General features: G+C 48.6%; 37 protein-coding genes and 1 tRNA gene. 17 read left to right on the top strand and 21 right to left on the bottom strand.

Going from position 1 to position 44,905, the window contains the following annotated elements:
- Positions 1-377, bottom strand: a 377-nt coding sequence (locus Q4488_RS15715) for a cytosine permease (RefSeq protein WP_303581434.1), incomplete at its 3' end; no start/stop codon positions are given.
- A 223-nt stretch (positions 378-600) separates the two neighbouring features.
- The gene (locus tag Q4488_RS15710) at positions 601-1,557 is read right to left on the bottom strand and encodes a LysR family transcriptional regulator (protein ID WP_303581433.1); all 957 of its coding nucleotides are present in this window, start codon (positions 1,555-1,557) and stop codon (positions 601-603) included.
- A gap of 225 nt (positions 1,558-1,782) precedes the next feature.
- On the opposite strand from Q4488_RS15710, the gene Q4488_RS15705 reads away from it, so the two are divergent.
- The 5 genes from Q4488_RS15705 (at position 1,783) to Q4488_RS15685 (ending at position 7,631) form a co-directional block, all read left to right on the top strand.
- On the top strand, positions 1,783-3,126 hold the full coding sequence (locus Q4488_RS15705; RefSeq protein WP_303581432.1) for an aspartate aminotransferase family protein: 1,344 nt from the start codon (positions 1,783-1,785) through the stop codon (positions 3,124-3,126).
- 58 nt (positions 3,127-3,184) lie between these two features.
- Positions 3,185-4,675 (top strand): CoA-acylating methylmalonate-semialdehyde dehydrogenase, encoded by a 1,491-nt coding sequence (locus Q4488_RS15700; RefSeq protein WP_303581431.1) that lies wholly within the window; start codon positions 3,185-3,187, stop codon positions 4,673-4,675.
- Positions 4,676-4,833: 158 nt separating this feature from the next.
- Complete coding sequence (locus tag Q4488_RS15695; protein ID WP_303581430.1) at positions 4,834-5,484, top strand: response regulator transcription factor; 651 nt, start codon at positions 4,834-4,836, stop codon at positions 5,482-5,484.
- A gap of 135 nt (positions 5,485-5,619) precedes the next feature.
- A complete protein-coding gene (gene cofG / locus Q4488_RS15690) occupies positions 5,620-6,723 on the top strand; it encodes a 7,8-didemethyl-8-hydroxy-5-deazariboflavin synthase CofG (RefSeq protein WP_303581429.1) in 1,104 nt (367 codons plus the stop codon).
- 197 nt (positions 6,724-6,920) lie between these two features.
- Positions 6,921-7,631 (top strand): DUF5020 family protein, encoded by a 711-nt coding sequence (locus tag Q4488_RS15685; RefSeq protein ID WP_303581428.1) that lies wholly within the window; start codon positions 6,921-6,923, stop codon positions 7,629-7,631.
- A gap of 262 nt (positions 7,632-7,893) precedes the next feature.
- On the opposite strand, the gene Q4488_RS15680 is transcribed toward Q4488_RS15685, so the two are convergent.
- From Q4488_RS15680 to dctP, 3 genes are all read right to left on the bottom strand, one after another.
- Entirely contained in the window at positions 7,894-9,192 is a 1,299-nt protein-coding gene (locus tag Q4488_RS15680) for a TRAP transporter large permease (protein WP_303581427.1), read from the bottom strand.
- Entirely contained in the window at positions 9,192-9,728 is a 537-nt protein-coding gene (locus Q4488_RS15675; RefSeq protein ID WP_303581426.1) for a TRAP transporter small permease, read from the bottom strand. Before Q4488_RS15675 ends, Q4488_RS15680 begins: the two co-directional genes overlap by 1 nt.
- Before the next feature lie 63 nt (positions 9,729-9,791).
- Entirely contained in the window at positions 9,792-10,829 is a 1,038-nt protein-coding gene (dctP, locus tag Q4488_RS15670; protein ID WP_303581425.1) for a TRAP transporter substrate-binding protein DctP, read from the bottom strand.
- A 704-nt stretch (positions 10,830-11,533) separates the two neighbouring features.
- On the opposite strand from dctP, the gene Q4488_RS15665 reads away from it, so the two are divergent.
- Both Q4488_RS15665 and Q4488_RS15660 read left to right on the top strand, forming a co-directional pair.
- Complete coding sequence (locus tag Q4488_RS15665; RefSeq protein ID WP_303581424.1) at positions 11,534-11,866, top strand: hypothetical protein; 333 nt, start codon at positions 11,534-11,536, stop codon at positions 11,864-11,866.
- Between the two features lie 270 nt (positions 11,867-12,136).
- A complete protein-coding gene (locus Q4488_RS15660; protein ID WP_303581423.1) occupies positions 12,137-12,661 on the top strand; it encodes a gamma carbonic anhydrase family protein in 525 nt (174 codons plus the stop codon).
- Positions 12,662-12,684: 23 nt separating this feature from the next.
- Here the strand turns inward: Q4488_RS15660 and Q4488_RS15655 are convergent, their stop codons facing one another.
- From Q4488_RS15655 to Q4488_RS15640, 4 genes are all read right to left on the bottom strand, one after another.
- The gene (locus Q4488_RS15655) at positions 12,685-15,774 is read right to left on the bottom strand and encodes an efflux RND transporter permease subunit (protein WP_303581422.1); all 3,090 of its coding nucleotides are present in this window, start codon (positions 15,772-15,774) and stop codon (positions 12,685-12,687) included.
- Between the two features lie 11 nt (positions 15,775-15,785).
- The gene (locus Q4488_RS15650) at positions 15,786-16,841 is read right to left on the bottom strand and encodes an efflux RND transporter periplasmic adaptor subunit (protein WP_303581421.1); all 1,056 of its coding nucleotides are present in this window, start codon (positions 16,839-16,841) and stop codon (positions 15,786-15,788) included.
- A gap of 97 nt (positions 16,842-16,938) precedes the next feature.
- Complete coding sequence (locus tag Q4488_RS15645; protein WP_303581420.1) at positions 16,939-17,361, bottom strand: cytochrome b562; 423 nt, start codon at positions 17,359-17,361, stop codon at positions 16,939-16,941.
- Between the two features lie 2 nt (positions 17,362-17,363).
- The gene (locus Q4488_RS15640; protein WP_303581419.1) at positions 17,364-17,612 is read right to left on the bottom strand and encodes a zinc ribbon domain-containing protein; all 249 of its coding nucleotides are present in this window, start codon (positions 17,610-17,612) and stop codon (positions 17,364-17,366) included.
- Between the two features lie 169 nt (positions 17,613-17,781).
- On the opposite strand from Q4488_RS15640, the gene Q4488_RS15635 reads away from it, so the two are divergent.
- Positions 17,782-18,126, top strand: a complete 345-nt coding sequence (locus Q4488_RS15635; protein WP_303581418.1) for a 4a-hydroxytetrahydrobiopterin dehydratase — start codon at positions 17,782-17,784, stop codon at positions 18,124-18,126.
- Positions 18,127-18,274: 148 nt separating this feature from the next.
- Positions 18,275-18,895, top strand: a complete 621-nt coding sequence (locus Q4488_RS15630) for a DUF2799 domain-containing protein (protein WP_303581417.1) — start codon at positions 18,275-18,277, stop codon at positions 18,893-18,895.
- 166 nt (positions 18,896-19,061) lie between these two features.
- Here the strand turns inward: Q4488_RS15630 and Q4488_RS15625 are convergent, their stop codons facing one another.
- On the bottom strand, positions 19,062-19,544 hold the full coding sequence (locus Q4488_RS15625; protein ID WP_303581416.1) for a Spy/CpxP family protein refolding chaperone: 483 nt from the start codon (positions 19,542-19,544) through the stop codon (positions 19,062-19,064).
- Positions 19,545-19,721: 177 nt separating this feature from the next.
- On the opposite strand from Q4488_RS15625, the gene Q4488_RS15620 reads away from it, so the two are divergent.
- Positions 19,722-20,423 (top strand): response regulator transcription factor, encoded by a 702-nt coding sequence (locus Q4488_RS15620; RefSeq protein ID WP_303581415.1) that lies wholly within the window; start codon positions 19,722-19,724, stop codon positions 20,421-20,423.
- Positions 20,424-20,455: 32 nt separating this feature from the next.
- Positions 20,456-21,757, top strand: coding sequence for a HAMP domain-containing sensor histidine kinase (locus Q4488_RS15615; RefSeq protein ID WP_303581414.1), 1,302 nt, complete (start codon positions 20,456-20,458; stop codon positions 21,755-21,757).
- Between the two features lie 21 nt (positions 21,758-21,778).
- Here the strand turns inward: Q4488_RS15615 and Q4488_RS15610 are convergent, their stop codons facing one another.
- The 9 genes from Q4488_RS15610 to glnK (Q4488_RS15570) all read right to left on the bottom strand — a co-directional run bounded on the left by Q4488_RS15610 (position 21,779) and on the right by glnK (Q4488_RS15570) (position 33,219).
- Positions 21,779-24,484 carry a bifunctional diguanylate cyclase/phosphodiesterase gene (locus Q4488_RS15610; protein ID WP_303581413.1) on the bottom strand — a complete coding sequence of 902 codons (2,706 nt, stop codon included), beginning with the start codon at positions 24,482-24,484 and terminating at the stop codon, positions 21,779-21,781.
- Positions 24,485-24,537: 53 nt separating this feature from the next.
- A complete protein-coding gene (gene astB, locus Q4488_RS15605; protein WP_303581412.1) occupies positions 24,538-25,881 on the bottom strand; it encodes an N-succinylarginine dihydrolase in 1,344 nt (447 codons plus the stop codon).
- Positions 25,882-25,898: 17 nt separating this feature from the next.
- The gene (gene astD, locus Q4488_RS15600; RefSeq protein ID WP_303581411.1) at positions 25,899-27,371 is read right to left on the bottom strand and encodes a succinylglutamate-semialdehyde dehydrogenase; all 1,473 of its coding nucleotides are present in this window, start codon (positions 27,369-27,371) and stop codon (positions 25,899-25,901) included.
- A gap of 3 nt (positions 27,372-27,374) precedes the next feature.
- On the bottom strand, positions 27,375-28,409 hold the full coding sequence (gene astA, locus Q4488_RS15595; protein ID WP_303581410.1) for an arginine N-succinyltransferase: 1,035 nt from the start codon (positions 28,407-28,409) through the stop codon (positions 27,375-27,377).
- Positions 28,410-28,435: 26 nt separating this feature from the next.
- On the bottom strand, positions 28,436-29,677 hold the full coding sequence (locus Q4488_RS15590) for a hydrolase (RefSeq protein WP_303581409.1): 1,242 nt from the start codon (positions 29,675-29,677) through the stop codon (positions 28,436-28,438).
- Positions 29,678-29,713: 36 nt separating this feature from the next.
- The gene (locus Q4488_RS15585) at positions 29,714-30,919 is read right to left on the bottom strand and encodes an aspartate aminotransferase family protein (protein WP_303581408.1); all 1,206 of its coding nucleotides are present in this window, start codon (positions 30,917-30,919) and stop codon (positions 29,714-29,716) included.
- Between the two features lie 136 nt (positions 30,920-31,055).
- A complete protein-coding gene (gene glnK, locus Q4488_RS15580) occupies positions 31,056-31,394 on the bottom strand; it encodes a P-II family nitrogen regulator (RefSeq protein ID WP_303581435.1) in 339 nt (112 codons plus the stop codon).
- 173 nt (positions 31,395-31,567) lie between these two features.
- On the bottom strand, positions 31,568-32,827 hold the full coding sequence (locus Q4488_RS15575) for an ammonium transporter (protein WP_303581407.1): 1,260 nt from the start codon (positions 32,825-32,827) through the stop codon (positions 31,568-31,570).
- A gap of 53 nt (positions 32,828-32,880) precedes the next feature.
- A complete protein-coding gene (gene glnK / locus Q4488_RS15570) occupies positions 32,881-33,219 on the bottom strand; it encodes a P-II family nitrogen regulator (RefSeq protein ID WP_303581406.1) in 339 nt (112 codons plus the stop codon).
- 337 nt (positions 33,220-33,556) lie between these two features.
- Between glnK (Q4488_RS15570) and Q4488_RS15565 the strand changes: the two genes are divergently transcribed.
- The 3 genes from Q4488_RS15565 to Q4488_RS15555 all read left to right on the top strand — a co-directional run bounded on the left by Q4488_RS15565 (position 33,557) and on the right by Q4488_RS15555 (position 37,428).
- On the top strand, positions 33,557-33,817 hold the full coding sequence (locus Q4488_RS15565) for an accessory factor UbiK family protein (protein WP_303581405.1): 261 nt from the start codon (positions 33,557-33,559) through the stop codon (positions 33,815-33,817).
- 56 nt (positions 33,818-33,873) lie between these two features.
- Positions 33,874-35,790 carry an EAL domain-containing protein gene (locus Q4488_RS15560; RefSeq protein ID WP_303581404.1) on the top strand — a complete coding sequence of 639 codons (1,917 nt, stop codon included), beginning with the start codon at positions 33,874-33,876 and terminating at the stop codon, positions 35,788-35,790.
- 138 nt (positions 35,791-35,928) lie between these two features.
- On the top strand, positions 35,929-37,428 hold the full coding sequence (locus tag Q4488_RS15555) for a YifB family Mg chelatase-like AAA ATPase (RefSeq protein WP_303581403.1): 1,500 nt from the start codon (positions 35,929-35,931) through the stop codon (positions 37,426-37,428).
- Positions 37,429-37,616: 188 nt separating this feature from the next.
- Here the strand turns inward: Q4488_RS15555 and Q4488_RS15550 are convergent, their stop codons facing one another.
- On the bottom strand, positions 37,617-39,347 hold the full coding sequence (locus tag Q4488_RS15550; RefSeq protein WP_303581402.1) for a bifunctional diguanylate cyclase/phosphodiesterase: 1,731 nt from the start codon (positions 39,345-39,347) through the stop codon (positions 37,617-37,619).
- Positions 39,348-39,607: 260 nt separating this feature from the next.
- On the opposite strand from Q4488_RS15550, the gene rep reads away from it, so the two are divergent.
- Positions 39,608-41,623, top strand: a complete 2,016-nt coding sequence (gene rep / locus Q4488_RS15545; RefSeq protein WP_303581401.1) for a DNA helicase Rep — start codon at positions 39,608-39,610, stop codon at positions 41,621-41,623.
- 63 nt (positions 41,624-41,686) lie between these two features.
- Here the strand turns inward: rep and Q4488_RS15540 are convergent, their stop codons facing one another.
- Positions 41,687-42,109, bottom strand: coding sequence for a cytochrome c5 family protein (locus tag Q4488_RS15540; RefSeq protein ID WP_303581400.1), 423 nt, complete (start codon positions 42,107-42,109; stop codon positions 41,687-41,689).
- Between the two features lie 417 nt (positions 42,110-42,526).
- On the opposite strand from Q4488_RS15540, the gene Q4488_RS15535 reads away from it, so the two are divergent.
- Both Q4488_RS15535 and Q4488_RS15530 read left to right on the top strand, forming a co-directional pair.
- Positions 42,527-44,638 carry a bifunctional diguanylate cyclase/phosphodiesterase gene (locus Q4488_RS15535; RefSeq protein WP_303581399.1) on the top strand — a complete coding sequence of 704 codons (2,112 nt, stop codon included), beginning with the start codon at positions 42,527-42,529 and terminating at the stop codon, positions 44,636-44,638.
- Between the two features lie 132 nt (positions 44,639-44,770).
- Positions 44,771-44,847, top strand: a tRNA-Arg gene (locus Q4488_RS15530).
- The last annotated feature ends 58 nt before the right edge of the window (positions 44,848-44,905 follow it).

Here is a 44,905-nt window from a genome sequence, read left to right as displayed (position 1 = left end):
ATGTTAGAACCGATCATACCAAAGGGTGAGCGCAGTAAAACGGGAAAGGGGATACCAAACTTAGTGCCAGGAAAAGCATTCAGCGTCAGTGGAATCAGCACGATAATATTGGCGACTAAAATAGCCAGCAGCGCTTCCATCACGGACAAACCGAAATAAGCAGTTAATACACCGCCGAGGGTGTAGGTTGGTACACAGATAGCCATACCGACCCAAAGGGCGGCGACGTTCCAGACATTCCAGGTCCGTTCTTTTACTTGAGTCGGCGCGATATCTTCGTTGTAGTGGGCACTGTCGGAGATATCTGAGCGGGTTTCAAGTTCATAGAATTCACCGACTTTGATGGCGGATGAAGAGTCAGCTGAGGCGTTCTTCATGGATCTTCCTCTTATTTTTATTGTTAAAGTTCTCAATGAACTTTTTATGTTTAAAGAGTGTAGCGGCAACTAAAAATTTACCGTTTGGTAAATATAGATTTTATTGCAAGGCTTGGCAAATTTATTTGCCCAATTGGTAAAAATAATAATTTTTATTATTTAAGTGATTGATATTGAATGATTAATTGTTTCGGTTACATGGCTGTTATGGATTAACTATCCGCTAAGCTGATTTTATTTCAGCATTATTTTTGGCCGTGGGTGAATCAATAAGTTGATGTAATCGATCCATAAAGCAGGCCAGAATTAAGTTGGGCGCAAGGTCTTTTCGGGCGATCGCAGCGTAGGGGGTTAAGCTATTAAAATGTTTTTTGAGCAGCGGTTTCATTAAGCCTTTTTCTACCCAAGGGTGGGCGAAATGCGCCGGAAGATAACCCAGATAACAACCGGTTAGAATAAGAAAAGCGGTGCCTTCTCGATCCGATGCTCGAGCGCTTTTATTAAATTGTTTTAGGTGCTTTTTGATTTCTGCCGGATGTTGATAAGAGGGGCAAACCATATCGTGGCTGGCAATATGTTCCGCTTGTAGGCTGTTCTCGGGAATATGAAACAGTGGATGTTCATGGCTGCAGTATAAATAAGATTCCTCATCATAGAGGTGAACATACTTGAGACTGAGGTTTTTACTGAACACCGGTGCAACGCCAATCTGTATCTGCCCATCGAGTAAACTCTTTATAACCTGATTAGCAGGTACCATCTCAATATTGATATTAACGTCCGGAGCCTGTTGCTTAAGAGCCTTAAGTGAATCGGTTATATACATTCTCGGCAGTGTGATCAGGCAATCGGTAATGCCGATGGCGAGATCGCCCTTCAGTTCGGAATGAATACTATTGATCCGTTGCTGAAATTCCTGATGAGAGGACAGCAATGAGAGTGCTGCTAGATAAACCTGCTCACCTTCATCCGTCAGCGAAAAACCGCTGCGGCCGCGATTACAGAGTTTAAGTGACAGGCGCTGTTCAAGATCGGACATGGCGATGCTAATCGCCGCACGACTGATATTCAGCTCAGACTCAGCGGCTGAAAAACCGCCGCATTTCACCACCGCTTTAAATATTTTTATCATCCTGATATCGGCACCGGCAATATGCCCTATTACATTTTTATGTGTCATATCCACCTCAATGCAGGCTTGACTGAAGATTGATTGATGGTTATACAATATACATAAGTTTTACCATATGGTAAGTATTTAGTTGACTGAAGGTAAATTCTTTTGGATTTAACCAACCTTCGAGCCAGTAGATGATGGGCTAACTGAAGCGGCGTGGTTTCGAGTAATACAACACGGTGTCTGAGGCATAACCTGAAAATAAAAAACCTTAACGAGGTGATGAAGATGCATGAATTTGATCCTAGCAAAGCCGCAGGTATGACGCGCGAGCAGCTCGAAGCTTACTGGATGCCCTATACCGCGAATCGTCAGTTTAAAAATGATCCTCGGATGTTTGTAGAAGCCAAAGGGGCTTACCTGACTGACACCAGTGGCCGGAAGGTTTTTGATGGACTGTCGGGATTATGGACCTGTGGTGCAGGACACTGTCGGCCAGAGATCGCGGAAGCGGTAGCGCATCAGCTAACACAGTTAGACTACGCCCCGGCCTTTCAGTATGGTCATCCCAAGGCGTTTGAGTTGGCGAATAGAATTAAAGAGTTAACCCCTGATGGGTTGGATTATGTGTTTTTCACCGGATCGGGTTCTGAAAGCGCAGATACCTCACTGAAGTTCGCGCGGGCATACTGGCGTAAGAAAGGCATGGGGACTAAAACTAAATTAATTGGCCGAGCTAAAGGTTATCACGGGGTTAATTTCGGTGGCTTTAGTGTCGGCGGAATCGGTGCTAACCGTACCCTCTATGGTTTAGGGGTTGATGCCGCTCACCTACCGCATACGCTGCTGCCAGAAAATACGTTCACCAAAGGCATGCCAGAGAATGGCGTTGAAAAAGCGAACGAACTGCTTGAATTGATTGCGCTGCATGATGCATCGAATATCGCAGCGGTCATTGTTGAACCGATGGCCGGCTCTGCGGGAGTGATTCCACCACCGAAAGGTTATCTTCAACGGCTACGAGAGATCTGTGATCAACACAATATCCTACTGATATTTGATGAAGTGATTACTGGCTTCGGTCGTATGGGTTCGTATACCGGGGCCGAAGAGTTTGGTGTGGTGCCGGATATGATCAATGTGGCTAAGCAGCTCACTAACGGCGCCGTTCCGATGGGCGCGGTGATTGCTAAAGCCGATATTTATCAGACGTTTATGGATAACGGTGGTCCGGAATATATGATGGAAATTCCACACGGTTATACCTATTCCGGCCATCCAGTAGCCTGTGCGGCGGCGTTAGCCTCGTTGGATGTATTAAAGAATGACAAGCTGATTCCTCGGGTGAGAGAGATGAGCCCGATTTTTGAACAGGCGCTACACAGTCTTAAGGGCACACAGTATATCAACGATATTCGTAACTACGGTTTAGCCGGTGGTATCACCATTGAATCGGCGCCTGGTGAGCCCGGCTTGCGTCCTTATCAGATCGCCATGAAGTGTTGGGAAAAGGGTTTTTATGTTCGTTATGGCGGCGACACTATTCAATTAGGACTGCCCTTTATTACTGAGCGGGAAGAGATCGACAACGTTATTAACGCGATTGGCGAATCCATTATGGAGTTGGATTAATCGCTGCATTGGAATGCAGGTTGTACCGATAAAAAATATAACTATTGATGAGGCTATTATGCAAACGTTAGGTCATTTGATTAATGGCGAGATGCGCACAGAGGCGGCTCGCACACAGGCAGTATTCAACCCATCGACAGGCGCAGAGAGCAAGCAGGTGGCGCTGGCCTCTGTGGCTACCGTTGAAGAGGCGATCACCGCGGCTGAACAGGCCTTTCCGGCATGGCGTAATACACCACCGGCGAAGCGGGCGCAGGTGATGTTTCGTTTTAAAGCGCTGCTAGAAGAGCACGCCGATAAAATCTGCGAAATGATCGGTGAAGAACACGGTAAAATTTCCCATGATGCTGCCGGTGAACTGCAGCGAGGGATTGAAAATGTCGAATACGCTTGTGGTGCGCCAGAGTTACTCAAAGGTGAACACAGCCGTAATGTGGGGCCCGGGATTGATTCTTGGAGCGAGTTTCAACCATTGGGCGTCGTTGCCGGTATTACACCATTTAACTTTCCCGCGATGGTGCCGTTGTGGATGTACCCCATGGCGATTGTTTGCGGTAATACCTTTGTCTTGAAACCCTCAGAGCGCGACCCATCATCCACCCTGTTTATCGCGCAGCTGCTGCAAGAAGCCGGCTTGCCGAAAGGCGTGATTAACGTCGTTAACGGTGATAAAGAAGCGGTGGATGTGTTGCTAAATGATGATCGTATTAAAGCGGTCAGCTTTGTGGGATCAACGCCGATTGCCGAATATATCTATAGTACTGCTAATGCTAACGGTAAGCGTTGTCAGGCACTCGGTGGCGCGAAAAACCACGCGATCGTGATGCCCGATGCGGATATGGATAATGCCGTCAATCAACTATTGGGTGCGGCGTTTGGTTCTTCCGGTGAGCGTTGTATGGCGCTGTCTGTGGCGGTGGCTGTGGGTGATGCGGCGGCGGATGCCTTAGTAGCGAAAATGAAAGCGGCGATGGAGCCTTTGAAAGTCGGTGCGTATAGCAATAGCGATAACGACTTTGGCCCGGTGATTACTCGTGCTCATCAGCTCAAAGTGAATGGCTTTATCGATAGCGCCGAAGCGGATGGTGCGAAGGTGGTGGTCGATGGCCGTAACCCTGTCGTTGACGGCTTTGACGATGGCTTCTTTGTCGGTGCAACGCTGATCGATAATGTCACGCCAGGTATGTCCAGCTATCAGGAAGAGATCTTTGGTCCGGTGTTGCAGGTTGTGCGGGCAGATTCGATGGAAGCGGCGATGCAGCTGATCAATGACCATGAGTATGGCAATGGCACCTGTATCTTCACCCGTGACGGTGAAGCTGCGCGCTACTTCTCGGACAATATTCAGGTGGGTATGGTGGGTATTAACGTACCGTTACCGGTACCGGTGGCTTACCATAGCTTTGGTGGTTGGAAGCGTTCACTGTTCGGTGATCTACATGCCTATGGTCCCGATGCCGTGCGTTTTTATACTAAACGTAAAACTATCACTCAGCGCTGGCCTTCCAGCGGTGTGCGGGAAGGGGTTTCATTCGCCTTCCCAAGCTAACATACCGTTAACCGAGGCTGGTCTCTGCAGATTAGCCTTCTCGGTTACAACGCAGGCTTCGTCGAGCGATTGCTGACGGGTCTGCCGCTTTCCCTCGATTGATAGTTACCCTACCTACTAGCAAGACACCGTCTATAAAAAGTCATTAAGGTGATCCCATGCGCTGTAAGAAAATTTTGATTATTGATGCTAGACCTTTATGTCGAGAAGGCTTGAAGAGCATACTGAGCTTAACCGATGAGGCTATCGATTTTACGGATGTTGAGAGTGATTACGCCTTTGTTCAGGGACTACGGCAGCATAAAGCGTTTGACCTTATCTTGGTGCATGAAAGCTTTCTAGCCATTGGCGATCATGGGCTGATTTTAGCCCACCTGTATAAAACACCGAGCCCGATTGTGGTTATGTGTGATCGAGTGAGTGAAAAGCTGCAAGTAAAACTGAAATTTTTCAATATTTCGGGCGTGATTCAACAGACTGAACCGGTCGATATCATTGCTAAGCGCATCGCTGATTTACTGACCGATGTCGATAGTGGCTTAAATCGAATCCGCTCGATTAGCCCTTATCCGACCGGTTTTTCTGCGCCACACCTCCCTTTGGAAGATGTTGGTGTTAAAACGAAACTGGATTATTTAACCGAGCGTCAACGGGATGTGCTTGATTACTTGAAAGTTGGATTGATGAATAAAGAGATCGCTTTTGAGATGGGGATTTGCGAGTCAACGGTTAAGCGGCATGTGTCAGATATCTTTAAAAAACTTCGAGTACAAAATCGAACTCAACTCGCTGTTAGCTTAAGTTATTGAAAATTATAGAATAAATGTTTTTTATAATAAATTTGACCAAGTGGTAAAATTATTCTATATTGAACTTACTTAGAGTTTAGCGGCGTTGTTATCTCGCCTGATTATAAATAAAAAAATAAACCGGGAGACGTTCAAATGATCTCTGTTGAGCAAGCATATAATCTTGAACATGCTGATAGTCGCCAGATTCAGTTACTCAGAAATCAGGCATCCGCGTTACGTGATCTGCATTGGGGCGATGTTGTTACCTATTCCCGTAAAGTATTCGTGCCTTTGACGAATATGTGTCGCGATACCTGCGGCTACTGCACCTTTGTCAAAGCGCCAGGCTCGGCTGAGGCGAATATTATGACGCCGGAAGAGGTGATGGAGGTAGTTTATCAGGGCGAGAAAATGGGCTGTAAAGAGGTGCTGTTTAGCCTCGGTGAAAAACCAGAAAAAACCTATCCCGAAGCGCGCCAATTTCTCGCACAGCGGGGCTATAACACCATTATCGATTATCTCTATGATATGTGTCTGATGGTGATTGAAAATACCGGCCTGCTGCCGCATGTTAATGCGGGCACCTTATCAGAACAGGATATTATTAAGTTACGTCCTGTATCGGCGAGTATGGGGATGATGTTGGAGAATGTCAGTCGGCGATTAATGGATAAAGGCGAGGCGCATTATGCCTGTCCTGATAAAGTGCCTTTGCAACGATTGCGTACCTTAGAGTTGACTGGTAAGCATAATGTACCTTTTACGACTGGCATTTTGATCGGCATTGGTGAAACGTGGCAGGAGCGTATCGATAGCTTAATCGCTATTAATGAGATCCATAAAAAGTATGGTCATATTCAAGAAGTGATCATTCAAAACTTTAAAGCGAAGTCGGGAACGGCAATGGCCGATGCGCCTGAACCAAGCCATGAGGAGATGTTGAAAACCCTCGCGGTTGCTCGATTAATTCTTGATCATACGATTAGTATTCAGGCACCACCCAATCTGCAGGAATATTATCGAGATTATCTCCACTCCGGTATTAATGATTGGGGCGGTATTTCCCCAGTAACGATCGACCATATTAATCCGGAAAGAGCATGGCCGAAAATTCAATCCTTGGAATTTAAGTCTTCTGAATGTGGTTATCGTCTTAAAGAGCGGTTGGCAATATATCCACAATATAAAAACCTTCCAGAAAAATACCTTTCATCAGCCATCGCGGGTCGAGTAGATGATATTGATGATGCGGCTTAGTTAACAATGATTGGCTTGCTTGCATAACGATTGCCTGGATAATCCCAGGCTTTTTTTTGCTTAACCTTCAGGGCATTAGTTAAGTAATGAGGTCGGTTTCTGGTTATAAAGATGTGTTTACCTGTTGGTAAAAAAACCTCTAGTATCGATGCTTGGATGTGTCAATTGATGCATAAACATCAAGATAGAGGTCAGAGATGAAAATTAAAATAATGTGCACCTTATGCTGTGCTTTAGTTTCAACTGGGGTATCGGCTAAACAGCTGTGGAGCGATTTTAGCCTGAGTTATGTGAAAGGTAATCACTTTGAAGTGGTGGATCCAGAACAGCAGACGATTACCGTCGAACATGCTAGCGGTCATGACTGGGGGGATACGTTTTTCTTCGTCGACCGTCAGCAATCCGATGATGGTGATACATCCACCTATTTTGAGTTATCACCGCGTTTAAGTCTCGGCTATGTGACGGGCGCAGACCTCTCATTTGGAGTGGTCAATGATGTCTATCTTGCCGGTACATGGGAGAGCGGTGATGGCTTCGATAACTATATGGCAGGGTTGGGGGTGAGTCTCGATTTGCCTGGCTTTCAGTATGCCAACGCGAATATCTATCAAGTGAATAATGACAACACTGAAGACGATATCATGGTAACGCTGACTTGGGGCGTACCGTTTAGCATTAGCAATGCCGACTTTCTCTACGATGGTTTTATCGATTGGTCTAGCGAAGAAGATGATCACGCATCAGAAACCAACTTTACTTCACAGTTGAAATGGAATGCGGGCAAGTTGATCGGTACAGCGTCGCCGGTTTATGTGGGTATCGAGTATTCTCATTGGAGCAACAAGTATGGCATTGATGGTGCCGATGAGCGGAATCCTGCACTATTGTTGAAGTGGCATTTCTGAGTATCTTTTATTGATCGATAGCTCGCCTGTTAACCGTTACGTCTCCTTCTATTAGGGGGTGACAACGGCGGTGTCGATGATGATAGGCTCCCGATACCTCAGTTAACGGGTATTGGGAGCCTTAACTATGCTGCTTATTACTAGGTTTGCACCGTCTACAGTGAGAACCTGCTGCTAAACCATGAGGCCGTCAAACTTCACCTAACGCCTATTAACATACATTTCAGTTTCCCCGCTCAGGTGAACGCTTTATATTTGCCGTCTACATGAGCCCGAGTAATTTCGGAAAGAAGAGTGATAACGCTGGCACTAAGCTGGTAATCATCATGACCGGTAGGCCAACAAACACCATCAGGCCGATAGCCGGCATAACCGCTTTATGGATAGGCACTTGGCCGATGCGACAAGCCATATAGAGAATGGGGGCAACCGGAGGGCTGTTAGCGCCGATAACGACTGAGCAGGCAACGATCGATGCGTAATGAATCGGGTCGACACCACTGGCCACCATCAGCGGTAAAAATAGCGGCGCAACGACCACGGTGACTGAAACATCATCCATAATCATACCGGCAATAATCAGAAAGATATTAACGGCAATCAAGATCATAAGCGGATCTTTAACCAGTTGAGTGATGGTCTCGGTTAGCTCCTGTGGGATACGTTCTGAAGCCAGGATTCGGCCAATCATAAAGCTAAATAGCAGGATGAGAATCACCGTGCCGGTGGTTTCAGCGGCCGCAATCACACTCTCACTAAAGCGTCTGATGGTTAGATCTCGATAGACAAAAAAACCGATCACAATCGCGACAAAAGCCGCGATTGCAGCGGCTTCTGTCGGTGTGCAGATGCCACCATAAATGCCACCGAGGATAATGATCGGCAGCGATAGCGCCGGTAGGGCGTGGAAAGCGGCCACTCGTTTGGTCGGCAGAGTTTCAAGTCCATCCTGCGCCCCGGCAGACACCTCTTGAAAGAGGCGGCCCACACTAAAGCGGTTGGCCAAAATCAATCCGGTGATCAACAATAAAGCCGGCCCTATTGAGGCGGCAAAACAGGCCGCCACGGATTGCCTCGTGACCACGGCAAAGAGGATCATCGTGATTGAGGGCGGAATAAGAATGCCTAATAAAGAAGAGATGCCGAGTAGTGCAGAGGAGTAACCTCGAGGGTAGCCACGTTTCTCTAACGGTCCCACCATAATGGTACCGATTGAGGCAACCGCCGCGGTTGCGGTGCCGGCGATTGCCCCGAAAATACCCGAGGCCAACACCATTGAAGCGCCCATGCCGCCTTTGCGCTTACCGACCAGTACTTCGATAAAGTTCACCAGCCTGAGGGCTATTCCGCCACTTTGCATCAGATAGCCAGTGAGTACAAATAACGGCAGGGCGATCAAAATCACCGAATCAATAGAGCGGTAGCCCTGTAACATTAATGTATTGAAATTAGCATCATAGGCGAATGTCAGATAGGCTAAAACACCGGCAAACGACCAAGCGACGGGCACACCTATAATCATCAGGAATAAGAGAATTCCTACTGCGATTAAACCTTCCATCAGTACGTATCCTGTTGATTTTCTTCAGCGACGATAACCGGGTTTGGGTTATGGCCGATCACACATTGAATAAAGTCCCTCAGCGCATAAAGAGAGCAACCAATACTGGCGAACATAATTGCACTTTGCGGTATCCACAGAGGAATTGACAGGCCGGGGGTGTGTTGAGGTCTGCGCATGCCCCACGTCAGCATTCGATAGGATAGGTAGACAAAGAAGCCGGTAATCACCAGCGTTATCAGAGATATTAGCGCCTGATGCAATCGGCGAATTTGCTGGTCACGAAGACTGGTTTGAAGAAAATCAACCACCAAGTGTTCGCGCTTACGACTGGCAATCAAGCTGCCGACCATATAAAGCCACATGCCAAACAGCATAATTAGCTCTAGCAGACCAATAATCGACCAGCCAAAGATGTAACGGGCTACTACTAGAAACAGCATTAGCCCCACTAGAGCCAAGCTGCTGATAAGAGCAGCGGCATTCAGGAGCCAGCCAAATTTCTGATCCAGCTCGAAAAAGAGACGCATAATCATGCTACTACCTCAGAAAAAAGAAACGGCGAAACAGTGGCTGTTTCGCCGTATGGGAGCTAAACGTTACAACGCTGTTGCGTTCGCTCGGATGGTATCCATGATTTCAGAGCCGATCTCTTGATCCATTAGCGGCCAGACTTTTTCACGGGCTGCCCGGGCAAACTCTTTAATCTGTTCATCTGACAGTTCAAAGTATTTCATGCCTGCCTTTTCGGCTTCCGCCACGTAATGTTCGTCTTGCTCTTTAGCGGCTTTGAATTGCGCCATCATGACGTCGTTGGCAGCATCCACAACAACTTTTTGTTGGGCTTCGGTTAACTCATCGAATGAATCCTGATTCATACTCAGAACACCGGTCATGAAGAAGTGTTTTGAACGAACGTAGTAATCAAGCAGATCTCGGAAGTATTCATAATCCCAATAGATGACGTTGCCTGCTTCGCCGTCCACGACACCTGTTTGCAGCGAGGTGTACACTTCACCCCAGTCAATGGCTGCCGTTTGGTAACCCAGTGCTTGCATCGTTTGTGGTGCAGGAAAAACGGTCATTGTGCGGACTTTTAAGCCCTCTGCTTCGGCAATATTCGTGGCATACTTTCCTCGGGTGGCGACACCGTTGAAGCCTTCAGGCCAAGGGCCGAAAAATTTCAGGCCGATATCTGCGTAGATACCCCCCAGCATATTGTTAACCCAACCACCGGGGCTATAAGCGGTGAGTGCTTCATCCCAAGAAAGTGTCATATAGGGGGTGTAAATCACACCGATACGCTTATCGTAAGAGGTCATTGGCCAGTTGAGCATAACATCGACATCGCCCGCTACGTGCAGATCGAACACTTCATTTTGGCTACCTAATTCGTTTTGGTAAAACACCTTAACATCAATGTCGCCATGGGAGTTTTTCTCGATCAAATCGGCCCAGCGGTCGAGTGTATCGCCGGCAGGAGAACCCTTGGCACCTGAATCGGTTGCCATTTTCAGGGTGGCGGCCTGTGCAGAACTGGCCATCAGGGCACCTGCAGTCGCCATAACAGAGATTAGGGAAAGCAGGCCCCGTTTACTAAAAACAGACTTTTTCTTCAGTGTGTCAATCGTGCTCATTATTTATACTCGTCGCTGCTATTTTTGTTTGAAGATGCCGCTGCAAGAAGGCAGCAGAATCGACACTTTTTTCCCGGGAAAACATAAATATCAGGAATGAAGATCAAGGGTCAAATAGAGGAAAAACAGAGTTATATTCTTAATTTATAATAAAAATTGAAATATAAAATTGATATTTCTTTTTAATTTGAAGTTATTAATTACTTTGTTTATTTGTGGTAATTACTTTCACTTATGTGCTTTCTTTGAGGGCTTCGCAACTGGGTATAGTAAGTGTCGCTTCTGAAACAGTGGCTCAACGGGTGGTGCTGTTGTTAAACCGTCCCTTGGTTTTTATCGCGTGACTCAGTGTTACATAAAGGCGGTAAATGTTGAGGTAGTGATAAGTGCATGTTCACTGCTTATCCATAGTATTAAGAGAGCCCTGTCGCGCACAAGCATTGAATATAAAAACGCCAGAGCACGATCGGCTTACCCACCAGTAGGCGGTTAGGTTGACTGTCGAACGGCATTATCAAGGGCTATCGCTAGCGCTATTTTTAGGTATTTTTTTTAGCAGGTGCACAAAAAGTATTTTTTTGATTAATTTATTAAAATCAATAGCTTAATTCTTACAGTGCGTTTTTTTAAATATTTTTGTTGCAGCGCAGCATAGCGAGTTGTAGTATCACTGCATCAACCATATGTCTATCTGGGTACACATTATGTTTAAGTCTATTCCTACTGCTAACTTTACTGCTTTTAGCGCTCCAGTTCAGAAACTGATCGAACTGAATACTACAACTTTTACGCAAGCTTTCGAACTTCACAAAGCGGCGATGGAAAAACAAATCGCTCAAGTTCAAGTGGATTTAAAAATGTTCTCTGCAATTAAAGATGCTGAAGCGTTCACTACTTTTGTCACTGCTAAATCTGAAGAAACTAAAGCCAAAATTGAAGCGTTGCAGTCTGAAGCTAAGCTTGCCGCCGAAAGTTCTAAGGCTTACTTCACTGAGGTTCAGGCTATCCTGACAGCCGCAAGTAAAGCTGCTGCATAATAGATGCTGTTTGAAAAAGCTCTCGTCAGCAATGACGGGAGCTTTTTTATATGCAAATGCTATGAGTATCTATCGGTGTAGGTGCCGCTAAACCATGGGAGTCAACGTCAACCGTTAGTCGTTTTGCCCCAGCAGTGGGGGTATCTGGTTGAGTCGTCCATGCATTATCCAGCGAGCCGGCATTTTAGCGGTTGGGCAATGTTCATCTCTCGTGTATGAGACATGTATCATATTGCCTTCTCTACCGGAGATGAAAGAAAAGGAGAGGTTATGGCAATTTATGAATTTGACGGTCTGCAGCCGCAAGTGGATGCAGATACCTACGTGGCCGATCAGGCGACGGTCATCGGTAATGTGACCTTAGCGGCCGGTGCGAGTATTTGGCCGCAGGCGGTATTGCGGGGAGATAACGAATCGATCGTGATCAGTCAGGGGAGTAATGTGCAGGACGGTGCGGTGCTGCATACCGACCTCGGTTATCCATTGATGATTGAAGAGCGGGTGACCATTGGCCATCAGGCGATGCTGCACGGGTGTCATATCGGCGCAGGATCATTGATCGGGATTCAGGCGGTGGTGCTAAACGGCGCGGTGATTGGTAAAAATTCGCTGGTGGGTGCGGGTGCCGTGGTTACTGAGGGTAAGGTATTTCCGGATAATTCACTGATTCTGGGCGCCCCAGCGAAAGTGGTGAAAACACTGAGTAGCGAGGCGATCGAACAATTACATAAAAACGCCGATGCTTATGTGGATAACGGTCGCAAGCATAAGTCATTGCTCAAGAAATTGAGTTAAACCGGATGCTACCGGTTTAACCTTCACGACAGCGATGAACGACGATGATTAATCAGATGGTAGGTCACGGGAATCAACACGAGGCTAACGAGCATCGAGAAGCAGAGTCCCCAGATCACCGTGATGGCCAGAGGTTGTAGCATTTCGGCACCATCGCCCCAACCGAGAGCCAGTGGCAGCATACCGGCGACGGTACTGAGCGTGGTCATGATGATCGGCCGTAAACGTAGTCTGGCGGCATCGAGGATCGCTTCTGCCACGCTACAGCCTTGATCGCGGGCGATCTCCACATATTCTACCAATAGGATGGCATTATTTACCACGATACCGGTGAGCATAATCATGCCTAACCACACCGGCATCGACAGTGGAATAGCGGTTAGCCAGAGGCCCCCCGCCACGCCGATGGCGGCAAAGGGCACGCCAAAGATAATGATCAACGGATTACGTAGCGATTCGTATTGAATCGCCATCACCACAAACACCAAAAACAGCGCTAACCCCAACAACATCAGGGTGAGTTTGTTCTGCTCTGCTAAGGCTTTCTCTGAGCCGCCATCATAGAGGGTGTAACCTTGCGGCAGGGAGACATCTGCCCGTAGGGCATTCACCGCGCTGAGGGCTTCACCGAGTGTCATCTCGGGCGCTAAAGAGGCGGATATCTCGACGATACGCATCTGATTATCTCGCTGAATACTCGCTGCAGACTCGATCAACTGAATACTGGCAACATCGGCAAGGTGGACCGGTGATGATGCACCGGTAGCGGGAAATAGCAGTAGCGTTTCCAGCGATTGAGGGGTGTTGAAATGCTGTTCGGCTAAGCGCAGGCGGATATCATAAGCATGATCGTCGGTAATAAACTCGCTGATGATTTTACCCTGCAAGGCTATCTGAGTCGCTTCGATAAGATCCTCGAGCTCGATACCGAGCTGATTGGCACGCACTCGGTCGAGACTGATGGCTAGCTCGTTTAAACGGTCTTCAGCGGAATGACTGAGATTGCGTAGTTGAGGTAAGGTTTTGAGTTGATCGGTTAATGCGTCTGCCAAACGAATCAGCGTTTGATTATCCGGCCCCTGTAAGCGCAGACTGATATCTTCGCTGCCGCTGTTGGTTCTGATGCCACGAATGCCGCGCTGCGTCATACGGATGGTAAACCCAGCCAGTTGTAATGAGGCGATCTGTCGCTGAAGCTTGTCTATCCATTGATGGCTGGAGAGCTCGCGTTCGGCCACGGATTTAAGTTGCACGATCACCGTTGAGCGGTTTGATTGTTCTCGTTGTGAGCGACCAAAGACAGAGCCTCCCACGAGCGTAAAGACCGTTTCGGTTTCCGCTTGATCGCTAAAGAGGGCCTCAAGCTGTTTCACCCTGGTATTCATGTCGCTGAGTGAGATACCCGTGTCGGCGGTGATGCGTACGGTAATACGGCCATCATCGAGTGGCGGTAGAAAGATCTGCTTGCCACTGGTTAATACCGGCAATGAGACGATGAGGGCGATGCTGAAGCTTAATAAGGTTAACAGACGATACGCTAGCAAGCGTTCGAGTAGGGCGGTATAAACCTGCTGAATGCGTTGTACCACGCGATCTGTCAGATAGCGAATGCCGCCGGCGCGAGAGGGTTTCGTGGCCGCGGCGAGTGCCGGTACCAATGTTAGCGCAATCACCATTGAGGCGAAAATGGCGGCTGAAATGGTGATGATCAATTCTTGAAACAGCAGTCCCGTTAGGCCACCAATAAATAGGAAAGGCAAGATAGCGCAGAGGTTGGTCGAGGTTGAGGCGATAATCGCACTGTTAACCTCGGTGGCGGCATGATTGGCCGCCGCGAGTGGGTGTTCGTGGTTTTGCTGATGACGGCTGATATTTTCTAGCATGACGATGGTGTTATCCACCAACATACCGATACCTAATGCGAGGCCGCCGAGGGTCATAATATTGAGGGTTAGGCCGCCCAGCCCCATCAATACACAGGTAAACATAATGGCGATCGGTATCGCACTGCCGATAATCAGCGTATGGCGTAGATTACCCAGAAACAGATAAACCACCGCCATGGCTAACAGCGCTCCGCTGATGGCGGCGGTCGTGGCATTGTTAAGGGCTTGTTTGACATAGATCGACTGATCAGACACTTGAGTGACGCTGATATCGATGGGAATAATCTGCTGTTGTTCTAGCCACGTGAGGCGGGCTTTAACCTGATCGGCGACATAAGTGGTGTTGGCAGCGGGTTGTTTTTGAATCGAGAGCTTAATCCCCTGCACGCCATCGGCACGAATCAATATACGTTCAGCTTCGGTGTTGAATTCAACACGGGCGAGATCGGCGAGGGTGAGGCTAGTGTCGCCACGGCGAGCAACCGGCAGTTGACGCAGTTGTTCGAGTGAGATTAAACGACCGCTAATACGACTGTTGAGTTCGTTACCCGGCATCGTGATACGTCCGGCGGCCTGATCGCCGTTACCCTCGGCAATGGCATCAGTCAACGTGGTATAGCTGATATCATAGGCCGCCATACGCTGTTGATCGGGAATAATATGGACTTCGCGTACCACCCCACCACCGACTTCGGCGGCGGCGACACCGGGTAGGTTGAGCAGCCATTTAGCCATCACATCATCGGCCCATTGACGTAGCGCGGCGCTATCGCGAATGGGGGAGCTGATGACAAATTCCATCACGGGGATCTGCGAGGGATCGAGTTTATAAATAACGGGCGCGTCGATAGATTCCGGTAGCGACCGCCGAGCTCGGTCCAACCGCGTACTTGCATCGCGAAGGGCAACATCGATATCTTTACCGTACTCAAAGGCTAGATCGACCGTCGTGGTGCCTTGAGTGGTGGTTGACTGCACATGAATCGCGTCTTCGGTAATGGCGAGTTGCTCTTCGAGTTTACGAGTGACTCGGTCTTCCATGACGCTGGGGGGCACACCGCTATCCAGTACTCGGACACGGATCTCGGGATAAATAATATGCGGTAGCAGATCGACGGATAGACGATTCAAGGCAAAAGCCCCCACCACGATCACCGCTAATGCCAGCATGATCACGCCGACGGGGTGACGGATAGACCAGTTAGCCAGTCCCTTTGAGTGTCTCATGAGTATCGGCCTCAGTTGCTGACTCGGTTGACGACAGTCACCTGCATCCCCGGTTTAAGGTTGGTAAATCCCCGCGTGATAACCTGCTCCTCAGGTTGGAGGCCTGTCAGTATTTCGATCTGCTCGCCGGTTTTGAGGCCGGTTTCGAGTGACCGTATCTGCACCTTGTTATCGCGATCGATGATGTAGACATAACTGCCATCGGCTGATTGTCGCAGACTGCCGATGGGTAGCAGCATCACCTGCTGGCGAGCGATACTGAATTTCACGCGCGCAAACTGACCCGGGCGAGCACCTTGTGGTGCTGGATTTAAGCTGATTTCCAATGTGCCACTGCGAGTGGCGGGGTCGATGGTGGGATAGATACGGCTGATTTTTCCGGACACGGCGAAGGGTTGTTGCTGACGGTTTTGTAGTGCGTCAATTTGAATCTCGACCGGCATATCGATCGATAATTGATTCAGCAGTAGTTCTGAAACGTCGACCTTTAACCTTAGACGGCTAATGTCGGCAATGGTGAGAAGGTGTGATGATTGTTCCGCGAGATTTCCCGGTTCCGTATGTCGAGCGGTAATAACGCCATCAATGGGTGAGCGTATACGGGTGTAGCCGAGCCGAGTGGCGATCACTTTTTCATCGGCTTGGGCAACCGCTAGATCGGTTTCGCGACTGGTGAGTTCGGAACGCGCGGTGAGGTTACGTTGTATCAGCCCTTTGATACGGGTTAATTCCGTTTCTGCTTGCTGACGCACGGCCCTAGCCCGTTGAAGCTGAGCCTTAAGTAGTTGAGCATCCAATGTCACTAACAGCTGATCGCGTTTTACTCGATCGCCTTCCCGAGGCAAAATTTGCTTAACGATGCCCTCTGCTTGAGTGTAGATATTGATCGTTTGAAAAGCTTCGAGGCTGCCGGTGCGGATGCGCTGTAACTCAATATTCGCGGCAGAAGTCTGCATGACCTCAACCAGATGAGGTTTAGCTGAGCGGGCCTTCGCCGCCGGTTGATGATCGCAACCGGAGAGTACGATCATGGCGCTGCATAGCAGGGTTATCAGTTTGCCGGACATAATCTGCCGCCGTCTCTGTGAATATGAAAGGTTATCTATACCACAGCGAGATTAAATTGTGACAGCGGTTTACAAAAAAATGACTGAATGAATACCGTTATAGGTTCAGCGCTTTTTTAAAGGTATCGAGTAGCAGCTCAAATACGCCAGGCTTTACTTTTTTATGGTATTCCACCCGTAACTGATCGACCTCTCTTAGTTGATTTTGTAATTGAGACAGGTTTGTGCTGGTTGCTTTAGGGAGGCGACCGAGCTGTGATTTGACCTTATTGAGGCCCTCTAACGAGAGTGCTTTGCGCTCTGGGGAGAAGTTATATGCCCTTGCTGTTTCTAGTTCGCTTAGAAACTGAGCGATTTTGTCGTTAAAAATCGCTGGGTCTTGGGTGTCGATGGCTTGTTTATAATGCAGACGCATCGCTTTCATGGTTGGCTTGAGTGGCCCTGCGATGGCGGTATCGATGGTTAGCAGGCTTAATAACAGCAGCAGGATTGGGGTTTTACATAATAATTTGGATAGCATTTTTAGGTTCCACAGTGGCCAGGACAATCATCGCCTCTCATGCAGGGAGGTTCGGGGTTTTGTATGGTTTTATGATGAATCAATCGGTCAGTATTCGCTAATTGAGTAACGGCTGTATTCATGGGCGTCGTGCCTTCGCTGAAGCCACCGATATCGCATAGGTCGGCCCACGTGGAAAGCTTGAGAGTCATGGGGTGACGCACCTCAAACACCTTGCCGGTGGCTTCACAGCGATAGTCATAAATCGGCATCTTCTATTTCCTTATATGCTTAGCCTTATTGGGGGCAAACCTTAGCACGGATTTCGGCCTCTGAGTTAATCAATGTACGTACAATCACGCTATAGCGGTTTATACTCGATGCGAGCAAGGTCTTTAAGATAGGGGGTTACGATGGAGAACTTTAAAATGGAGAGCGACGATGACTGAACCGGACCGTTTAAGGTCGCGTCATTGCTTGCCCTATCGAGGGCTGGCTAAGTTGAGCCGAGTGGATGCCGAGCCGTTGCTAACACAGCTTGCGCCTGGCTGGGGTCTCGATGCCGAGGCTCACATGCTGCAAAAGTCATTTAAGTTCGATGATTTTCATCAGACGATGGCGTTTGTGAATGCCGTCGCGTGGATCGCTCATCGGGAGAATCATCATCCCGATCTCGAAGTCGGTTACGCACGCTGTTGGGTTCGTTACAGTACGCATGCTGTCGATGGTCTATCTGAAAATGACTTTATCTGTGCAGCCATGATCGATGCCCTCGAGGCTGAATAGCGCATCGTCGGTAGCCGTTGGCTGTTCGGTTGGGGAAGGTGCGAATAAGTCAATGTCCGCAGAGAATATAACGGACTTATTCGCACCTTCCTTAATTCAGTGACGATTAGGTACACTATCGGACGGATTAGAAGAGGAAGTCATAAGCATGATAAAGCGATCGTTAGTGGTCTTGCTGAGTATCGGGTTGGTCAGTTGTGCCACGCTCGATCAAGAAGGGTGTTTAACGGCTGACTGGCAACTGATCGGTTTTAATGATGGCGTGGCAGGCCGTGCGGCGAAGCGTTTGGAACAGCATCGTGACGCTTGTGCTGAGTATGGGGTCGTGCCTCAGATAGAGGCATATCTGCAGGGTCACGATCGTGGTGTAATCCGTTATTGCACGGCGATGAATGGTTATGCGGTCGCGCGTTCTGGTGCAAGCTTTAATGCGGTGTGTCGTGGCGATCGTCGTTCGGCATTTGCGCAGGGGTTCAGGCTAGGCAGTGAAGCTTATCAACAGATTGAACGCATTGCCGAGATTAAGCGTGAGATCAGTGACTTACAGGCACAGCAGCGCGAAGATAAGCGATTACTACATAACCAACGAGAGCAGTTAATGGCGCAACACTTGACGCAAGATCAACGCTCTTTTTTACGTCATGAAATTAGGCAGTTGGAAATGAATATTCGCTTACGCACTGTCGCGACGCGACAGCTAGAGCAGATTCATAACGTAGAAGCGCGTTATCTTATGACGCTGGAAACCGATCTGCGTTCACAGTTATAACGTACAAAAAAGCCCTGCTTAATCGCAGGGCAAGTTGCCGGTTTAAAGGCAATGGTGAATAGATGATGGGCGTCATCTATAGGGAGCTTGTAAAAGCGGTCAGCTGGAGCCTGATTCAGCTGACCCTTAAACATCGAGACTCAAGTAAAGCTAAGCGTTGCTTCGCTTAGTCGTGACGAGGTTTTTTTGGCCGCATCTGTAAAAATTCCTCCTGCTGCTCTGGCGTTAGGATAGCGAACATCTCTTTTTTCTGCTGTGCTCGCATCTGTATCATCTGTGCTGTATTTTCTTGTGCTTGAGCGACGAGTCCCGCCACCTGTTGATCGTAATCCGCGGCGTTAACATCAAGCTCTCTTAATGCAGTATGCATCTCCCGAATTTGATCCCGCTGATCTTTCATCTCATCGCGACCATCTTTGAAGAGTGCTTTCATCTGCGCGGTTTGTGCATCGGTCAGATCCAACTTTTCGGCCATGCGATGCAGTCGCTTGTTCGCATGTTTACCGTCCATCTGTTCATGTTTACCGTGACGGCCTTCATCTCGGTCGCCGCAACGATCTTCGTCACTCTGAGCTGAAGCCATGCCTGCGGTGAGTGCGCCAGCACCAATAATGGCGGCAGTGATACCGATAATAATTTGTTTACGCATGATGTTTCTCCGAAAGCGTTGTTTGTTTTGATGGATACAGTATGTCCCTAGCCCCTGCTAAGTTGGGTAAAGGCGGTGTAAAGTTGAGTAAAGGGTATTTTAGGTAGGTGAAATTAGTCGGTTGCTTGATTACTCTGGCATTATCTTGAAGTGATTCATCTTGGAAGAGAGCTGTTTATGAGTGATAACGTGAAACTACTATTAGTCGATGATGATCAAGAGCTGTGTGATCTGATGGGACAGTACCTTCAATCTGAAGGTTTTGAGGTCAGCTTTGCTCATAGTGTGGAGCAGGCACTACCTTTATTGCAGCACGATGGGCAGTACGATCTGTTGATTTTTGACATTATGATGCCGGGGCAGACGGGCTTAGAGCTGTTACAGCAAGTACGCCCTCGAGTGAGAACGCCGGTGATTATGTTGACGGGACGAGGCGATGATATTGATCGCATTATTGGGCTAGAGATGGGGGCCGATGATTATTTGGCGAAGCCCTGTAATCCTCGAGAGCTGGTGGCCAGAATTCGCGCAGTACTGCGTCGTAGTGTGCCGCTATCAGGCGTCGAAGATCATTCGACGATACTGAATCTGCATAACATTGAACTCGATGCCGGTAAACGACGCGTGACGGTAGCGGGTAATCCAATCGAGTTGACCAGTGCTGAGTTTAATGTGCTGGCCGAGTTAATGCGAGCGGTGGGCTCTATTGTGAGTAAGGATGAGCTAACGGAGAAAGTGTTGCACCGAAAATTGACCGCTTATGATCGCGCAATCGATGTACATGTGAGTCGAGTGCGACAAAAGCTCGCGGCAGCGATGCCGAGTAGCGAACTGATTAAAACGGTGCGGGGTGCCGGTTATATGTTGGTTAATGAATAATGATAACGCGATGTGCGAAGTAAGGTAAATTGATGGCGATTCGCTGGTATAAACGACTTTTTCTGAAAATATTTATCACCGTATGGGTGACCAGTTTTCTGGTGATCGCGCTGACGGCTTTTGTCGTCGGGCATCTCTCAGAAAAGGAACGTGATCGTGATGTGCTCAGTGCTCGCGTGTTAGGGCAAGCGGAGCTAATGATCGATCGTTATGAGCGCAATGGCCGCCTGCCCGCCATGAAAGAGTGGCGGCGATCGCATGATGATCTTAGAGAAAAACGATGGTTTCCGATTAAAGTACAGATTGTCGCCCTGAGCAGTGGCAAGGTTATTTTTGGTCGCGAGAATATCAGAAAATTTCGCGAGCCGCTGACGTTAAAGGTCACCTCTGATAGCGGCAGTGAATATCAGGTGGTGGCGGAAACACATTTGCCGCCCAATCTCGGGGCTAAGTTATTTGGTTTTTTCCTGTCCGTGCAAGTGGGGTTACTGATGGTGGTGGCTGGGATTGCCGCGCTCTTAATTAGTTTGATGGTGGTGCGCCCAGTGAATCGCTTACGGCAATATACCTGTGATCTTTATAACGGTGATCTTAGCGCACGAACCGATGATTCACTGAGCCGACGAGGGGATGAAATTGGTGAGTTGAGCCGAGAGTTTAATCAGATGGCCGAGTATGTCGAGCAAACGCTGCAATCGAATACGCACCTGTTGCAAGATGTTTCTCATGAACTGCGAGCGCCATTGGCTCGGTTACAGATGGCGGCGGGGCTGGCGGGGCAGAAAATGTCAGACACGGATCAGCAATATATTGAGCGAATCAATCAGGAATGTGAGCGGATTAACCGATTGATTGATGAAATTTTGCGTTTATCACGGCTGGAACAGATGGAAGTTTCCGATCAGCCTTTTGTGCTGAATAGCGTGATTGATACCTTGGTTGACGATTTTCGTTTCAGTGCCTCACAGCATCCGATTGAATGGCATCCGGTCGCTTATCGAATTAAAGGTAATCCGGCACTACTTGAACGAGCGTTGAGTAATATTCTTGGTAATGCGGTTAAACATACGCCCGCAGGAACTCAGATCAGCATTGTGGCGGAGCTGACTGCTGATAAGGTCAATATTCGGATCACCGATCAGGGGGAAGGGCTGAGCGCGGAACAGTTGGCTAAAATGTTTAAGCCCTTCGTCCGCTTTACGGGACAGCAGAATGGTTATGGTCTGGGGCTGAGTATTGCGCAACGGGCGACACAGTTACTCGGCGGATCGTTAACGGCGAGTAGCCCCGCGGGTGCAGGGCTTGAGTTGCTATTGAGTTTTCCTAAAGCTTGAGTGCTGCATCGAAGATTTAGATCAATTGTCTTTCAAGATGCTATCGATGGGCAGGGGGCGGCTAATGGCATAGCCCTGTGCATAATCAACGCCAATCGTTTTGAGGCGTTCCATCATTTCATCGGTCTCAACAAATTCGGCGATGGTTTGCATGCCCATAATGTGACCGACCTCATTGATTGAGCGCACCATCGCTTCATCAATCGGGTCGGTGATGATATTGCGTACAAACATACCATCTATTTTGAGGAGATCGACAGGAAGGCTCTTCAGGTAAGCAAACGAGGAGAGACCGCTACCGAAGTCATCTAGGGCAAACTGACAGCCGAGTTGTTTCAGTGCATGGATAAATTTTTGTGCATTGTTGAGATTAGCAATAGCCGCAGTTTCGGTAATTTCAAATTTAATCATGCGGGCGGGAACAGTGCCCTGCTCGATATGGTCGATAATAAACTGCAGCAGGCTGTTATCACCTAGCGATTGCCCCGATAGATTGATAGCAAGGCTGGCAACATGATCAAGTCGATCAATGTTGTTAGCGATCCACTGCAGGCTATGATGAATCACCCAGCGATCAATTTGAGGCGCGATATTGTAACGTTCAGCCGCCGGCAGAAACGCATCAGGGGCGATGATTTTATCCGCGTCCGATAACAGCCGTAGGAGAATTTCGTAGCCTATTTTTTGTTCCTCTTGCAGCGGCACAATCGGTTGAGCATATAACTGAAAGCGGTTCTCATCGAGGGCGCGGTGGATCTCATTGGCCCATTGGACATAACCTTTATGAATGAGCTGCTGTTCATCACTTTCGCTGTAAATATGTACTCGATTTCGGCCCGCATCTTTGGCGGAATAACAGGCGGTATCGACATCCTGCATGGCTTGCAGAGGACTGCGGGTGTGCTGATCAATGCTGGTGATGCCGGCGCTGATCTCTATAGTGAAGTGATGCTCCTCCCATTGGAAACGGAAGCTTTTCAGATCATTGATGATCGACTGTAGAACGCTCTCACCTTGGGCTAAGTTGGCACCTTCAAATAACAGTAGGAATTCATCACCGGCAGGGCGTGCAAGTGTGTCTCGGTTACTTATTCTGTCTCTGATCAGTTGACTGATGCGACGCAGTAGCTCATCCCCAGCCATGTGCCCACAGGTATCATTGATAATCTTAAACTGATCGATATCGATAAAACAGAGCACATGATGCGTGTGATATTGCTGTGTATGCTCGATGACGCGGGCTAGCTCGTGTTCAAACTGTTGACGGTTTAATAAACCGGTGAGAGGGTCATGAGTGGTTTGGAAATTCATCTCATCCGCAATCCGCCGGACTTCGGTGATATCCTCCTGTTGCGAAATGAAATGAGTTATCTCACCGGCATCGTTAGTGATGGGCGATATGGTTTCGTCAGCCCAGTATAATTCACCGTTTTTCTTTTGATTCTGCAACATGCCGTTCCAGGTTTTCCCTGCGAGGAGTGTTTTCCATAGCTCAGCATAGATCTCGGTTGCGGTTTCACCTGATTTCAGTAAACGAGGGGACTTACCTAAGACATCGGTGGCGGTATAGCCGGTAATCTCGGTAAAACGTGCATTAACATATTCAATTGTTCCGTTGATATCGGTGATCACCACCATACTGGGGCTTTGTTCCACCGCCATCGAGAGCTTTTTCAGGGTCTCATTGGTGGAGTGCTGTTCGGTGAGATCGTTGAAGACGGCCACGCCGCCATTAACCTCTCCTTGATTATCCAGCAAGGGGACAAAATCAGCGATGAGGTAGATGGAACGACCGCCGAGTATTGAGGTATAAGGCCCCTCAAAGCGGCCAACCTTACCCTGTAATGAGTCCCTCACCGCGGCGAGTAGGTCTGTATTGGTGAGATTATTCAGTAGGTTGAAGCCTAGGAGTACGGGTTCTTGGGCGCCGATAATAACCTCAAAGCGATGATTAACCATGGTGACCGTGGCATATCGATCATAGTGAAAAATGCCTACCGGTGAATGCTCGATGATCGACTCTAGACGCTTTTCACTGCTATGCAACGCTTCGGTGCGTTCTCGGACGCTCACTTCAAGTTCTTTGGCCCAGCGCCGCTGAGCGGCTGAAAAGGTGAATATGACGGGGAGCATAAAGAGGAGAAAGATGGTGGCGAGTACTAGTTGCTGCCAGAGTCGCTGATTCAAGAGGGTTTTTATATAGCTGATATCGATATCGGCGGCCAGCAAAAATAGCCGACCATCGGCCGAGGTTTGCGGAATAAAGACACTGCGAAAGTGGCCCCATTGATCACGGATATCCAAAAATAGCTGCGAGGGATTAGAAAACAGCTGTTCTACACGGGGGTCTACGTCATCGTAGGGATCGAAATAACTATAGAGCTCTTGACCGGCTTGTAGCTCTTCTGAGGTGGCGCTGGAACTGGTGAAATAGACTTGATTGTTATGCTTTATTAGGCTGTAAACATACGCTATCTCGGTATGTTCGATAAGCCGCGAGAGCCGTAAGGTATTGCGTAAATCAGCGGCCGGTTGAATATCGCCCGGCTGCATATCCAATCGATGAAAGTACTGCGGTAATATGAGCTGCGTGGCTAAAGCATTTGTTCTGAGTACGCTATCGACCTGTTGATAGAGGCGATCTTGCTCCTGAGCATAATCCCAGCCAAGATAGAGTACCACCCAGAAAATATAGCCTAGCAGGGCAAAGTACACGTTGTTAGTCATTTTAAATGTCATAGAAGCAGTATAAACATCAACAGAGGTAAAAGCGTTAGCCCTTATACCTGAAATGGGTATAGCTTGGGTAGTTTTATTATGTCAGTCAGTTCATCCAGGGCCGTGTAGATTTCGTTGGCCAGACAGGGGTCTGCCAAATCTTGCGGTTTTAACTGATCTCGGTAGTGTTGCTTAATCCAGTCTTTAAGCCGGCGATAGAGGTTTTCATCGAGCAAAATATGGGGATGTACTGCCTTTAGCTCCGATGGACTTAGCGGCACTCGAAGACGCAGGCAAGCGGGACCACCACCGTTATTCATACTCTGGGCTAAATCGATATATTCGACCTCTGAGACGGGGTTATCGGCGGCGATTAATGCCTCAATAGCCGATTTTGCCTGACAAACTGCGAGACAGTTCGCGGGGGCTAATAACAGCATCGTCTGATCTGACAGGCTGATAAGCTGACTATTAAATAGGTAGCTACTCACGGCCTCTTTCACGCTTAGGGTTCGCTGATCAATTTCGCTGATGATGAGCGGTTGAGCGGCGCCATTAAGTTGCTGCCATTGCTGTTGCAATTGCTTCAATACTTGACGCTGATTAACAAAGGCTTGTTCATGCAGCATGAGAAAGTGACGGTGACCGACACCGATCACATCATGATGGAAAACGCCTTGATCGATAGCCTCAGGGTTCTGCTGAGCCAGCAACACCTGAGTCGGGGGTAAGTTGTGTTGCCTCATCAAGGCTTGACAGGCGGCTTGAGTTTGACGGGCCGGAAACTTTTGTGGCGTGCTGCGCCGTTTGCCTCGACCATAGACCAGCAGTGTTATGCCAGGTTGACTGTGCTCGGCACACAGACGCGTATGATTGGCGGCGCCTTCATCCGCAAAGCTGGCTTGTAAGGGCAGCGGCGGATGATGGCAGAAGTGGACTGGATCATTAAAAATCCGTTTTAACAGGTTGGCCGTCGACTGCGTTTCAATCGAACGATGCAACGTGGTGATCAGGTTAGCGGGAGTGAAATGTAACCGGTTATCGGAGCTGTCTTGACTGGCAGATACAGTCGCCGCATTGGCTGCCCACATAGATGAAGCCGAATAACAGGCGGCGAGCAGGTGCGGTGCTTGCTGATAAGCCTGAGTAATCATCTCAGGCAGGGGGCCACGAAAGCCAAGCTTGCGCAGTGTGTCAATATCCGGTCGGCAAGCTGGGGGGAAGACACCTTGGATTTGTCCACGCTGAACCAGACGCCACATTTTTTCGAGTCCTTGTAAGGCAGCCTCTCGGGGTGACGCTAACTCACCTTGATGCGCGCCTGAGGCGAGGTTACCGAGCGATAGCCCAGCATAGTTGTGGCTGGGTCCAATTAAGCCATCAAAGTTGACTTCTTGATACGGCATCGCGTCTCCTCCAATCTTTACAACGCTAGGCCTGGGCTTAGGGTTGTCGGTAAGCGTGGCTGATTGCTTTCAAGGGATGCCACCGCATAGGCGCAGTAATCTGCGGCATAATAGGCCGACGGACGGTGATTCCCGCTAATACCGCAGCCGCCAAAGGGTAGCTGACTGCTGGCGCCTGTTAATGGCCGATTCCAGTTAATAATGCCGGCACGAATATGACGTTGGAAATGGGCATACTGATCGGCATCATCGCTATATAATCCAGCGGCCAGTCCATAAGCTGTGTGATTGGCAATCTCGATGGCGCTATCAAAATCACGGTAGCGAATCACTTGCAACAGTGGGCCAAAATATTCCTCATCCGCCATGTCAGGGATCGAGGTGGTATCGATCAGTGCCGGTGAAAGCATTGCGTCGATGTTATGCAACGGTTGGGCTTCGAGTAAAAGCTCGGCCCCTTGTTGATGTAGTTGTTGCTGTGCCGCGAGGATAGCTTCGGCTGCGACGTTGTTAATGAGCGTGCCCATGAAGGGCTGAGGCTTCGCATTGTAGCGGTCGATACGAATTTTTTGGCAGGCTTGTAGCAACTCTTTAAGATAGCGATCCCCCCAGCTAGAGGCAGGCACTAATAGTCGCCGAGCGCAGGTGCAGCGTTGACCGGCGCTGCTAAAGGCAGAGACGATAGTATCGTGTAGCACGGCCTTCATGTTGCTCATCGGCGTGATCAGTAAGGGGTTGTTTCCGCCCATCTCCAGTGCCAGAATTTTTTCTGGATGACCCGCAAATTGATGATGTAACAGCTGACCGGTGGTGGCACTACCGGTAAAAAACAGGCCATTGATATCGCTAGCAGACGCTAAGGCTTTACCGGTTTCACTGTCTCCCTGTAGTAGATTAAGAACGCCATCCGGTAGTTCTGCTTTTTGCCATAGATGTGTCATGAGTTCAGCACAGCGAGGCGTTAGCTCGCTCGGTTTAAAAATCACCGTATTACCCGCCAATAGCGCGGGAATAATATGCCCGTTAGGTAGATGCATGGGGAAATTATAGGGGCCGAATATCGCTACCACGCCCTGCGGCTTATGACGTAAGACCTGTTCACCTTGCTGATCGTACTCACGTCGAGTTGGACAACGCTCGGCATATGCTCGGATCGAGATATCGGTTTTACCGAGCATGGCACTGATTTCGGTACGGCTTTCCCACAGTGGCTTGCCGGTTTCCTGTCCGATAGTGTCGGCGAGTAGTTCTGAGTACTCATTGAGATGTTGCGTAAAGCGTAAAATATAATGTTGTCGCTGAGCGACAGTCATCTCGCGCCAGTGACTTGAGGCGTTACGAGCCGCGTCAACAGCCATCTCGACTTGAGAGGAAGACGCACAGTGCCCCGCCCAAAGCTGTTGGCCTGAGGCGGGATTGCAGGATGTTAATCGCTGGCCTTGCCCCTGAAGCCAGCGGCCATTGATGAATAATGATGATGGTGTTTGCATGGTTTAGCTCCAACGCTTGAGGGGAACGACACGAACCTTATCCCCGTCACTGACGTGCAATTGATGTAATAGCTCTGCGGGCAGGGTGAGCCTACCTTCTGAGGGGGCCGTATCGACGACGGTACTGCGAAAATTGTGCAGTGAAGTATTGCTGACTAGGTAAGCGGTGTTATGTGATTGATAGGGGCCAGTATAGACCTCGACATGGCGGCTTTTTCTAATCGCCCTGATATCTTTAGCTTCACAGGCTAACGTCGGTCCCGCATCGAAAATGTCGATGTACTCTTCATAACGGAAGCCTTCGCTTTCCAGCATTTTTCGCGCCGGTAAGGTGTTTTTGTGGACTTCGCCGATCACCTGACGGGCGCTTTCGGGTAGCAGGTGGATATAAATGGAGTGTTTAGGCATCAGTTCGGCAATAAACCCCTTATTACCGATACCCGTGAGGTAGTCGGCTTCCGAGAATTCCATGCTGAAGAAGTGTTGCCCTAAGCCATCCCAAAAGGGGGAACGCCCTTCAGTATTGCTGACGCCGCGCATCTCGGCGATCACTTTACCCGGAAAGCGTTCCCTGAACTGAGCGATAAACAGGAAGCGACATCGGGACAGTAAGGCACCGTTATTATGTTGTCGGTATTCGGGTTCTAGGTAGAGGCTACAGACTTCAGTCGAGCCGGTGTAATCGTTACATAGATAGAGCGTTTTAAATTGATTATGTACTCCCAGTTCTCGGGAGGCGTGTACCACGGTGCCAAGGCGGTAGTGATAGAATGGCTCTCGCAGCCCCACCGCGGCTTCGATACCACAGATACCGATAACGTGGTGGTGCTTGATCTCCTCTAGCACAAACAGATAGCTCGCCCCGAGGGGGTCGGCAACGGTTTGCTGAAAGGCCTGTTCTGATGCGTTTATTTTGGCTTGCAAAAGATCTCGGTTGTTGGGGAGGGAGGTAAAACCAGGGCCACTGCTGTGAGCCATTTCACAGAGTCGTTCTAGGTCTGATTGTCTGATTGGGCGAATTATCGTGATAGCGTTCATCCCTTGACTCCTCTAGCTGCGTTTACCTAATACTTATGGGGCTGTTGATCAACGCGTTGAGTACGCCACTGGTCAGGTTGCTGTGCCAATTTGAGTAAGATCAACGTGCTCAGCTGCGCTCTGCTGACGAGACTCGGCGTGTGAATAAACTCTTGCTGGCTGTGAATATTGCCGCCCAAAACGCCTAAGGTATCGACGTTGGGTAACCCCGCGGCGGAGAGATTGTTGCCATCACAGCAGCCGCCCGTTGCTTCCCATAAGAGCGGTGTACCCAATTCTGCTGAACAGTCAGCGACGAGCTGAAATAATGCCTGATGTGCTTGATCTAATTGTTTCGGGCGACGACTAAAGCTACCGTGTAAGGAGAGCGCAATACCCTCTTTACGATTGATTTGCTGAGCGATTGTTTGCAGTTGCTGTTGGCACCATGACTCATCAGCGCTGATACGGGTACGAATATTAAAGCGACAACGCGCCTGATCCGGCACTTGATTGGTGGTGACACCGCCATTGACCACACCGACATTGAAAGTGACGCTCTCGCGTTGTCCGTTGAGATGATCAATGGCCGTGATACAGTCAGCCATGGCGCAGATCGCATTGCGGCCTAAATGATGTTCTCGGCCAGCATGAGCGGCTTTGCCGCGAATAATCACGGTGAAATTGCCGCTGCCTTTGCGTTCCCCTGCGAGTTGACCGTTGGGTAGAGCCGGTTCGTAGATCATGCCAAGGTGATGCTGGTTGGCCTGTTGCGCGAGAATGGACGCCGAACTAGGGGAGCCGATCTCCTCGTCAGGGTTGAGAATAACGCGCCAGCCAATGCGCGCGGCTAGCGGTGATTGTTCAAATGCATTCAAGGCTTCCAGCATGACTAACAGGCCGCCCTTCATATCACTGACGCCGGGGCCTTGCAGCGTTTCATGATCGAGCCATTGACACTGTTGAAACTCAGAATCAGCTGGGAAAACCGTATCGAGGTGGCCGGTGAGTAAAATTTGTAGGGGCGCCTCGGGCCGTTTACTGAGGATATGTAAATCGCCCAAGGGATGATCGATGGCATGGCCATCGGTACCATAAAGGGTATAAGGGGGCAGACTGAGCCGTTGATGATGACACTGCAAACGGTGACAGAAATGTTCGCTTAAGCGGCGCCCCAGCTGATTAATACCGGCATGATTGAGGCTATGTGAATTAATCTGCGCCAGTTCTATCAGTGTGGTGGTTAATTGGGGCAGACGTTGTTTAAGTGAGCACAGTAACGGATCCATAATAGATACCTGATCAGTGCTGACAGCAAAGCAGGCTTATAGGCCTACTTTGATCGCCAGCATCGCTTGAGCTAATCGTTGTAGCCCTTTTTTAATATCGGGATAGGGAATGATCAGCGAGGGCGCAAGACGGACGATATCAGGACCTGCCGTGAGGATTAATACCCCTTGTTCCTCGGCTCGGGTTAATAACAGGCGCGCCTTACCTTTCCAGGCGGGTTTTAATTCGCAGCCAATCAATAGGCCTTCGCCGCGGATATCGCGAAACAAGCCGATCTTGTGATTTAACTGCTGTAGGCCGCTCACAAACATCTGCTGACGTTGCCGCACACCGGCTAATAGCGTCGCATCATTAATCAGTTCCAGTGCTTTTAACGCGACAGCACAGGCCAAAGGGTTACCGCCGTAGGTACTACCATGGCTACCGACGGCGAAACTGTTGCCGATACTACGGGTGGTTAACATGGCGCCAATGGGAAAGCCGCAACCGAGCGCTTTGGCGGTTGTGAGAATATCAGGCGTCACTTGATAACCCTGATAGGCAAACAGGTTACCGGTGCGCCCCATTCCGGTTTGAATTTCATCAAAAATGAGCAGTGCATTGTACTTGGAACACAGCGCTCGTAAGCCTTCGAGAAAAACCGGTTCAGCGGCAATGATGCCGCCTTCGCCTTGAATCGGTTCGACAATAACGGCACAGGTTCTATCCGAGATATGGTATTCAATGGCGGCCAAATTATTAAAGGGGAGATGCGTGATATCCCCTGGGAGTGGCTCAAATCCTTCTGTATATTTGGCCTGCCCACCTGTCGAGACGGTAAATAATGTCCGCCCATGAAAACTATTTTCAAAGGCAATGATTTCGGTTTTAGCGTTATTAAACTGCTTTTTGGCATGGATGCGGGCGAGCTTTAAGGCGGCTTCATTGGCTTCGGCACCTGAATTGGCAAACAGAACTTGTTCGGCAAAAGTGGCTTTACATAGTTGAGTCGCCAGTTCCAGAGCGGGTTCATTGGTCCAGACATTACTCAGATGCCAGAGTGTCTGACCTTGCGTTTGCAGTATGTTAACAAGTTCAGGGTGGCAATGGCCCAATGCATTCACCGCGATACCACCGGCAAAATCGATATACTCTTTACCCGCTTGATCCCAAACTTTTGAGCCTTCTCCCTTGACGGGGATCATCTGACTGGGGGCGTAATTGGGAACCATTACTTCATCAAACTGTTTACGAATGATCATCTTGTTCACCACCTATAGCCTAGAAAACCTTATTACTCAGTCTAGACTCTGGAACAGCATGCAGCGTACTTTTGTTTATTGAGGGCAAAAAAAAGGCACTCAATGAGTGCCTTTTAAAATGATCGTTTTGAGTGGTTTACAGTGCGTCAGTACCGGTTTCGCCGGTACGGATACGGATAGCCTGCTCAAGTGGGGTGACAAAAATCTTGCCATCGCCAATTTTACCTGTATTTGCCGTTGAGGCGATCGCTTCAATGACCTGATCAACGAGGTCGTCAGCAATGGCGGCTTCAATTTTTACTTTAGGGAGAAAATCGACAACGTATTCTGCGCCGCGGTACAGTTCGGTGTGGCCTTTTTGACGTCCAAAGCCTTTTACTTCGGTGACTGTGACGCCTTGTATGCCAATGTCTGACAGCGCTTCACGTACATCATCCAGTTTGAACGGTTTGATTACCGCACTTACCAGTTTCATCATTTATATCCTCGCTTGGATCTGTTGTTTTGACAGGGTATTCCTGCAAGCCTCAGACGATTGGAGATCATTCTTAAGCCTAGTATACCCAGAATCAATAAGTTAATAAAACGTCAGAAGGGGAGCCGAGGCTCCCCTTAATAGCGTATTGTTTTTATTTTTGTCGATCGGTTTTACTTACCAGAGGTAAATTCAGGATAAGCTTCCATACCGCATTCAGCGATATCGACACCTTCGTATTCTTCTTCTTCAGTCACGCGCAGACCCATAACGGCTTTGATGATAGACCATACGATCAGGCTGGTTACGAATACCCAGATAAAGATAGTCGCGGCGCCGATCAACTGACCACTGAAGCTGACATCGCTGTTAGTGATCGGTACGAGCAGCAGGCCCAGTAGGCCACAGACACCGTGTACCGAGATGGCACCCACAGGATCATCGATACGTAGCTTATCGAGTGTAATAATGGCGAACACGACCAGCACACCACCGATAGCACCAAACAGGGTTGCCTGAAGTGCGGTAGGTGTTGATGGCTCCGCCGTGATGGCAACGAGACCGGCCAGTGCGCCGTTTAGCAGCATGGTTAGATCGGCTTTACCAAATAATAGGCGCGCGGTAATCAGTGCGGCAATGGCACCACCGGCAGCGGCTGTATTGGTGTTCAGGAAGACCATGGCGACTGAGTGAGCATTAGCGATATCACCGAGCTTCAATACTGAACCACCGTTGAAACCGAACCAGCCCATCCACAGGATAAATGTCCCCAGTGTGGCTAATGGCAGGTTGGCACCGGGAATAGCGTTGACACCGTTAGCGGTATATTTACCTTTACGAGCGCCTAGCAGCAGTACCCCGGCAAGGGCGGCAGCAGCACCGGCCATGTGCACGATACCAGAACCGGCGAAGTCAGAGAAACCCAGGTCGCCGAGGTTGTACATACCGAAAACGTCATCGCCGTTCCACGTCCATGCGCCTTCCATTGGGTAGATGATGCCGGTCATCACAACGGCAAAAGCGAGGAAAGCCCACAGCTTCATGCGTTCTGCAACGGCACCGGAGACGATAGACATCGCGGTAGCAACGAATACTACTTGGAAGAAGAAGTCAGAAGCGCCAGAGTAGACAGAGCCACCGTCGAAGCCTGCTTCAGCTGAATCAGCTAGCACCTGTGCAACATCAACTTCTTCGATACCGCTGAGGAAGATGCCGCCGCCATACATGAGTTGATAGCCACAGATTAGATACATAATCGATGCAATAGCAAACAAGGCTACGTTTTTAGTCAGGATTTCAGTGGTGTTTTTTGCACGCACTAAACCTGCTTCGAGCATGGCGAAACCGGCCGCCATCCACATAACTAATGCGCCGCACACCAAGAAATAAAAGGTGTCCATCGCATACTGTAATTCAAAAATTTGGTTTTCCATCACTTCCCCCTGAAGCCTATGCCTGGAGTATTTTTTGCTTGTAAAAAGATTGTTTACAGAGCGCTATCGCCGGTTTCACCGGTACGAATCCGGATCACTTCTTCAACCGGCATGACGAAAATTTTGCCATCGCCTATTTTACCGGTCTGTGCGGTTTTGCTAATCGCTTCAACGACCTGATCAACGATGCTGTCCTCCACAGCAGCGTCGACCTTTACTTTGGGCAGGAAGTCGACCACATATTCTGCACCGCGGTAGAGTTCTGTATGACCTTTCTGACGGCCAAAGCCTTTCACTTCGGTGACAGTGATACCCTGTACGCCGATTTCTGAAAGCGCTTCACGCACGTCATCCAGTTTGAATGGTTTAATAATTGCTGAGATGAGTTTCATGGGATCTGATCTCCACTGAGTAAAACTGTTATAAAGAGCTACGCTGCTTATCAACGTAGAGCTAAACGCTTGAATCATACATAGCATTGCACATGCCATTAATACAAATATCCATATAAAACAGCTATTTATTTTATATTTGAATTATTTCTATCTTTTTATCTAAGGGATAAAGGTGATTCTTGATAAGGTGCTGGTGCACAATTATTGTGCAGGCACTATATTGGTGCAAAGAGTCGATATTGATGATTGAGCGTGAATCTCAATCGGTTAATTTCTCTTTTATTGTTATAGTGTTATGTACAGAGTCAGCCAATATTTTTGGGAAATATGCGATATGATTAATCATAAAATCCTCGACGGTATTAGTGAGCAGATTGAACAGTTATTTGAGCCTACGCGACAACGTTCTGCTGATTCAGAACGGCAATCACAGGTTTCCGCACTATTACAGGGCGCGTTTAAGCGGATGGATTTGGTGACACGGGAAGAGTTTGACGTTCAGTCAGCGGTGTTAGCCCGAAGTCGCGCTAAACTAGAGCAACTAGAGTCTGAAATTGAGCAATTAGAGTTGCAGCTCCGTCAATGTGATCGTTGAGCAGTGAGTCAGCCTAACAGCAGAGAATAATCCATCATTCTGACCAAGGAGTCGTTATGCATCGGCCTATGTATGCATGCATTCTGCCTGATCTTAGTTATCAGTTTGCTACTCAGGAGTATATTGACATGCTCGGTTGGCAGCGTGATCTAAGTGGCGTACCGTTAGCGCAAGTGCATGCAGAAGCGGCCTTGTTTGAGCTGCAACATGGAATGATGTTAGCGCGTTCGCAGGGGACGGCCACACTGTCTTGGCAGCCCTTTGTCGAAGCGACGGGGCTGTGGCTGCAACTGGAGATTTGTTGGAATCCGCGAGCCGGTTTGTTTATTGTCAATGCGATGCGAACGGCTCAAGCAGCGAGTAAATTATTGGCTCAATATCCCGAAGAGGGGTTGTTCGAGTATACCTCACAGGCGGTTATGCTGTTGGATGAGGATAACCGTATCTATCGGGTGAACGCGGGTTTTTCAGAGGTCAGCGGTTATACCTTCGAAGAGGTTGCCGGCCAAGGGCCCGGGATGGTCACGAATCGGAATATCAGCGCTGAAATATTCGATCATCTGTGGCAACAACTGATGCTAAAAGGCTTTTGGGAGGGCGAATTGTGGAATCGTCACAAGGATGGTCATAGCTATCCCGCCTGGTATAGCTTGATGGCTCACCGAGATGATAGCGGTGAGATTGATGGTTTTGTCGCGCAATTTTCTGATATTACTAGCGTGTATGCTGATCAAGGTCGTTTTCATCATACCAGCTATGATTCACTGACCGGCTTGGCAGATGAATATATGTTATTGGAGCAACTGAATCAGCAGCTCTTGCGCGATGGCTTAGGCCATCGAGGGCGAGGTCTTATCTTGTTGCAATTAAAGGTCGCTGAGGCTGACCGTGATGAGATAACCGCGGCCATTGCGGCGAAATTGAGCGCGCAAGTCCGCGAGGCCGACCTGTTAGCGATAGATCAGGAACATAATTTGGTCTTCGTATTGGATGATTGTGCCGATGAAATGGTGCTTGAGCAGTTTGCCGAGCGCATCGCCGCTGTGCTGCTCGAAAGAATTGACGTGTCACAGCAGCCCGCCTTGAACGATTATGCGATGGCTGGTGTGCTGGTGGAAGGAGGTAATATTAGTGCCGAGCTGATGCTGGATAGAGCGCGTTTAGTCTTGCGTACCCCCGATAGTCATAATGGTTTTCGTATGTATGATGCGGCCTTAGGTAGCGGTACGGTATTTAGCCGAGAAACCCTGAGTCAGGGGGTGTCTGAACACTGGCTACAGTTGCGATTCAATCCGATTTATTCGCTGCACGGGCATCATTTAGCGGCGGCGGAAGTGGCTTTGACGATGAATCATCCTATTCAGGGGATTCTCGCGCCCGAACAGTTTATCCCTCAGTTATCTCGTTATGGTTTGTTGGACGATTATCATCAGCAGCTTGAACAACAGTTACTGCCGTTGATCACTCATTGGAGTCGTTTCGATCAGTTTCATCATCTGTGTTTGCGGCTAAACGATGAAGAACTATTTTCGACGGAATTGATCGCTCACTTGATACGGCAGATGGTCAAAGCGGGTATTCCCCCGCAACGCTTGATGATTAGCCTGAATGCTGTGCAGTTACAGTTATTTCCTGAGGAGGTCGAAGAGTTTAAAGCGTTGGGGGCGTTGATTCTGCTTGATCCACAGCAAAGCTCATTGCGGCGCTTACCACCTCAGCTGTTTCCCGATATGTTGTTACTGAATGCTAAGCGGGTGGAGCAACAGATGCGTGATGATCGTTGCGCTCGAGAGATCGAAGCATTGATCACGGCGGCGCAGCAGGCTGATCTGGGGGTTATGGCTGAAGGGGTGCGCACCACAGGACAGATGACGCGGCTTACGCAGCAGGGCTGCTTGCGGATGAGCGGTAAATATGTCGGAGCAGATCTGACGTTGGCGCAGTTGATTACGCGGTTAGAACTGGAGAGTTGATACGGGTTATGGCTCATATTGGCTAGAAGAACTCATGCGACCTATCTCGCTGACGGGGTATGACGATAAGTGTCGATGAATCAGCTATGCTTAACGGGATGTCAATGAGTCACTATTAACGAGATCCAAGGATGGGTTATGGCGTTAGCAATCGTACACACTCGGGCACAACTGGGTATTCAGTCTCCACTGGTTGCGGTGGAGGTGCATCTATCGGGCGGTCTGCCTAGCTTTTCCATTGTGGGTATGCCAGAAACCGGGGTAAAAGAGAGTCGAGAACGTGTGCGTAGCTCGTTACTTAATTGTGGCTTTGAGTTTCCGGCTCGACGGATTACAGTGAATTTAGCCCCCGCCGATCTGCCTAAAGAGGGCGGGCGATACGATCTAGCGATTGCGGTGGGTATTCTCATCGCCAGTGGTCAATTGCCACCGGGTTGTGCCGATGCCTATGAGTTTTTAGCCGAATTAGCGTTATCGGGCGATTTGCGCTCGGTCGCAGGAGTGTTGCCGGTCGCTTTAAGTTGTCGTCATGCTGGGCGGAGTCTTTGGCTGGCGGTTGATAATGTTGAGGAAGCCAGCCTCGTTAGTGGATTACAGCTGTTGACGGCTCGCTCCTTATTGGATGTGAGTAATCATCTAGCCGGAGCTCGCTTAGTCTCGCCAACCATGGCGGCAGAGCGTCCCGTGGACAGGGTGATGGGTGATGATATGGCCGATGTTAGAGGGCAGTATCAGGCGAAAAGAGCGTTGGAAATTGCCGCAGGAGGAGGACACAATCTCCTGCTGTGTGGTCCTCCTGGCAGTGGCAAGAGTATGCTGGCCAGTCGCTTACCGGGGATTCTGCCGCCGTTGGTAGCGGATGAGCGCTTAGAAGTCGCTGCTATTTATTCCATTGCGGGGGTCAAAGAAGAACGCTTGTTTGCTGGCATTCGCCCATTTAGAACGCCGCATCATACGGCCTCGGCCGTGGCTTTAGTAGGCGGAGGAAGCAATCCTCGTCCCGGAGAGATCTCATTAGCCCATCAGGGCGTACTCTTTCTCGATGAATTACCCGAATATAGCCGTCAGGTATTGGAAGTGATGCGTGAGCCGCTGGAATCCGGGGTGATTAATATCTCTCGGGCGGCCTTGCAAGCCTCTTTCCCCGCGCGGTTTCAACTGATTGCGGCAATGAATCCCTGCCCCTGTGGATATCGTGGCGATCAAAGTGGTCGATGTCGCTGTACACCGGATCAGATACAGCGCTATCAAACGCGTATCTCGGGTCCTTTATTAGATCGGATTGATTTACAGAGCTGGGTGCCGGGGTTGACGCCTGAGCAATTGATGGGGCCAGTGGAAGCGAGTGAAACGAGCGTGCAGATAAGAGAGCGAGTGATTTCTGCCCGAGCGATTCAGCAGCAGCGACAGGGGTGTATTAATGATCAACTGAATGTTAAAGGCTTAGAGCAGTATTGCGTGCTTGGCTCAGAGCAAGAACAATTGTTAATGCAGGCGATGAGCCGGATGGGATTATCTGCGCGCGCGACACATCGGGTATTAAAGGTGTCGAGAACCATTGCTGATTTACAGGGAGAGACGGATATCAGTAGCGCAGCACTGCTTGAGGCGATTGGGCTGAGGCGTTCACCATTGTAGATTCTGTTGTTTATTAAAGGCATTGCTGTTGATCATGAAAGGCTTGGATGGATTTGAGGCCGGTGTTTCATTCGAAGACGTAAAAGAGGCTGCGGTTAAGCTGTGGATATCGTTATTGTGCTAGCGATTATTTAGTCGTAAGGGTGTTTAGTTAAGCGTTATGTGGCGTTCAATCGCTGTCGATAAACTTACTGCATGGCCGTACTTTCCGCGGTGAGTTGATAACCGTTTTTAAGTAGCGCTTTAAACTCTTCATAAGGGACGGGCTTGCTATACAGGTATCCCTGAGCTTGATGGCAACCATGGCAAGTTAAGAAGTTGAGCTGCCCCATGGTCTCAACGCCTTCAGCAATAATCTCTTTATTGAGACTGTGAGCTAAACGGATCAGGGCTTTAACGATCTCGCGGTCGTCGGCATTATGACTGGCACCCCCAACAAAAGAGCGATCGATCTTGAGGCTGCTGATCGGCAGCTTTTGCAGTAATGAAAAAGAGGAATAGCCGGTACCAAAATCATCCAGTGAAAAATTAATGCCTAATTTATGCAGGGCTTCGATTCCTTCTCTAACATGTCGTTCATTATTAAACAGAGCAGATTCTGTTAGTTCAAATTCGAGAATCGTCGTATCGATAGCATATTTATTAATGAGTCGTTGGATCGTCTGGGATAGATAGCTATCTTGGAACTGTCTGAAGGATAAGTTAATACTCATTTTTTTAATTCTCAGGCCGCTAGATATCAGCCGTTGAATATCTAGCCCAGCTTGTTGAATCACCCAATAGCCGATAGGGACTATCAGGCCGGTTCGCTCGGCCGTGGGTATAAAAGCATCGGGGTAGATGAGGCCCTTTTCAGGATGTCTCCAGCGCACTAAACCTTCAGCGCCGATAATGTTGCCGCTCATGATATCAATTCGAGGTTGATAAAAAAGCTCAAACTCGTTGCGTCGAATGGCGTTAATTAATTCGTGTTCGATGGGCGCTTGAGGCTGTTTGGAATGGCTATCCTGCTGTTCGAAAACAGCATAACTACAACAGCTTTGCTGTTTCGCCTGAATTCTGGCTTGCGTCGCTTGATTGATGAGAATATCGGTTTCGCAGCTATGTTTAGGGGATAACGCAACACCGATACTACAGGGCAGAATGACTTCGAGATCAAGATATTGATAGGGTTCCGTCAGGCTGTGCATGATTTGATTGCACAGCGCGGTAATCGATTGCGTGAGGTTTTCGTTGGCACAGATGGGCTGCAGCATAATAAACTCATCGTTACCCTGCCGAGAGATCAATCCGGATGAGAGCTTTGTCAGTCGCTTGCCCATTTTTTTTACGACGCTATCGCCGGCGGCATAACCGTGAAGATTATTAAAGCGGTTGAAGCCATCCAGATCGACACAAATGAGCGCAAACTGGCTTGACGTATCGGTGGTTTTGAGCGAACTCAGCTTTTCTCCGAACTCTTTATAAAACTGCTGACGGTGTATCATGCCGGTTAATGGATCAAGCTGATTGAGTCGTTCGATCTCGGTATGATATTGATAAACCTTCAAATTGTAGCGCAGGACTCTTTGAAGTGTGTCGTCGGTACACAGAGCGGTGGATATAAAATCATTGGCTTGCCAGAGCATAGACGTATTGATGCGTTCGGCATCTAGGTACTCATCAAAAAGAATAACGGGGATACGAGGGTATGTTTGGCGCAGATAGTGTAGTTCGGAGAGGGCATTCGTGTCGGTATGGCAGCTATGCAAGAAAATAAGTTGAACATTCGACTGTGTCAGTCGTTCTGATGCTTGATCAAAACTACACTGTATGACGCTGCATTGTTGTCGTTGCAACTGTTTGATGATACTTGAAGTATCAATACCACAGCTATCAATGATCAGGCATTCTGCTTTGCTGGAAGCCACAGATAACATATCAACCACACGAGAGAATGAATCATCCTGTTTATTCTCATTGTTTTCTACTGATAAGACAATTCATTCCATGCGATAATTGCCATCCTGTAAGCGTCTTAAGACTACCATGCCAATTTCTTTAGTTAAACGCTTGTTTGAAGCTTTGTTGTGTTTTAAAAAGCAGTTAATCATCTTGTTTTTACTGCTTTTTTTAAAAATTAACAACAAGCTATCGGCTACTTACAGTAAAACTTTAGCCGTCAGGGTCAGTATTTATAATGTCGAGACTTAATCCGAAGCAGCGTGAAGCTGTCGATTACATCAGCGGACCTTTATTAGTTCTCGCCGGAGCGGGTTCCGGCAAAACGAGCGTTATTACTCGTAAGATTGCCTATCTGATTGAAGCCTGCGGCATCAAAGCGCATAACATTGCCGCGGTTACGTTTACCAATAAAGCCTCTCGTGAAATGAAAGAGCGAGTCAATTCATTGGTTAAAGGCAAAGCCACACGAGGATTGACGGTCTCCACTTTTCATAACCTAGGGCTCAGTATCATCCGCAAAGAGCATAAAACACTGGGCTTTAAAGTGGGCTTTTCGTTATTTGATGATCAGGATAGTAAAGCGCTGCTAAAGAGTTTGCTGTTGCATCACGAAGAGGAAACCGATCAGGTTGATTTCATTCAGCATACGATTTCAAACTGGAAAAACGATATGCTGAGCCCCGATCAGGCGCTAAGCAGTGCAGAAGGTCCGGCTGAAGTGCTGGCTGCTAGGGCTTATGAGGCTTATCAAAAAAGCCTTAAAGCTTATAATGCCGTGGATTTTGATGATCTCATCCTGTTACCGGTGCAATTATTTATTCAGCATGGAGAGATCCTTGAGCGCTGGCAGAATAAAATTCGTTATCTATTAGTCGACGAATATCAGGACACCAATGTGACTCAGTATCTATTGGTGAAAATGTTAGTCGGCACGCGAGGCATGCTGACCGTGGTCGGTGATGATGATCAGTCTATTTATTCGTGGCGCGGAGCGCGACCGGAAAACCTAGTGCAATTACAAGATGATTTTCCATCGTTGAAGGTGGTCAAACTCGAGCAGAACTATCGTTCGACGGGCCGAATCCTGAAAGCGGCTAATACGGTTATCGCTAATAATCCGCACGTGTTTGATAAAACCTTGTGGAGTGATATGGGGTTTGGGGATCCGTTGCGGGTGGTGTTTACGCGTAATGAAGATGGCGAATGTGAACGGATTGCCACTGAAATACTCGATTTGCATCTGCGTAAACGCTATCAGTTTAAAGACTTCGCGATTCTTTATCGTGGTAACCATCAGGCTCGATTGCTAGAACTCAAACTACAGAGTTATCAAGTGCCCTATAAACTGAATGGCGGCACGTCTTTTTTTGGTCGAGCTGAGATCAAGGACATCATGTCCTACATGAAGGTGCTGGTGAACCCTGATGATGATAATGCTTTCCTACGTATTATTAATTTACCACGGCGAGAGATCGGGCATACAACCCTGCAGGGGCTGGGAGAGTATGCCTCTGAGCGACATATCAGTTTGTTTAATGCGTGTAGCGAATTAGGGCTGGAACAGCACTTAAAAACGGCACAGGTGGAGCGTTTAAGACGTTTTAAAAACTGGTTAGAAGGGGTTTATCAACGCTGCGAACGGGGCGATCCTATCGAGGCTGTGCGCAAAATGATAGAGGATATTGATTTTGCGGGCTGGATTGCACAGAACAGTTCTAGTGACACGGTTGCCGAACGACGGATGCAAAATGTGTGGATATTAGTCGATTCGTTGCGCAGTACCTTGGAGCGTTTGCAGGAAGATGATCCTGATGCCGGTATTCGTGAGGCGATTGCGCGACTGATTCTCATGGATATTATGGAGCGACAAGAGGAAGAAGATGACTCTGATCGGGTTCAGCTAATGACATTACATGCTTCCAAGGGGCTAGAGTTTAATCATGTTTATCTGATGGGGATGGAAGAGGAAATTTTGCCTCACCGTAACAGTATCGAGAATGGTGATATTGAAGAGGAAAGGCGGCTGGCCTATGTTGGCATTACGCGAGCGAAGCAGACGCTAACCATGACCTTAGCCCGAAAACGTAAGCAGTTTGGCGAGCTTATTGATTGTCAGCCGAGTCGCTTCTTGGATGAGTTACCTGAAGATGATCTCGTGTATGAAGGTCGTGGAGAGGTCTGTGAAGCGACGAATAAGGCGCGAGGCAATGCGACGCTGAGTGGCTTGCGCGGTTTGCTAGATGATCTTTGATGGCGTGTTACTAACAGACATAACAAAGGCCGCATTAGCGGCCTTTGTTATAGATGGGTTGGTTTATTTTGCGCTATCGAGCATATACTGCACGGCTGCTTGAATCTCTTCGTCAGAGCAGCTAGCACAAGTACCACGTGCTGGCATCGCATTGAGGCCGTTTAGTGCGCTTTGCATCAATGTTTCCATGCCTTTAGCGCCACGATCAGCCCAGTCGCTGGTACCGAATTTTGGTGCACCCAAGACGCCAGACGCGTGACAAGCAGTACAGCTAGCGTTGTAAACGTCTGATCCGGAACGCGCAGCAGCGGAAGCAGAAGGCGCAGGAGCGCTGGCGCATGCATCGCCTTCGACGCAGACAGAACCAACTTTTTGGATACGCTCTATAATGGCATCGTTATCGGTGTTGGCCATCGTTGAAGTGGCCAGAAATCCCAGTACTACAGCAAACAGGGTAGAAATAGCTTTGGCAGCAAATTTACTCACAGTCACGACCTCATCATCGCTAATTTTAAAAAACGGATAGCTGCAGGGACGTCCCTAATGGATCTGTTGCAGCGTCTATAAATACTTATCGGCGGGCATTATAGCGGTAATTATCCACAACGAAAATGGGTGTTGTTCGGTTCAAGGCTAAATAATTAGTCACATGTGGTTAAAAAAGATACCAAAGATGAGTAAGATGACTTATTAGCTCGTCAATATTGTGTTTATGTGTTTTATCATCGTGGTATTTATTGTACTTCGGTGCAAACTTTAGCAGGACTGTAAATCAGTCAGTTGTCGCCTAGCTTACAATGCCGTAAAAGGATTTATTATGGTAATGGGTTTCGTTTTTTCGATAGGGCATACTGTTTCGATTATTCATGTCAGTCGCCATCGTAGGCTGGTTGGAGCATTCTGATGGCTCAGCAACCGACTGTTTCTGTTACCCGCAGACTGCATCGTTTATTTGTTTCTTCTGTTGCCGTTGTGTTACTGATTACCGGCTTAGTTGTGATGGTGTTTGAGTTGTATAGTAGCCGTCATCATCTGATTAATAGAGCGCACTTTTTTTCCGAGCTTACCTCTCCTCATTTAGCCAGCGTGCTGATGATCGATACATCGCCGGAGTTAGCGACTTCACTTCTCGATAGTTACTTTTCCGAGCCGGACTTGCTCGGGGTCTATATTTATCGTACCGATGGTTCTGAGTTGATTCATGTGGTTAAAGATGGGTTGACTCAAACGTTGCCGCAGCCTTCTTTTAAATTGCGAGCACAGCTCAAGGAAGCCTATCAGATCAGTACGGAACTGTTTGAATATAGTGTGCCGGTTCGTTATAAGGGCCAACTGGTGGGGCAGTTATATCTGCAGTATGAGATGGCAGAGATTAACCGGCAGATGTCGCTCTATTTGCTATTTGGTTTATTGATTTATGCGCTGTCTTTGCTGGCAATTTATCTGTTATCTAAACGGATACAGCGACGCATTTCTGAGCCGGTTGATCAAATTTTGGAGGCGATGAAGCAGGTAGCCGTTGAGAATAACTATGCCTTAACAATTCCTCAAAGCGATAAGACAGGTGAATTAAGTGAGCTGGTTAGGGGCTTCAATCGTATGTTGGAGCAAGTCAGGATTAATGCGCTGGAGTTACGAGCGCATCAAGAATCCATGGAGCAACATGTCTATTTTGATCCGCTGACCGGTCTAGCGAATCGTCGTTTATTGATACAGCGCATGGAGCAGGAGGTGCTGCGCGCCAAACGCTCAGGGCAGATGGGGGGCTTGGTTTATCTGGATCTCGATCACTTTAAAACAATCAATGATTCACTGGGGCATAATGTCGGCGATGCGGTGTTAAATAGTGTCTCTAAGCGGATACGGCAATCTGTGCGTGAGGCGGATACACCGGCCCGATTGGGTGGGGATGAATTTGTCGTGTTATTGCCGGAGCTGGGTAAGAGTGAATCGACGGCAACGCATAATGCTCTGAGTATTGCGGAGAAAGTACGTCAGGCTATTTCATCTTCCCATCAGGTTGATGGGCGTGCTTTGCATGTAACGCCGAGTATCGGTATCGCCCTGTTTAATGGCGATAATCATGAGCTTGAGAATCTGTTGATGCAAGCCGATCTGGCCATGTATCGCGCGAAGGAAGAGGGTCGCAATCAGGTACAGTTTTTTCTCGAACAGATGCAGGAGCATGCAGATCATCGACAGCAGGTGGAAGAAAATCTAAGGCAAGCGATTAAGGAGGATAAGCTATTTGTTTGCTATCAGCCATTAGTAAAAAATGATGGGCGGATAGTGGGTGCTGAGGCGCTGGTGCGTTGGGTGGATGGAAAGAATGGATTACTCAACCCCACCACGTTTATCCCTATTGCCGAGATGACCGATCTGATCTGTCATTTGGGGCGCTGGGTTTTGACGGATGTCTGCCAACAGATGGCGGCTTGGGAAAAGGCCGGTAAAAAGCTAGTTGTATCGGTCAATATCAGTCCTAGAGAGTTTCAGCAGAACGATTTTGTCGAGCAGGTGCAGGACATTGTTTTGAATACAGGAGTGAGGGCTGAATATCTGGTATTTGAACTGACTGAAGGTATCTTGCTGCATAATATTGACGGGGTGAGAACGAAGATGCAGCGGCTGTCTCGGTTAGGCATTCGTTTTTCGCTTGATGACTTTGGTACGGGCTATTCTTCACTGCAATACTTGAAACAATTGCCCCTGGATACGTTAAAGATCGATCAGTCTTTTGTGCAAGATATCACCACGGATAGCAGTGATGCCGCCATCGTTTCGACGATTATCGCGATGGCTCAAACACTGGGCATTAATGTCGTCGCCGAAGGTGTAGAGCGACGTGAAGAACTGGAGTATCTTGAGCGCTGGGGCTGTCAGTTGTTTCAAGGGTTTTATTTTAGTCAGGCGGTCAGGGCGAAACGGATGGGTGCACTGATTCCCGATGCGGGTGAAAATGAGCAGAGAGAGGTCTCAATAACCTCGTTTGAGAAGCATCAGTTTACTGATTAAGTAAGCCTAGCGCGAAGCGGTCAGCGTCTCTAAGCGATTGTCGTAGAGAATGGCGCAAAATTTTGTTTTAGCGATAGACAGTACTTCGTCAGATCGGTAATATACACGCCCTCGTCATTAGTGATGAGTTGCGCGCCTGTAGCTCAGCTGGATAGAGTAGCAGGTTCCGATCCTGTTGGTCGGGGGTTCGAATCCCTCCAGGCGCGCCAGAATTTATTAAGTACGCTAGATTATTCGTTTAGCACTGGTTCTTAATAAGGCATTGTC

This window comes from Amphritea sp. 1_MG-2023, from assembly GCF_030547545.1.
Taxonomy (GTDB): Bacteria; Pseudomonadota; Gammaproteobacteria; order Pseudomonadales; family Balneatricaceae; genus Amphritea.
Note: the sequence above shows the minus strand (reverse complement) of the source record. Positions and strands in the feature narration are given on the sequence as shown.

Bases quoted from the DNA above. Each gene is read 5' to 3' on its own strand.
- dctP (WP_303581425.1), bottom strand. From the start codon at position 10,829: ATGAGCACGATTGACACACTGAAGAAAAAGTCTGTTTTTAGTAAACGG.
- Q4488_RS15655 (WP_303581422.1), bottom strand. From the start codon at position 15,774: ATGAGACACTCAAAGGGACTGGCTAACTGGTCTATCCGTCACCCCGTC.
- Q4488_RS15535 (WP_303581399.1), top strand. From the start codon at position 42,527: ATGGCTCAGCAACCGACTGTTTCTGTTACCCGCAGACTGCATCGTTTA.
- Q4488_RS15710 (WP_303581433.1), bottom strand. From the start codon at position 1,557: ATGACACATAAAAATGTAATAGGGCATATTGCCGGTGCCGATATCAGG.
- Q4488_RS15650 (WP_303581421.1), bottom strand. From the start codon at position 16,841: ATGTCCGGCAAACTGATAACCCTGCTATGCAGCGCCATGATCGTACTC.
- Q4488_RS15585 (WP_303581408.1), bottom strand. From the start codon at position 30,919: ATGATCATTCGTAAACAGTTTGATGAAGTAATGGTTCCCAATTACGCC.
- Q4488_RS15680 (WP_303581427.1), bottom strand. From the start codon at position 9,192: ATGGAAGGTTTAATCGCAGTAGGAATTCTCTTATTCCTGATGATTATA.
- Q4488_RS15695 (WP_303581430.1), top strand. From the start codon at position 4,834: ATGCGCTGTAAGAAAATTTTGATTATTGATGCTAGACCTTTATGTCGA.
- Q4488_RS15675 (WP_303581426.1), bottom strand. From the start codon at position 9,728: ATGATTATGCGTCTCTTTTTCGAGCTGGATCAGAAATTTGGCTGGCTC.
- Q4488_RS15635 (WP_303581418.1), top strand. From the start codon at position 17,782: ATGACTGAACCGGACCGTTTAAGGTCGCGTCATTGCTTGCCCTATCGA.
- Q4488_RS15575 (WP_303581407.1), bottom strand. From the start codon at position 32,827: ATGGAAAACCAAATTTTTGAATTACAGTATGCGATGGACACCTTTTAT.
- Q4488_RS15565 (WP_303581405.1), top strand. From the start codon at position 33,557: ATGATTAATCATAAAATCCTCGACGGTATTAGTGAGCAGATTGAACAG.
- Q4488_RS15615 (WP_303581414.1), top strand. From the start codon at position 20,456: ATGGCGATTCGCTGGTATAAACGACTTTTTCTGAAAATATTTATCACC.
- glnK (WP_303581406.1), bottom strand. From the start codon at position 33,219: ATGAAACTCATCTCAGCAATTATTAAACCATTCAAACTGGATGACGTG.
- Q4488_RS15645 (WP_303581420.1), bottom strand. From the start codon at position 17,361: ATGCTATCCAAATTATTATGTAAAACCCCAATCCTGCTGCTGTTATTA.
- Q4488_RS15620 (WP_303581415.1), top strand. From the start codon at position 19,722: ATGAGTGATAACGTGAAACTACTATTAGTCGATGATGATCAAGAGCTG.
- astA (WP_303581410.1), bottom strand. From the start codon at position 28,409: ATGAACGCTATCACGATAATTCGCCCAATCAGACAATCAGACCTAGAA.
- Q4488_RS15685 (WP_303581428.1), top strand. From the start codon at position 6,921: ATGAAAATTAAAATAATGTGCACCTTATGCTGTGCTTTAGTTTCAACT.
- Q4488_RS15625 (WP_303581416.1), bottom strand. From the start codon at position 19,544: ATGCGTAAACAAATTATTATCGGTATCACTGCCGCCATTATTGGTGCT.
- Q4488_RS15660 (WP_303581423.1), top strand. From the start codon at position 12,137: ATGGCAATTTATGAATTTGACGGTCTGCAGCCGCAAGTGGATGCAGAT.
- Q4488_RS15640 (WP_303581419.1), bottom strand. From the start codon at position 17,612: ATGCCGATTTATGACTATCGCTGTGAAGCCACCGGCAAGGTGTTTGAG.
- Q4488_RS15705 (WP_303581432.1), top strand. From the start codon at position 1,783: ATGCATGAATTTGATCCTAGCAAAGCCGCAGGTATGACGCGCGAGCAG.
- Q4488_RS15560 (WP_303581404.1), top strand. From the start codon at position 33,874: ATGCATCGGCCTATGTATGCATGCATTCTGCCTGATCTTAGTTATCAG.
- rep (WP_303581401.1), top strand. From the start codon at position 39,608: ATGTCGAGACTTAATCCGAAGCAGCGTGAAGCTGTCGATTACATCAGC.
- astD (WP_303581411.1), bottom strand. From the start codon at position 27,371: ATGCAAACACCATCATCATTATTCATCAATGGCCGCTGGCTTCAGGGG.
- cofG (WP_303581429.1), top strand. From the start codon at position 5,620: ATGATCTCTGTTGAGCAAGCATATAATCTTGAACATGCTGATAGTCGC.
- glnK (WP_303581435.1), bottom strand. From the start codon at position 31,394: ATGAAACTGGTAAGTGCGGTAATCAAACCGTTCAAACTGGATGATGTA.
- Q4488_RS15700 (WP_303581431.1), top strand. From the start codon at position 3,185: ATGCAAACGTTAGGTCATTTGATTAATGGCGAGATGCGCACAGAGGCG.
- Q4488_RS15550 (WP_303581402.1), bottom strand. From the start codon at position 39,347: ATGTTATCTGTGGCTTCCAGCAAAGCAGAATGCCTGATCATTGATAGC.
- astB (WP_303581412.1), bottom strand. From the start codon at position 25,881: ATGCCGTATCAAGAAGTCAACTTTGATGGCTTAATTGGACCCAGCCAC.
- Q4488_RS15630 (WP_303581417.1), top strand. From the start codon at position 18,275: ATGATAAAGCGATCGTTAGTGGTCTTGCTGAGTATCGGGTTGGTCAGT.
- Q4488_RS15610 (WP_303581413.1), bottom strand. From the start codon at position 24,484: ATGACTAACAACGTGTACTTTGCCCTGCTAGGCTATATTTTCTGGGTG.
- Q4488_RS15555 (WP_303581403.1), top strand. From the start codon at position 35,929: ATGGCGTTAGCAATCGTACACACTCGGGCACAACTGGGTATTCAGTCT.
- Q4488_RS15665 (WP_303581424.1), top strand. From the start codon at position 11,534: ATGTTTAAGTCTATTCCTACTGCTAACTTTACTGCTTTTAGCGCTCCA.
- Q4488_RS15590 (WP_303581409.1), bottom strand. From the start codon at position 29,677: ATGGATCCGTTACTGTGCTCACTTAAACAACGTCTGCCCCAATTAACC.